This window comes from Variovorax sp. FG153 (genome assembly GCF_057809595.1).
Genome location: NZ_JBMDKG010000038.1, coordinates 1 through 55105, shown reverse-complemented (window position 1 = coordinate 55105; position 55105 = coordinate 1). Strand labels below are relative to the sequence as shown.

56 protein-coding genes and 1 pseudogene (1 of these 57 cut by a window edge) are annotated in these 55105 nt (G+C 65.0%); 30 read left to right on the top strand and 27 right to left on the bottom strand.

The features are described 5' to 3' along the window. A protein-coding gene (locus ACODT0_RS31070) for an aldehyde dehydrogenase (RefSeq protein ID WP_422098521.1) crosses the window boundary here: on the bottom strand, positions 1-55 show its start. The gene continues 1433 nt to the left of window position 1, outside the view; only the first 55 of its 1488 coding nucleotides appear in the window; it begins with the start codon at positions 53-55; its stop codon lies beyond the left edge, outside the window. 47 nt (positions 56-102) lie between these two features. Beyond that, positions 103-1083, bottom strand: a complete 981-nt coding sequence (locus tag ACODT0_RS31065; RefSeq protein WP_489043039.1) for a Bug family tripartite tricarboxylate transporter substrate binding protein — start codon at positions 1081-1083, stop codon at positions 103-105. A 190-nt stretch (positions 1084-1273) separates the two neighbouring features. Here ACODT0_RS31065 and ACODT0_RS31060 point away from each other — a divergent pair, with 190 nt between their 5' ends. Continuing rightward, positions 1274-2113 carry an HpcH/HpaI aldolase/citrate lyase family protein gene (locus ACODT0_RS31060; protein WP_489043038.1) on the top strand — a complete coding sequence of 280 codons (840 nt, stop codon included), beginning with the start codon at positions 1274-1276 and terminating at the stop codon, positions 2111-2113. Positions 2114-2143: 30 nt separating this feature from the next. Here ACODT0_RS31060 and ACODT0_RS31055 read toward each other — a convergent pair whose 3' ends face one another. Genes ACODT0_RS31055 through ACODT0_RS31045 form a run of 3 tightly spaced genes read right to left on the bottom strand, consistent with a single transcriptional unit; the run spans position 2144 to position 4619 of the window. Beyond that, complete coding sequence (locus ACODT0_RS31055) at positions 2144-3064, bottom strand: amidohydrolase family protein (RefSeq protein WP_489043037.1); 921 nt, start codon at positions 3062-3064, stop codon at positions 2144-2146. A 7-nt stretch (positions 3065-3071) separates the two neighbouring features. Next, positions 3072-4046 carry a tripartite tricarboxylate transporter substrate binding protein gene (locus tag ACODT0_RS31050; protein WP_489043036.1) on the bottom strand — a complete coding sequence of 325 codons (975 nt, stop codon included), beginning with the start codon at positions 4044-4046 and terminating at the stop codon, positions 3072-3074. Positions 4047-4091: 45 nt separating this feature from the next. After that, a complete protein-coding gene (locus ACODT0_RS31045; protein WP_203207950.1) occupies positions 4092-4619 on the bottom strand; it encodes a cupin domain-containing protein in 528 nt (175 codons plus the stop codon). 194 nt (positions 4620-4813) lie between these two features. Here ACODT0_RS31045 and ACODT0_RS31040 point away from each other — a divergent pair, with 194 nt between their 5' ends. Genes ACODT0_RS31040 through ACODT0_RS31020 form a run of 5 tightly spaced genes read left to right on the top strand, consistent with a single transcriptional unit; the run spans position 4814 to position 9766 of the window. Continuing rightward, positions 4814-5992 (top strand): acyl-CoA dehydrogenase family protein, encoded by a 1179-nt coding sequence (locus ACODT0_RS31040; RefSeq protein ID WP_489043035.1) that lies wholly within the window; start codon positions 4814-4816, stop codon positions 5990-5992. Positions 5993-6035: 43 nt separating this feature from the next. After that, complete coding sequence (locus tag ACODT0_RS31035) at positions 6036-7241, top strand: CaiB/BaiF CoA transferase family protein (RefSeq protein ID WP_489043034.1); 1206 nt, start codon at positions 6036-6038, stop codon at positions 7239-7241. Next, positions 7238-8359: a CaiB/BaiF CoA transferase family protein gene (locus tag ACODT0_RS31030; protein ID WP_489043033.1), complete on the top strand. Its 1122-nt coding sequence runs from the start codon at positions 7238-7240 to the stop codon at positions 8357-8359. The genes ACODT0_RS31035 and ACODT0_RS31030 overlap by 4 nt, the downstream gene beginning before the upstream one ends. After that, positions 8356-8862, top strand: a complete 507-nt coding sequence (locus ACODT0_RS31025; RefSeq protein ID WP_203207946.1) for a MaoC family dehydratase — start codon at positions 8356-8358, stop codon at positions 8860-8862. Before ACODT0_RS31030 ends, ACODT0_RS31025 begins: the two co-directional genes overlap by 4 nt. Before the next feature lie 52 nt (positions 8863-8914). Beyond that, positions 8915-9766: a GntR family transcriptional regulator gene (locus tag ACODT0_RS31020; protein ID WP_489043032.1), complete on the top strand. Its 852-nt coding sequence runs from the start codon at positions 8915-8917 to the stop codon at positions 9764-9766. 358 nt (positions 9767-10124) lie between these two features. Here ACODT0_RS31020 and ACODT0_RS31015 read toward each other — a convergent pair whose 3' ends face one another. The 3 genes from ACODT0_RS31015 to ACODT0_RS31005 are packed head-to-tail and all read right to left on the bottom strand — an operon-like array spanning position 10125 to position 12620. Next, on the bottom strand, positions 10125-10808 hold the full coding sequence (locus ACODT0_RS31015) for a GntR family transcriptional regulator (RefSeq protein WP_489043031.1): 684 nt from the start codon (positions 10806-10808) through the stop codon (positions 10125-10127). 49 nt (positions 10809-10857) lie between these two features. Next, positions 10858-11619, bottom strand: coding sequence for a glutathione S-transferase family protein (locus ACODT0_RS31010; RefSeq protein ID WP_489043030.1), 762 nt, complete (start codon positions 11617-11619; stop codon positions 10858-10860). A gap of 17 nt (positions 11620-11636) precedes the next feature. Beyond that, positions 11637-12620 (bottom strand): quinone oxidoreductase family protein, encoded by a 984-nt coding sequence (locus ACODT0_RS31005; RefSeq protein ID WP_489043029.1) that lies wholly within the window; start codon positions 12618-12620, stop codon positions 11637-11639. Positions 12621-12745: 125 nt separating this feature from the next. Between ACODT0_RS31005 and ACODT0_RS31000 the strand changes: the two genes are divergently transcribed. From ACODT0_RS31000 to ACODT0_RS30975, 6 genes are read left to right on the top strand one after another with little or no spacing between them, the layout of a single operon-like run. Next, a complete protein-coding gene (locus ACODT0_RS31000) occupies positions 12746-13789 on the top strand; it encodes an ABC transporter substrate-binding protein (protein ID WP_489043028.1) in 1044 nt (347 codons plus the stop codon). After that, positions 13773-15503, top strand: coding sequence for an ABC transporter permease (locus tag ACODT0_RS30995; RefSeq protein WP_413764953.1), 1731 nt, complete (start codon positions 13773-13775; stop codon positions 15501-15503). Before ACODT0_RS31000 ends, ACODT0_RS30995 begins: the two co-directional genes overlap by 17 nt. Positions 15504-15533: 30 nt before the next feature. Then, on the top strand, positions 15534-16592 hold the full coding sequence (locus ACODT0_RS30990) for an ABC transporter ATP-binding protein (protein ID WP_057590457.1): 1059 nt from the start codon (positions 15534-15536) through the stop codon (positions 16590-16592). A 23-nt stretch (positions 16593-16615) separates the two neighbouring features. After that, entirely contained in the window at positions 16616-17809 is a 1194-nt protein-coding gene (locus ACODT0_RS30985) for a CaiB/BaiF CoA transferase family protein (protein ID WP_489043027.1), read from the top strand. Further along, positions 17806-18624: an enoyl-CoA hydratase gene (locus ACODT0_RS30980; RefSeq protein ID WP_296736611.1), complete on the top strand. Its 819-nt coding sequence runs from the start codon at positions 17806-17808 to the stop codon at positions 18622-18624. Before ACODT0_RS30985 ends, ACODT0_RS30980 begins: the two co-directional genes overlap by 4 nt. Then, positions 18621-19397: an enoyl-CoA hydratase/isomerase family protein gene (locus tag ACODT0_RS30975; protein ID WP_489043026.1), complete on the top strand. Its 777-nt coding sequence runs from the start codon at positions 18621-18623 to the stop codon at positions 19395-19397. The genes ACODT0_RS30980 and ACODT0_RS30975 overlap by 4 nt, the downstream gene beginning before the upstream one ends. Positions 19398-19775: 378 nt before the next feature. Here ACODT0_RS30975 and ACODT0_RS30970 read toward each other — a convergent pair whose 3' ends face one another. Next, positions 19776-19952: a hypothetical protein gene (locus tag ACODT0_RS30970; RefSeq protein WP_413764950.1), complete on the bottom strand. Its 177-nt coding sequence runs from the start codon at positions 19950-19952 to the stop codon at positions 19776-19778. A 77-nt stretch (positions 19953-20029) separates the two neighbouring features. After that, positions 20030-20191, bottom strand: coding sequence for a hypothetical protein (locus ACODT0_RS30965; protein WP_413765720.1), 162 nt, complete (start codon positions 20189-20191; stop codon positions 20030-20032). Here ACODT0_RS30965 and ACODT0_RS30960 point away from each other — a divergent pair. Further along, positions 20135-20254, top strand: coding sequence for a hypothetical protein (locus ACODT0_RS30960; RefSeq protein WP_413765709.1), 120 nt, complete (start codon positions 20135-20137; stop codon positions 20252-20254). The genes ACODT0_RS30965 and ACODT0_RS30960 overlap by 57 nt on opposite strands. 62 nt (positions 20255-20316) lie before the next feature. Here ACODT0_RS30960 and ACODT0_RS30955 read toward each other — a convergent pair whose 3' ends face one another. The 3 genes from ACODT0_RS30955 to ACODT0_RS30945 all read right to left on the bottom strand — a co-directional run bounded on the left by ACODT0_RS30955 (position 20317) and on the right by ACODT0_RS30945 (position 23750). Beyond that, positions 20317-21375, bottom strand: coding sequence for an alpha/beta hydrolase (locus tag ACODT0_RS30955; protein WP_489043025.1), 1059 nt, complete (start codon positions 21373-21375; stop codon positions 20317-20319). Between the two features lie 441 nt (positions 21376-21816). Further along, positions 21817-23253, bottom strand: coding sequence for an MFS transporter (locus tag ACODT0_RS30950; protein ID WP_489043066.1), 1437 nt, complete (start codon positions 23251-23253; stop codon positions 21817-21819). Positions 23254-23276: 23 nt separating this feature from the next. Continuing rightward, positions 23277-23750, bottom strand: a complete 474-nt coding sequence (locus ACODT0_RS30945) for a nuclear transport factor 2 family protein (RefSeq protein WP_489043024.1) — start codon at positions 23748-23750, stop codon at positions 23277-23279. Between the two features lie 108 nt (positions 23751-23858). Here ACODT0_RS30945 and ACODT0_RS30940 point away from each other — a divergent pair, with 108 nt between their 5' ends. Both ACODT0_RS30940 and ACODT0_RS30935 read left to right on the top strand, forming a co-directional pair. After that, positions 23859-24701: a TetR/AcrR family transcriptional regulator gene (locus ACODT0_RS30940; RefSeq protein WP_489043023.1), complete on the top strand. Its 843-nt coding sequence runs from the start codon at positions 23859-23861 to the stop codon at positions 24699-24701. 34 nt (positions 24702-24735) lie between these two features. After that, positions 24736-25220, top strand: a pseudogene (locus ACODT0_RS30935) (NAD(P)(+) transhydrogenase (Re/Si-specific) subunit beta); the annotation flags it as partial. A gap of 62 nt (positions 25221-25282) precedes the next feature. On the opposite strand, the gene ACODT0_RS30930 reads toward ACODT0_RS30935, so the two are convergent. Both ACODT0_RS30930 and ACODT0_RS30925 read right to left on the bottom strand, forming a co-directional pair. Further along, positions 25283-27352: a carboxylesterase/lipase family protein gene (locus ACODT0_RS30930; RefSeq protein WP_261217580.1), complete on the bottom strand. Its 2070-nt coding sequence runs from the start codon at positions 27350-27352 to the stop codon at positions 25283-25285. Positions 27353-27448: 96 nt separating this feature from the next. Further along, positions 27449-29503 carry a carboxylesterase/lipase family protein gene (locus ACODT0_RS30925; protein WP_261217577.1) on the bottom strand — a complete coding sequence of 685 codons (2055 nt, stop codon included), beginning with the start codon at positions 29501-29503 and terminating at the stop codon, positions 27449-27451. A 145-nt stretch (positions 29504-29648) separates the two neighbouring features. Here ACODT0_RS30925 and ACODT0_RS30920 point away from each other — a divergent pair, with 145 nt between their 5' ends. The 3 genes from ACODT0_RS30920 (at position 29649) to ACODT0_RS30910 (ending at position 31559) form a co-directional block, all read left to right on the top strand. Beyond that, entirely contained in the window at positions 29649-30326 is a 678-nt protein-coding gene (locus tag ACODT0_RS30920) for a TetR family transcriptional regulator (protein WP_057591499.1), read from the top strand. Positions 30327-30397: 71 nt separating this feature from the next. Beyond that, positions 30398-30766, top strand: a complete 369-nt coding sequence (locus ACODT0_RS30915) for a hypothetical protein (RefSeq protein ID WP_261217575.1) — start codon at positions 30398-30400, stop codon at positions 30764-30766. A gap of 460 nt (positions 30767-31226) precedes the next feature. Then, on the top strand, positions 31227-31559 hold the full coding sequence (locus ACODT0_RS30910; protein ID WP_261217573.1) for a hypothetical protein: 333 nt from the start codon (positions 31227-31229) through the stop codon (positions 31557-31559). Between the two features lie 368 nt (positions 31560-31927). Here the strand turns inward: ACODT0_RS30910 and ACODT0_RS30905 are convergent, their stop codons facing one another. Next, on the bottom strand, positions 31928-32149 hold the full coding sequence (locus ACODT0_RS30905) for a hypothetical protein (protein WP_489043022.1): 222 nt from the start codon (positions 32147-32149) through the stop codon (positions 31928-31930). A gap of 28 nt (positions 32150-32177) precedes the next feature. Between ACODT0_RS30905 and ACODT0_RS30900 the strand changes: the two genes are divergently transcribed. From ACODT0_RS30900 to ACODT0_RS30875, 6 genes are all read left to right on the top strand, one after another. Next, complete coding sequence (locus tag ACODT0_RS30900) at positions 32178-32453, top strand: hypothetical protein (RefSeq protein WP_489043021.1); 276 nt, start codon at positions 32178-32180, stop codon at positions 32451-32453. A 408-nt stretch (positions 32454-32861) separates the two neighbouring features. Continuing rightward, a complete protein-coding gene (locus ACODT0_RS30895) occupies positions 32862-33128 on the top strand; it encodes a hypothetical protein (protein WP_261217566.1) in 267 nt (88 codons plus the stop codon). 388 nt (positions 33129-33516) lie between these two features. Beyond that, positions 33517-33780 (top strand): hypothetical protein, encoded by a 264-nt coding sequence (locus ACODT0_RS30890; protein ID WP_489043020.1) that lies wholly within the window; start codon positions 33517-33519, stop codon positions 33778-33780. A gap of 291 nt (positions 33781-34071) precedes the next feature. After that, positions 34072-34524: a MarR family winged helix-turn-helix transcriptional regulator gene (locus ACODT0_RS30885; protein WP_409976602.1), complete on the top strand. Its 453-nt coding sequence runs from the start codon at positions 34072-34074 to the stop codon at positions 34522-34524. 12 nt (positions 34525-34536) lie between these two features. Continuing rightward, on the top strand, positions 34537-35091 hold the full coding sequence (locus ACODT0_RS30880; RefSeq protein WP_296724069.1) for an isochorismatase family protein: 555 nt from the start codon (positions 34537-34539) through the stop codon (positions 35089-35091). Further along, a complete protein-coding gene (locus ACODT0_RS30875) occupies positions 35088-36332 on the top strand; it encodes an MFS transporter (RefSeq protein ID WP_489043019.1) in 1245 nt (414 codons plus the stop codon). Before ACODT0_RS30880 ends, ACODT0_RS30875 begins: the two co-directional genes overlap by 4 nt. Before the next feature lie 207 nt (positions 36333-36539). On the opposite strand, the gene ACODT0_RS30870 is transcribed toward ACODT0_RS30875, so the two are convergent. The 3 genes from ACODT0_RS30870 to ACODT0_RS30860 form a co-directional block, all read right to left on the bottom strand. Further along, positions 36540-37328 carry a transglutaminase domain-containing protein gene (locus tag ACODT0_RS30870; protein WP_261217560.1) on the bottom strand — a complete coding sequence of 263 codons (789 nt, stop codon included), beginning with the start codon at positions 37326-37328 and terminating at the stop codon, positions 36540-36542. Between the two features lie 517 nt (positions 37329-37845). After that, entirely contained in the window at positions 37846-38511 is a 666-nt protein-coding gene (locus ACODT0_RS30865) for a ChrR family anti-sigma-E factor (RefSeq protein ID WP_082322163.1), read from the bottom strand. Beyond that, positions 38508-39167 (bottom strand): sigma-70 family RNA polymerase sigma factor, encoded by a 660-nt coding sequence (locus tag ACODT0_RS30860; RefSeq protein WP_082322164.1) that lies wholly within the window; start codon positions 39165-39167, stop codon positions 38508-38510. The genes ACODT0_RS30865 and ACODT0_RS30860 overlap by 4 nt, the downstream gene beginning before the upstream one ends. Before the next feature lie 339 nt (positions 39168-39506). On the opposite strand from ACODT0_RS30860, the gene ACODT0_RS30855 reads away from it, so the two are divergent. Beyond that, positions 39507-41039 carry a sensor domain-containing diguanylate cyclase gene (locus ACODT0_RS30855; RefSeq protein ID WP_489043018.1) on the top strand — a complete coding sequence of 511 codons (1533 nt, stop codon included), beginning with the start codon at positions 39507-39509 and terminating at the stop codon, positions 41037-41039. A gap of 249 nt (positions 41040-41288) precedes the next feature. Here ACODT0_RS30855 and ACODT0_RS30850 read toward each other — a convergent pair whose 3' ends face one another. Further along, positions 41289-41876: a lipocalin family protein gene (locus ACODT0_RS30850; protein WP_413764941.1), complete on the bottom strand. Its 588-nt coding sequence runs from the start codon at positions 41874-41876 to the stop codon at positions 41289-41291. Positions 41877-42362: 486 nt separating this feature from the next. Here ACODT0_RS30850 and ACODT0_RS30845 point away from each other — a divergent pair, with 486 nt between their 5' ends. Beyond that, complete coding sequence (locus ACODT0_RS30845) at positions 42363-42665, top strand: putative quinol monooxygenase (RefSeq protein WP_057598578.1); 303 nt, start codon at positions 42363-42365, stop codon at positions 42663-42665. A gap of 675 nt (positions 42666-43340) precedes the next feature. Here the strand turns inward: ACODT0_RS30845 and ACODT0_RS30840 are convergent. From ACODT0_RS30840 to ACODT0_RS30825, 4 genes are all read right to left on the bottom strand, one after another. Beyond that, positions 43341-43613: a hypothetical protein gene (locus ACODT0_RS30840; protein ID WP_296724095.1), complete on the bottom strand. Its 273-nt coding sequence runs from the start codon at positions 43611-43613 to the stop codon at positions 43341-43343. 601 nt (positions 43614-44214) lie between these two features. After that, a complete protein-coding gene (locus ACODT0_RS30835; RefSeq protein ID WP_489043017.1) occupies positions 44215-44892 on the bottom strand; it encodes an SGNH/GDSL hydrolase family protein in 678 nt (225 codons plus the stop codon). A 57-nt stretch (positions 44893-44949) separates the two neighbouring features. After that, positions 44950-45912 carry a bifunctional enoyl-CoA hydratase/phosphate acetyltransferase gene (locus ACODT0_RS30830; RefSeq protein WP_489043016.1) on the bottom strand — a complete coding sequence of 321 codons (963 nt, stop codon included), beginning with the start codon at positions 45910-45912 and terminating at the stop codon, positions 44950-44952. Between the two features lie 34 nt (positions 45913-45946). Beyond that, positions 45947-47626, bottom strand: coding sequence for a Na/Pi cotransporter family protein (locus tag ACODT0_RS30825; RefSeq protein ID WP_284454567.1), 1680 nt, complete (start codon positions 47624-47626; stop codon positions 45947-45949). Between the two features lie 174 nt (positions 47627-47800). On the opposite strand from ACODT0_RS30825, the gene gcvA reads away from it, so the two are divergent. The 4 genes from gcvA to ACODT0_RS30805 all read left to right on the top strand — a co-directional run bounded on the left by gcvA (position 47801) and on the right by ACODT0_RS30805 (position 52330). Then, positions 47801-48700: a transcriptional regulator GcvA gene (gene gcvA / locus ACODT0_RS30820; protein ID WP_284454566.1), complete on the top strand. Its 900-nt coding sequence runs from the start codon at positions 47801-47803 to the stop codon at positions 48698-48700. Positions 48701-48831: 131 nt separating this feature from the next. After that, positions 48832-49434 carry an HD domain-containing protein gene (locus ACODT0_RS30815; RefSeq protein WP_284454565.1) on the top strand — a complete coding sequence of 201 codons (603 nt, stop codon included), beginning with the start codon at positions 48832-48834 and terminating at the stop codon, positions 49432-49434. Between the two features lie 50 nt (positions 49435-49484). Continuing rightward, positions 49485-51086: an L-lactate permease gene (locus ACODT0_RS30810; protein ID WP_057591481.1), complete on the top strand. Its 1602-nt coding sequence runs from the start codon at positions 49485-49487 to the stop codon at positions 51084-51086. A 71-nt stretch (positions 51087-51157) separates the two neighbouring features. Next, complete coding sequence (locus tag ACODT0_RS30805) at positions 51158-52330, top strand: alpha-D-ribose 1-methylphosphonate 5-triphosphate diphosphatase (protein ID WP_284454564.1); 1173 nt, start codon at positions 51158-51160, stop codon at positions 52328-52330. Positions 52331-52337: 7 nt separating this feature from the next. Here the strand turns inward: ACODT0_RS30805 and ACODT0_RS30800 are convergent, their stop codons facing one another. The 3 genes from ACODT0_RS30800 to ACODT0_RS30790 form a co-directional block, all read right to left on the bottom strand. After that, on the bottom strand, positions 52338-53099 hold the full coding sequence (locus ACODT0_RS30800; protein ID WP_284454563.1) for a glucose 1-dehydrogenase: 762 nt from the start codon (positions 53097-53099) through the stop codon (positions 52338-52340). Between the two features lie 64 nt (positions 53100-53163). Continuing rightward, positions 53164-54369 (bottom strand): MFS transporter, encoded by a 1206-nt coding sequence (locus ACODT0_RS30795; RefSeq protein WP_284454568.1) that lies wholly within the window; start codon positions 54367-54369, stop codon positions 53164-53166. Positions 54370-54733: 364 nt separating this feature from the next. Further along, positions 54734-55105 (bottom strand): fumarate hydratase C-terminal domain-containing protein (locus tag ACODT0_RS30790; protein ID WP_489043015.1); only part of this gene is annotated, 372 nt, incomplete at its 5' end.

The window sequence follows — 55105 nt, the reverse complement described above, 5'->3', positions numbered from 1 at the left end:
CGGGTTCGGCGCGGCCGGCGATGTGGTTCTGGAACTGCGGTGTCTCGGTCTGCATGAAGCTTCTTTCGGCGTGATGGTTGAAAGGGTTCGGGGGCGGCCCGCTCATTCGGGCTGGAGGCCGGCGGCCTGGATGGCCGCGCCCCAGGCGCGCTGCTGTGCCTGGACCAGCGCGGCGAGTTCGGCCGGGCTGCCGGGGCGCACCTCGAGGCCCATGGCCGCCATGCGCTGCCGCACCTCGGGCTTGCCGAGCACGCGCAGCAAGGCGGTGTTGAGCGTGGCGACGACCGCCGCCGGCGTGCCCGCGGGGGCGAGCAGCCCGCCCCAGTTGTCGAAGTCGAAGCCCGGATAGCGTTCGCCGACCGCGGGCAGCTCGGGCAGGATCGGCGAGCGCGCGTTCGCCATCACGCCGAGGGCGCGCAGCCGTCCCGATTCGACGAAGGGCCGGGCGGAGCCCCAGTCGGTGAAGAGGAAGTCGACCCGTCCCGCCGCCAGGTCGGTGAGGGCCTCGGGCGAACTCTTGTAGGCCACCTCGGTCGCGGCGAATTCCGCGACGCGGCGGAAATGCGCGCCGCCCACGCGGCCGGAGGCGTTGCCGTAGCCATAGAACGCGCTGCCCTTAGCTCGCAGCCGCGCCACCAACCCCGGCACGTCGCGATCCGGGGCGCTTGCATTCACCAGCAGCACGAAGGTGTAGTTGTTGAGTCCGCCGACGGCGGTGAAGTCCCGCACCGGGTCGTAGGGCAGGTTGCGCGTGAGAAAGGGCGCGGTCGAATGCGTGGAGGAGCTGCCCATGCCCAGCGTGTAGCCATCGGGCGTGGCCCGTGCGAGCGCGATCGTGGCGATCTGGCCCAGCGCGCCCACCTTGTTCTCGATCACCACCGGCGTGTCGAGCTCGGGCTGCAGGTACTGGCCCAGCAGCCGCGCCAGGTTGTCGCCGCCGCTGCCAGGGCCGAAGGCCACGATCACGCGGATCGGTTTCGAGGGAAAGGCCGGCTCGGCCGCGGCGAGGCCATGCCACGGACCGCAGGCGATGCACAGCGCGAACAGCAGCGCGCTTCGGCGAGAGGGTTCCAGGAAAGGCATGGGTTGCTCCGGGGCGGCGGGTGTGAGGGCGGTCTGCGCGGGTGCCGCGCGATCCGGTGGTCATGCAAAGTTGTACGAACAAATAAATCATCGTGTACGGACAACTGGAAGTCAACCACTGCTAGTGGAAATCCCTGAAGAGCGATAGCGCCAATTCACAGATTTTCATGGTTGTACGTACAATATGAGAATGAACCAAGAACACCTGAATGCTTCCTTCGCGGCCGCGTGCGCCTGGCTGTTCGTGCCGGCGGATCGCCCCGAGCGCCTCGCGAAGGCGCTTGCCAGCGGGGCCGACGCGGTGATCGTCGACCTCGAGGACGCCGTGGCCGAAGTCGCGAAGCGCGGCGCGCGCGAGCAGTTGCGCGAGGCGCTGGGCGCGCCGGGCGCGCGCGTCTGCGTGCGCATCAACGCGGCCGACACGCCGCATTTCGAGCAGGACCTGGCGCTGCTGTCGCTGCCCCGCGTGGCCGCGGCGATGCTGCCGAAGGCGTGCAGCGCGCAAGACCTCTCGCGCGTGCGCGCGGCGATGCCGCACGACGCAGCGCTGTTGCCGATCGTCGAGTCGGCGCGCGGCCTTGCCGCCGCGCGTGAACTGGCGCGGGCGCCGGGCGTGCTGCGATTGGTGTTCGGCTCCGTGGATTTCCAGCAGGACCTCGGCATCGAGGGCGATGACGAAGCCTTGCTGTTCGCGCGTTCGGAGCTCGTGCTGGCCTCGCGCCTGGCCGGCATCGGCGCCCCCGTCGATGGCGTGACCCTGTCGACGAGCGACCTGGCCCGCATCCATGCGGACGGTGTGCGCGCGCGGCGGCTGGGCTTCGGCGCCAAGCTGTGCATCCACCCGGCACAGATCGCGCCGGTGCGCGAAGCCTTTGCCCCGGATGCGGCCGCCCTGGAATGGGCGCACGGCGTGATGCAGGCGGTGGAGGCGGCCGGCGGTGGCGCGGGAGCGATCCGCTATCGCAACGAGATGGTGGATCGCCCCGTCATCGAGCGTGCGCGAAGTCTGCTGTCCAGGGCCCGCACATGAGCGGGGCGCGGCGCAGCTTCGCGCGCCTTGCTATGCCGCGGGTGGCGTGAAGCCGTAGAGCCGCTGCGCATTGGTCGCGAGGATGGCGTCGCGCCGTTGCGCGTCGGGCACGGCGCGGCCGAGCACATCGAGCAGGTCGCCCGGGTTGGGCATGCGCCCGCGGAAACTCACATGCGGCCAGTCCGATCCCCAGACGCAGCGTTGCGGTCCGGCTTCGGCCAGGGCCGCGGTGAACTCGAGGGTGTCGTCGTAGGGCGGCCCGGCTTCGGAATTGCGGAACGCGCCCGACAGCTTGACCCAGGCGCCGTCGCGCACCAGCGCGCGCAGCGTGTGTCCCTCGACGCCACGGCCCTGGCCGGCGTGCACGTAGCCCATGTGGTCGAACACGGCCGGCACGCGCAGGCGCGAGATGCCGGGCGCCAGTTCGGGCAGGCGGCGCGACTCGACCAGGAACTGCAGGTGCCAGCCGAACTCGAGGCACACCGCCTCGTATTCGGCCAGCGCCGCCACGCCCACGCCGCCGCCGGTGGTGGTGTTCAACCGCAGGCCCACCACGCCGGCCGCCGCGAGCGTCTCCCACTCGGCGTGCGCGAGGTCGTGCGGCGCGACCGCGATGCCGCGCAGGCGCCCGGGCTGCTCGCGCAAGGCCTGCAGCAGCAGCGTGTTGTCGCTGCCGTGCACGCTGACCTGGACCAGCACGCCGTACTGCATGCCGGTGGCGTCGAGCATGCGCAGATAGTCGGATGCGGGGGCGGGCCGCGGCGTGTAGCTGCGACCGGCGATGTACTCGCGGCCGATCACGTGGGCATGGGTGTCGACCGCGCCGGCCGGCAGCCGAAAGCCGCGCGGCGGGTGGGGTGCCGGATCCGGTGGCGGGTCGATGTCGTCGGGGGCGCGCGCCGCATGGCCGGGTTGTCCGGCATGCGGCGCCGGGGCGTGGGCTGCATTCATGCGTGCATCACTCCTGCTTGACCCGGCCGGAAGCCACCATCTGCGCCATGAACTCGTTCTCGGTGCGCATCAGGCGCTCGTAGTCGGCACCGCTGCCGCCTTGCACCAGCGCGCCCAGCTTGGCCATGCCGGTGGTGAAGCGGGCGTCCTGCAGCGCGGTGCCGGCGGCCTTCTGCAGTGCGGCCACCAGTGCATCGGGCGTCGCGCTGGGCGCGGCGATGCCGAGATAGGTCGTGACGTCGAAGGGCTCCTTGCCGAGCGTGGACACGGAGGGCACTTCGGGCAGGGTCTCCAGCTTCGATCCGAACACCGCCAGGGGGATCAGGTCGCCCGACTCGATGTAGGGCCTGGAGGTCGAGATCTGGTCGGCGCCGACCTCGATCTGGCCGGCCAGCATGTCCTGCAGCATCGGGCCCGAGCCCTTGTAGGGAATGCCATTGAAGCGCACCTGGGCCACGGCCTCGAGGTTCAGCATCGCCAGGTGGTTGGGCGTGCCCAGGCCGCTGTAGCCCATGGCGACGCCTGCCGGCGCAGCCTTGGCGGCCGTGACCACATCGGCCAGCGACTTGTAGCGGCTGCCCTTCTTGACCACCAGCACCAGCGGCGTCTTGCTGACCAGGCACACCGGGCGCACGCTCGCGGTGCTGTAGTTGACCTTCACCAGGTGCGGCGTGACCGAGAACACGCTGGGCGCGGAGAACAGCAGCGTGTAGCCGTCGGGGCGCGCGTTGACGACCACGTTGGCGCCGATCGCGCCGCCCCCGCCCGCGCGGTTGTCCACCACCACGGGTTGCCCCAGCGTCTTGCCGAGCGCATCGCCGAACAGGCGCGCCGTCAGGTCGGCGTTGCCGCCGGCGGCGTAGGGAACAATGAGGGTGACGGCGTGGTTGGGATAGCCCTGCGCCGAGGATTGCGCGAAGGACTGCGCGGCCTGCGCCGCGACGGCCGCGGCCGCGCCGCGCAGCAAGGTTCTGCGTTGCATGAGGATGTCTCCGGTGGTTGCTGGGGTGTGCGGTGCCGCGACGCTTCAGTCGGGCGCGAAGAAGGCGCCCGCCTTGAAGACGGTGGGCTGCGAGGCGGCGCCGTTCTTGCGCGCGTCGCCGGCGGCGTAGCCGCCCGAAGGATCGCGGCGGCTTTGCAGCGCCTCGCGCGGAATGGCGAACTTGGGGTCGAGCTCGGACGAGTCCTTCACCAGCGCCGCGCCGACCCGGAACATCACCAGGTTGCCGCCGGCCTCGTTCGCCTGGAACGAGTAGCGCGTGCCGCGCGGCACGGTCACGCCTTCGAAGGCCCTGACCTGCGTGGTGCTGCCGTCGCCGAAGTTGAAGGTCGCTTCGCCTTGCAGGATCAGGAAGACATGGTCCTCGATGTCGTGGCTGTGGAGCGCGTTCTCCCCGCCGGACGAATAGACCTTCGAGTGGGCCCACAGCATCGGCGACAGGCCGAGAAGCTCCATGGTGGCGCCGCCTTCGAGCAGCGGCAGGTTGCGCATCGAGAAGCGCAGGCGGGCTGCGTCGTCGCTGGCGGAGGCGTGGATGGCGGCCAGGTCGTTCATCGGAATCCTTTCGGGGTCATTGCTTCATGTTGTACGTACAACAGTGAATACTAACGATCATGCCCTGGGCGCGCTTTCGGGTTTTCCCGTACGGATTTCAATGAGAGAAACAATGAAATCGAATGCACGCGATTCGTTGACAGGAGGGTGAAGGTCCAAATATAGTTGTACGTACATATTAAGAAAGAGACCGAATGGACCTGCACCGCAACCTGCGCACCATCGACCCGGCCGAAGAGGCCGAGCTTCTTGCCGCCATCGATCGCTGGGTGGAGCGCTCGCTCACGCCCGAAGTCGTGCGCGAACACGATCACGCCGACACCTATCCGCATCACATCGTCGAGGAGATGAAGGCGCTCGGCCTGTTCGGCGCTACCGTCTCGACCGACTACGGCGGGCTGGGCCTGCCCGCGAGCACCTACGCGAAGATCGTGATGCGCATCTCGTCGGTGTGGATGGCGGTCACCGGCATCTTCAACTCGCACCTGATGCTGGCGCTGGCGATCGAGAAGTTCGGCACGCCGCAGCAGAAGGCCCTGTGGCTGCCGAAGCTGGCCTCCGGAGAAGTGCGCGGAGGGCTGGCGCTGACCGAGCCCGACGCCGGCACCGATCTGCAGGGCATCCGCATGACCGCGCGCCGCGAGGGCGACCACTACCTCATCAACGGCACCAAGACCTGGATCACGAACTCGGTCGAGGGCTCCTGCTTCGCGCTGCTCGTGAAGACCGATCCGCAGTCGCAGCCGCGCCATGCGGGCATGAGCCTGTTCATCGCGCCGAAGGGCGAGGGCTTCTTCAGCAGCCGCAAGCTGCCCAAGCTGGGCTACAAGTCGATCGACAGCGGCGAACTGGTGGCCGATGGGTTCCGCCTGTCGGCCGAGCATCTGATCGGGGGTGTCGAAGGCCAGGGCTTCTACCAGGCCACCGGCGGGCTCGAGCTGGGGCGCATCAACGTCGCCTCACGCGGCGTGGGCATCGCCGAGGGTGCCTTGCGCCTGGCGACCGAGTACGCGCAGGTCCGCAAGACCTTCGGCAAGCCGATCGCCGAGCACCAGGCGATCGCGCTCAAGCTCGGCGAGATGGCCACCCGCGCGCGCGCGGCGCGGCTGCTCACGCTCGATGCCGCGGCGAGCTTCGACCGGGGCGAGCGCTGCGACATGGAAGCGGGCATGGCGAAGTACTTCTCGTCCGAGGCCGCGCTGGAGAACAGCATCGAGTCGATGCGCATCCACGGCGCCTACGGCTACTCGAAGGAGTACGACATCGAGCGCCTGTACCGCGATGCGCCGCTGACCTGCATCGGCGAAGGCACGAACGAGATGCAGCGCATCATCATCGCGAAGCAGTGGGTCAAGAGGAACCCGGTTGCATGAGCCGCCGAGATTTTTCCCGGGCGACCAGCGCGGAGTCTCCACGATGAACGCGCGAACTCAGCCCGCGCGGCGCCCTTCCGACCAGCCCCTGGCCGGCGTGCGGATCCTGGCGGTCGAACAATTCGGCGCGGGTCCCTACGGCACGATGTTCCTCGCGCACCTGGGTGCCGAGGTGATCAAGATCGAGAATCCCGCAAACCGCGGGGATCCCTCGCGACAGACCGGCCCCTACATGCTCGGGCCGGACGACAGCCAGTACTTCCAGGGCTGGAACAGCAACAAGCGCAGCGTGGCGCTGGACATCAAGTCGCCCGAAGGACGCGCCGCCTTCGAAGCGCTGGTGCGCGATGCCGACGTCGTGCTCAACAACCTGCGCGGCGACCTGCCGGCGCGCCTGGGCCTGGACCACGAGACGCTGGGCCTGATCAAGCCGGCCATCGTCTGTGCCCATATCTCCGCTTACGGCCGCGACAACAGCCGCGCCGCATGGCCGGGCTACGACTACCTGATGCAGGCCGAGACCGGCCTGATGCACCTGACCGGCGAGCCCGACACGCCGCCGGCGCGCGTGGGCGCGCCCTCGATCGTCGACCACATGACGGGGATCACCGCGATGGTCGGCCTGCTGGCCGCGCTGCTGCGGGCGCGCGAGACGGGGCAGGGCTGCGATGTCGACACGAGCCTGTTCGACGTCACGCTGCACCAGCTCGGCTACGCGGCGACCTGGTTGCTCAACGAGGACCACGTGGCGCAGCGGCAGCCTCGCAGCGGCCACTATTCGCTCGCACCGGTGCAGACCTTCCCGACGGCTGACGGCTGGATCTTCGTCATGTGCATGACGCAGAAGTTCTGGGAAGCCCTGGTGGCCGCGCTCGGCCAGCCCGCGCTGGGCGAGATGCCGGAGTTCGCCGACGCCGAATCGCGCAATCGCCACCGCGGCCTGCTGACCGGAATGCTCGATACGCACTTTCGCACCCACGACACGGCCCATTGGCTGCAAAAGCTCCAGGGCGTGCTGCCGGTGGCGCCGGTGCGCAGCCTGGACGAGGCGCTGCATTCGGACTTCTTCGCCGAAAGCGGGATGCTGGCCGAGCTCGACCATCCGGCCCGGGCGCGCCTGCGGATGCTGGCCAATCCGCTGAAGTTCGATGGCCGTCGCCCCGTGCTGCGGCCCTGCGCCGCGCTGGGCGCGGACACGGAGGCGGTGCTCTCGTCCGTCGCGAAACCCGTGCAGGAGGACCTGGCATGAAGCTGGCAGGCATTCGCGTCGTCGACCTGAGCAACTTCCTGCCCGGCCCCTACCTGAGCCTGGAGATGGCGGATCACGGCGCCGAGGTGATCAAGGTCGAGCAGCCCGGCGAAGGCGACCCGGGGCGGCACATCGGCCTGGCCGACGGTCCCCACACCGTGTTCTTCCGCAACCTCAATCGCGGCAAGAAGAGCGTGGTGCTCGACCTGAAGACCGAAGCGGGGCGCGCGCGGCTGCTGCAGCTGGCCGACAGCGCGGACGTGTTCATCGAGTCCTTCCGTCCGGGCGTCGCGCAACGGCTGGGGATGGACGCCGAGACCCTGCGCGAGCGCAACCCCCGGCTCGTGTACTGCTCGATCAGCGCGTTCGGCCAGGACGGGCCCTGCGCGGCCCGGCCGGCGCACGACCTGGCCGTGGAGGCGCTCAGCGGCGCATTGAGCCTGAACCTCGGTGCCGACGGCTCGCCCGCGATTCCCGCCCTGCCGGTGGCCGACCTGCTCGCCGGGCTCCAGGGCCTGTCGGGGGTGTTGATGGCACTGCTGCGGCGCGAGCGCACGGGGCGCGGCGATCGCATCGACATCGCGATGCTCGACTGCATGGCGGCCGCGCTGCGCAACGTCACCGGCCCCACCTTCGCCGAAGGACGGCAGCCCGATCCGAAGCTGGAGCGAACCACCGGGGGCAGCGCCTTCTACCGGCTCTACGAGACACGGGACGGCCGGCACATCGCGCTGGCCGGGCAGGAGCCGAAGTTCATCCACGCGCTGCTGGGCGCGCTCGGCCGTGCGGACCTCGCACCACTGGTGCTGCGCGGGCCGGGTGCGCACCAGCAGCCGGTGATGGACTTCCTGGCCGATGCCTTCCGGCAGGCCACGCGTGCCGAGTGGGAGCAGCGCCTGGGTGCGCTCGATGTCTGCTTCGGCGCGGTGAACACCTTGCCCGAAGCCTTCGCCGATGCGCAACTGCTCGCGCGCGGCATGGTGCTGCGCGACGCCGAGGGCCGGCCCCATGTCGCCAGCCCGATCCGATTCCTGGACGAACCCGCGGTCATCGATCTCGATGCGCCCGCGCTCGACCAGCACCGCCACGAACTGTTTTCCGAGGAACCCCATCCATGACCCGCACCGCCATCGAGATCCAGCCCGGCCGCTTCCGCGAAAGCTTCGGCCGCCACTTCGAGGACTTCGAGGTGGGCCACGTGTACGAGCACCGGCCCGGCCGCACCGTGACCGAGAACGACAACATCTGGTTCACGCTGCTCACCATGAACACCCACCCGCTGCACTTCGACAACGAGTACGCGGCGAAGTCGGAGTTCGGACGCGCGCTGGTCAACAGCTGCCTCACGCTGTCGATCGTGGTGGGCATGAGCGTGAGCGACGTGAGCCAGAAGGCGATTGGCAACCTGGGCTGGAACGACATCAAGCTGACCGCGCCCGTATTCTGCGGCGACACGCTCTACGCCGAGTCCACCGTGCTGGCCACGCGCGAGTCCGCGAGCCGTCCGACGCAGGGCATCGTGACGGTGCGGACCGTGGGCCGCAAGGCCGACGGCACCGAGGTGATCAGCTTCGAGCGCAGCGTGCTGGTGCCCAAGCGCGGCCACGCGCTGGACGACTGAGGGCCCCGGCGGCGCGGGCTCGGGCCCGCGGGGGGTGATGCAGAATCGCGGCATGCCCACTCCGAAGAAGTCCGCCCCTGCCCGAGGGGCTGCCGCCACCCGCAAGAAGTCGCCCCAGGCGCAGGGTGCCGGCCAGCGCGGCCCGCAGCCCACCCGCCTGGCCGGCACGTCCGGCGAGCCGCTGTGGCGCCAGTTGGTGCAGGCGCTGCGCGAGGACATCATCAAGGGCGTCTTCCGCGTCGGCGTGCAACTGCCCACCGAGGAAGAACTGTGCGAGCGCTTCGCCGTGAGCCGCCATACGGTGCGCGTGGCCTTGCAGCAATTGCGCGCCGACGGCCTGGTGTCTTCGCGCCAGGGCTCGGGCACCACGGTCATGGCGCCGCCACCGAGCACGCCGTTCAACGTGCACCAGGTCGCCTCCATCGACGAGCTGATCGCGTACGCGGCCGAGAGCCGCTACGTGGTGGACCGTGCCGAGGTCATCGAGAGCCATCAGGTCTCGCCCGACGAGCTGCCGTTGCCGGAGAAGCGCAGCTGGCTGCGTCTACAGGGTTTCCGGCTGGCCCAGGCTACCGAGGCCGCGGACACGCCGCCGGTTTGCTGGACCGAGGTTTTCGTCGCCGCGGAGTTCGCCGGTGTCGAACGGCTCCTGCCGCGCCGCAGCGGTCCCATCTGGCAGCTCATCGAGGACATGTACGGCGAGCGGCTGGTGGACGTGGAGCAGAGCCTGCGCGTGCGCACGGTGCCGGCTCAAGTCGCCGCGGGGCTCGATGTGGACCCCGCATCGAGCGTGGTGGAGGTGCGCCGCACCTACCGCACGTCCTCGGACCAGGTGGCTGAAGTCTCGGTGAACCTCTATCCGGCGGAGAAGTTCAGGTTCAACATGAAGTTGCGCAGGGCTTGAGGATGCACGCCCACTGGCGGAACTGCGTGCCGCGCGCCGACCGGAGCGAAGCGCGCTGTGCGCGGAACCAGCCGCCTGCCCTTTTGGCGAACTTGTAAGCTGGATTTACAGTCTTCTGCTGGGTCGGCGCGGCCCTCTAAGCTTGGCCGCAGCGGCAGCTCCGTCGTCGCTCAACTCTTCAGGTTTGCATCCATCTGGGTTTCTAGCCGCGCTAGTTCCGTCTCGAGCCTCACGCGTTTGCGGCGTCGGGCCTCTTCTTGGGGACGCTGCAGGAACGCACTACGGGAGTCGTATGTTGGCGGTGCGGCAAACTGAAACGCGATACCCCTTCGCCTGCGATCTGGTCGTCGCGGCGGCTCTAAGCGGAGGGAATGGCGTGCTTTTTTGATGCGCCCTTGGCGACCGCATCGACATACACATTTCCACCGCTGGAAATGTGTATCGACATCGCGCGATCGGCACCGTCCTCGTCGCCGTCCAGGATCGCCTCCACGATCGTGCGATGCTCAGCCAGCGAGTTGCGTACTCGGTTGGGCCGGTCGAACAGCGAGCGCTGTGGGTGCCCCATGCGCAGGCGCATGAGCCGCAACTGGCGTGCGAGCACCTCGTTGAGGCTGCCGTCGTAGACGGTCTCGTGGAACCAGCGGTTGGCGCGCTCGTAGGCAACCGGGTCGTCCTGGGCCGCGGCCTCCTCGCAGGCCCGGATCGAGGCCTCGAGGTCCTTGCGCAGCGCCGCGGGCATGCGGCGCGCCGACAGGCGTGCGGCCAGGCCTTCCAGCTCGGTGAGCATCTCGAGCATCGCGACGTACTCCGTGAGCGAGAGCGTCGCGACCACGGCGCCGTGCCGCGGCACGATGTCGACCAGGCCAGCGGTCGCCAGCTGCTGCAGCGCTTCGCGCGCGGGGGTGCGCGAGACGTTGAAGCGCTCCATCAGTTCCTGCTCGTCGAGCCGGCAGCCGGCGTAGAGCTTGCCGGAAACGATCTCGTCCTCGAGGGCTTCGCGAATCTTGTCGCTGAGGTTGACGCGGGAAGTGGTGGCCATGTTGTGTCGCCCGGATGATAGTACGCGGGCCTGGTGGGTCGGTCTCGCTTCAGTGGCCGGCCGTGCTGGCGTGTTCGCGTTGCTGGAGCACCTCGCCGAAGGCCTGCAGCCGCGCGGCCGCGAAGGCCGGCCGTTGCCGCACAGCCTCCCACCATCCGTGCACGCGCGGGCTGGCTGACGCATCGAGCGCCTCGGGTGCGATCTCGGCGATGCGGGCGATGAAGGGCACGGCCGCGATGTCGGCCAGCGAATAGTGCTCGCCGATCAGCCAGGCCGAAGGTGCGAGCATGGCCTCCATTTTGTCGACGAGCAGCAGCAGCTTGCGCCGGGCCTCGGCCTTCTCCTCGTCGGAATAGGGCTGGCGCGCGATCCGGACCCAGGCCTCGCGCCGCTCGGCCGTGGGGATGCGGGCGATCTTCTGCTGCAGTTCCTCGTCGCTCCACTGCCGGGCCATCGGCTGCAGCATCAGGCTCCAGTTGAGGATCAGCAAATTGGGCAACGCCTTCTCGTCGGTCCAGCGCACGAAGTTGCGCAACTGGGCGAGCGCGTAGGGGTCGACGGGACGCAGGGGCGGCGTGGGCTGGATGTCGTCGAGGAACTCGCAGATGGTCGAGCTCTCGTGAAGAAAGCGACCGGGCGCGATCTCCAGCGCGGGCACCACGCCGTTCGGGTTCATCGCGAGAAATGCGGGCGCGTGCTGCTCCTGCTTGCCGAGATCGACGGCAACGCTGTCATAGTCGATCTGCTTCTCGGCCAGGCACAGGCGCACGCGGCGCGAGGCGCTGGACAGCCAGGCATGAAAAAGTCGCATGGTGGTCGTCCTCTCGTTCAGGGAATGAGCACGGTCGCGCCGGTGGTGGCGCGGCCCTCGAGTTCGCGGTGGGCGCGTCGCACGTCGGCCAGCGCATAGCGGTGACCGATCTCCAGCCGCACCTGGCCCTCGGTCAGGGCGCCGAAAAAGGCCCGCGCCGCATCGCGCAGTTCCTGGGGATCGGCGATGAAGCTGCGCAGGGTCGGGCGGCACACGCTCAGCGACTTCGCGTGGAGCAGCTGCAGGTCGAAGGCCTCGACGTCGCCCGAGGCGGTGCCGTAGCTGATCACGATGCCGCGCGGACGCGTGCACTGCAGCGAGGGCAGGAAGACGTCCTTGCCGACCGCGTCGTAGACCACGTCGACGCCCGCGCCACCGGTGAGCGCCAGGGTGCGTGCCGCGAAGTCTTCGCGGCGGTAGTCGATCGCATGGTGGCAGCCGTGCGAAAGCGCGACGCGCGCCTTCTCGGGCGAGCCCACGGTGCCGATCACGGTCGCGCCGAGCGCGCGCGCCCATTGCGACAGGATCACGCCCATGCCGCCGGCGGCCGCATGCACGAGCACGGTCTGGCCGGGTCGCACCACGTGCAGCCGTCGCAGCAGGTATTCGGCGGTGAGACCGCGCAGCAAGGTGGCGCCGGCCAGTTCCTGCGACACGGTGTCTGGCAGCGGCACCACGCGGTGCGCCGGGAGGTTGCGCGTCACCTGGTAGGCGCCGGCATGGACGTACGCCACCGCCTGCCCGCGCGCGAAACCGGTCGCGCCCGCGCCGATCGCCTCGACCACGCCTGCGCCCTGAGCGCCCAGCGTGATCGGGAACGGGGTCGCCGCATGCGGGCCGTGCGAGCCGCGGCGTTGGTAGATGTCGGCGAAGTTCAGCCCGATGGCGCTCTGGCGGATCTGCAGCTCGCCCGCGGCAGGCGGCGGCACCTCGACCACGGTGTCCGACAGGACCTCGGCATCGCCGTGGCGATGGATGTGAATGGCGACGCTTTGTGTCATGGACCGCGATTAGACGGCCGCGATTGCGATCAATGGATTCATACAAACACCTAGTGTATTTATTGTTTGATGTTGTGCATACTTTGTTGACCGACGCCGATCGGTCCCGATTCAAGGAGACATCCATGCAGTTGCGCAGACGAGAGTTCGGCCTCCTGGCCGCCGGTGCCTTGGCCACCCCCTATGTCGTGCGAGCCCAGCCCATCAACCTGGCCACGCTGCACGAGGCGGCGCGCAAGGAGGGCGAGCTCACCTGGTACACGGTCCCGCAGACCTCCGAGGTGGCCGAGAAGATGGGTCGAACTTTCAGCACCCGCTATCCGGGCGTGAAGGTCAACGTCGTGCGCACCACCGCCCAGGTGGCGTTCCAGCGCCTGAACCAGGACCTGAAAGCCGGCACGCCCAACTGCGACGTGTTCACTTCCACCGATCTGGCGCACTACGTCGACCTCAAGGGCCGCAACCTGCTGCTGAAGTACCTGCCGGCCGCGGTCGCGCGGCAGGACAAGCGGGTGCAGAACATGGACCCGGATGCGTACTTTCACGCTTCCAGCTGTTTCATGATGGGCCTGATCTACAACACGCAGAAGGTGCAGGCCGCAGCCGCGCCCAAGAGCTGGAACGACCTGCTCGATGCGAAGTGGAGCGGTGCCGCGCTTGTGGCGCACCCGGCCTACAGCGGCGCGGCAGGCGCCTGGTGCATCGAGATGCGCAAGCTCTTCGGAGAGGGCTGGTTCGCCAAGCTCGCGGCCGCCAAGGCGCACGTGAGCCGCTCCACCATCGATGCGGTGACCACCGTGATCTCCGGCGAGGCGTCGATCTCGGCCGGCCCGATGAGCCTGGCTGCGCGCTCGGCCTCGCGCGGCAACCCCGTGGCCACGCTGGCGCCGAAAGAGGGCCCGGTGCTGATCCTTTCGCCATCGGCGATCATGGCCAACACCCGGCGGCCGAACGCCTCGCGGCTGTTCATGGAATGGCTGCTCGGTAGCGAGGACACTGAGCGCATCTCGGTCGAGGAATTCAGCGTGCCGCTGCGCGCCAATGCCAAGCCCGCGCCCGGCGTGCTCGGCCTGAGCGACGCGAGCCCGCTGCTGGCGCCCACGCCGCCGCAGATGGTGGCGCAGATTCCCAAGGTGATCGAGCTCTGGCGGGATGCCTTCGGTGTCTAAGGCCGCCGTTCTCGCGCTGCCGGTGGCGCGCCGCACGCCGCATCGCCTGGGCGACCCGGCGATCTGGTTCTTCGCCGTGCTGATCGCGGTGCTGTTGCTGCTGGTGGCCAACCCGATCCTGCGGCTGGTGTGGGACAGCTTCCATACCGCCGAGGGCCAATGGTCGCTGCAGAGCTATGCCCAGGCACTCGGCCGCAGCCGCAACCTGCAGGCGCTGCTCAATTCGCTCTATCTCGGCGCGGCGGTCACCGCGCTGGCGTTGCTGCTGGGCGTGCCGCTGGCGCTCGCGGTCTCGCGCACCAACATGCCGGGCCGAGGCTTCACGCACCTGAGCGTGCTCGCGGCCTTCGTGATGCCCAACTTCCTCGGCGCCATCGCCTGGATCCTGCTCGCGGGCCCGAACGCGGGTTGGCTCAACCGACTGGTGGTCGAGCTCCTGGGCACCGCCAAGGGGCCGTTCAACATCTTCAGCTTCTGGGGCCTGGCCTTCGTCATCGCGCTGTACACCTACCCGCTGATCTACGTGTTCACGAAGTCGGCGCTCGACCTGGTATCGACCGAGCTCGAGGATGCGGCATCGATCCATGGCGCCGGCAAGTTCCAGACCATGGCACGGGTGACGCTGCCGCTGGTGCTGCCCTCGATCGTGGGCGCGGCGATCCTGATCTTTCTCGAGGCGATCGCGCTCTACGGAACGCCGGCGCTGATCGCGATTCCGGCGCGCATCAACCTCGCGACGACGCAGATCGTGTCGTTCTTCCAGTATCCGCTGCAGGTCGAGCGCGCCGCGGCCTTTTCGATGCCGATCCTGCTGTTGACCATCGTGCTGCTGATGCTGCAGCGCAAGCTGCTCGCGCGCCGCGGTTACGTGTCGGTGTCGGGCAAGGGCGGCGAGCGCCGGCCCTTCGACATCGGCTCGTGGAAGTGGCTGCTGCTGGGCTATTCGGTGCTGGTCGCGCTGCTCACGGTGATCCTGCCGCTGGCCATCCTGATCCTGGCGTCGCTGTCCAAGGCCTGGGGCCGCGGGCTGTCGCTGGACAACCTGACGCTGGCGAACTTCCACAGCATCTTCTTCGAGCAGCTGACCGTGCGCGCGGCCATCCTCAACACCGTGCTGTACTCCGGCGCCACCGCGCTGGTGTGCGTGGGCATGGGCATCTGCATCGCCTACGCCACGCAGCGGCGCATCACCCCTTTTCCCACCTTCGTGCAGTTCATGGCGCTGGCACCGGTGGCCGTCCCGGGGTTGATCCTGGCCATCGGCCTGTATGCGGCCTATGCCGGGCCGCCTTTCAGCCTCTACGGCATGGGCGTGCTGATCGTGATCGCCTTCACAACGCGCTTCCTGCCGATCTCGGTGGCGGCGAGTTCGGCCGGCGTGCGCGCACTCAACCCGGAGCTCGAGGAGGCGGTGCGCATCCTCGGCGGCGGACGCCTCACGGTGCTCACGCAGGTGGTGGCGCCGCTGCTCAAGAAGACGCTGGTGGGGGCCTTCATCCTGGTGTTCGTCATCTGCACGAAGGAGCTGTCGACCGCGGTCTTCCTCACCGGTCCCGAATCGCGTGTGGTGTCGGTGCTGACGCTCGACCTCAGCGAACAGGGCAACTACGAGACGCTCGCCGCGATGGGCGTGGTGCTGGTGGTGATCGTGACCATCGTCGTGGGAATCGGCATGAGGCTCGCGGGCCGCGACTTCATGCTGCGCCGCTCCTGAACCCGCATGCACACAAAAGAGAACCGACGCATGTCCAAACTCGAACTCAGGAACCTCAGCAAGCGCTACGGCGCGACGCCGGTGGTCGATGCGGTCTCGCTGCAGCTGCAGCGCGGCGAACTGGTCACGCTGCTGGGCCCCTCGGGCTGCGGCAAGACCACCACGCTGCGCATGATCGCGGGCTTCATCGAGCCGTCGGACGGCACGATCGTGGTCGACGGCGCCGAGATCTCGTCGCCCGCGCGCTCGGTGTCGCCCGAGCACCGCGGCATGTCGATGATCTTTCAGAGCTACGCGATCTGGCCGAACATGACGGTGGCGCAGAACGTGGGCTTCGGCCTGCGGGTGCGCAAGACACCCGATGCGGAGATCGCGCGGCGCGTGGCGGAGATGCTCGACGTGGTCAAGCTCGGCGCCCTCGCGCAGCGTTATCCGGCCGAGCTCTCGGGCGGACAGCAGCAGCGCGTGGCGCTGGCGCGCGCGATGATCGTGCGGCCCGAAGTGCTGCTGCTCGACGAGCCGCTGTCCAATCTCGACGCGAATCTGCGCGAGGAGATGGCCACCGAGATCCGCCGGCTGCACGACCAGTTCCACTTCACCACGGTCTACGTGACGCACGACCAGGCCGAGGCGATGGCGATCTCCGACCGCATCGCGGTGTTGCACCAGGGCCGGCTCGAGCAGATCGACACCCCGTGGAACCTCTACAACCGCCCGCGAACGCCCTTCGTCGCGGGCTTCATCGGCAAGACCAACCTGGTCGAAGGCGAGCTCGACGGCGACCGCCTGCGGCTCGACGGGCTGGCGGCGGGCTTCGCGCTGCCCGGGGGCGCGGCCGGCGGCGCCCGCCTGCTGGCCTCGATCCGGCCCCAGTCGCTGTACCTCGATGCCGCGCCCGCGGGCGCGGTGGCGCTGGGCGACGTCTCGGTCGTCGGACGCACCTACCTCGGCGAATACTGGAACTACCTGGTGCGACCCAGCGGAGGCGGGGCGTCGCTCAAGGTGCACGCGGCGCCGTCCACGGTGCTCGAGATCGGCCAGCGCTCGACGATCTATGTCGACCCCGGCGCCGTGGCCGCCATCCAGTGATGCATCCACCGCACGAGTCCACCATGCCCCATTCCATCGAATCCGACCTGCCGCTCACGGGCTGCCGCGTGCTCGACCTCTCCATCGCGCGCGCGGGCCCGGTCGCGGTGCGCCTGCTGGCCGACTGGGGCGCCGACGTGGTGCGCATCGACCCGCCCGACCGCAAGCCCACGCTCGGGCCGCGCCGCGGCTCCGACGAACAGAACCTGCACCGCAACAAGCGCAGCCTGAGCGTCAACCTCAAGACCCCTGAAGGCATGCGCGTGCTGCGCCAGCTCGTCGAGCGCAGCGACGTCGTGGTCGAGAATTTCCGCGCCTCGGTCAAGGAGCGCTTGGGCCTGAGCTACGAGGCGTTGCGCGCGATCAATCCGCGGATCATCCTGGCCAGCATCTCGGGCTTCGGCCAGACCGGCCCGTACGCGGGCCGCCCGGGCCTCGACCAGATCGTGCAGGGCATGAGCGGGCTGAGTTCGGTCACGGGCGAACCCGGGCGTGGTCCCTACCGCACCGGCATCGCGATCTCCGACACCACCTCGGGCATGTTCCTGGGCCAGGGCATCCTGCTGGCCTTGCTGCACCGCCAACGCACGGGCCGCGGCCAGTGGGTGCATACCTCGCTGCTGGAGGCCATGCTCAACAAGCTCGACTTCCAGGGCGCGCGCTACACGGTCGAGGGCGAGGTGCCGCGGCAGGAGGGCAATTCGCATCCCACGCTGGTGCCGATGGGCACGTTCGATGCCCGCGACGGAAAGGTCAACATCTGCGGGCCTGGCGCCGCGATGTGGGCCCGGCTGTGCGAGGTGCTCGGCGCCCCGCATCTGGCGCAGGACGAGCGCTACAAGGACCAGCCCTCGCGTCTCGCGCACCGGCGCGAGCTCGAGGAGGCCATTAGCGCCATCACGCGCGGCCTGGGCGTGCGCGAACTGGTGGAGCGGCTGAACGATGCAGGCGTGCCCTGCGGCCCCGTCTACGACATCGGCCAGGCCTTCGAGGATGCGCAGGCCCGGCACCTGCGCATGACGCGTCCGGCGCCCCATGCGGCGCTGGGTACGCTGGAACTGCTGCGCTCGCCGATCAACCTGTCGGACTGCCCGCACGCCGAGGCCTTCCATCGCGCGGCGCCCGATGCGGGCGAGCACACCGATGAAGTGCTGCGCGAGCTCGGCTACGGCGACGAGTCCGTCGCGTCGCTGCGCAAGGAAGGGGTGGTGGCATGAAGGCGCAAGACCGAGTCCTGCAGTCGCTGGGCACGGGCCGCATCCTTGGCGAAGTGCGCGAGGGCATCGGCTGGATCACTTTCAACCATCCCGAGCGCCGCAACGCGATGTCGCTGGACATGTGGCAGGGACTGGGCGCGGTGGCGGAGGCCTTCGAGCGCGATCCGGGCGTGCGGGTGGTCGTGATGAAGGGCGCGGGTGGCAAGGCCTTCGTCTCGGGCGCCGACATCTCCGAGTTCGAGCAGCACCGCGCCGACGCGGCGCAGAAGAAGAGCTACGACGAGGTGGCCGCTCGCGGCCATGCCGGCCTGGCCGCGTTGAGCAAGCCGCTGGTCGCGATGATCCAGGGCTACTGCGTGGGCGGCGGCCTGGCCATCGCGCTGGCTGCCGACATCCGGATCGCGGCGTCGTCCTCGCGCTTCGCCATTCCGGCCGCCAGGCTCGGCCTGGGCTACGACTACCGTGGCGTGGCCGCGCTGGCGCGGCTGGTCGGGCCGTCGGCCGCGAAGGACATCCTCTTCAGCGCGCGCTTCCTCGAAGCCCCCGAGGCCTTGCGGCTCGGTCTGGTCAACACGGTGGTCGAGGATGTCGCGCTCGATGAAGCCGTGAGCGCCTATGCGCAGAGGATCGCCGCGAATGCGCCGCTCACGGTGCACGCCGCCAAGAAAGCCATCCAGGCGTTCGAACGCTACTCGGACAGCGCCGCGGCCGACGAGATCGCGCCGCTCGTGCTGCAATGCTTCGACAGCGAAGACTACAGGGAGGGCCGCCGCGCCTTCCTCGCCAAACGTCCTCCCATTTTCCAAGGCCGATGAACGCGATCACCGAACCCACCGAGTCCTCCGACCTGCCCGAGCTTCGCATCGAGGGCGCGGTCGCGACCATTCGCCTGCGGCGCCCCGCACAAGCCAACCGCCTGAGCGCCGACGACCTCGAGCGGCTGGCCGCGCTGATTGCCGAGGTCGACGCGCGGCCCGAAGTGCTGGTGCTGCTGTTGCGCGGCAGCGGCAAGTATTTTTGCAGCGGCTACGACATCGGCAGCATCGGCGCAGAGCGCAAGGTCGACTTCGAGGGGGTGGTCGATGCGCTGGAGATGGCGCGTGCAGTCACGGTGGCGGTGCTGCATGGCGGCGTGTACGGCGGCGCGACCGATCTCGCCCTCGCCTGCGATTTCCGTGTCGGGACCACGGGCATCGACATGTTCATGCCCGCCGCACGCCTCGGCTTGCACTACTACCGCTCGGGCCTGGAGCGCTACGTGAGCCGCCTCCGCCTGGACAACGCCAAGCTGCTGTTCCTGACGGCGCGCAAGATCGATGCCGTGGAGATGAAGCGCATCGGCTACCTGACGCAGCTCGTCGAGCCCGATCAGCTGGAGGAGGAGATCAGTGCCCTGGTGCGCGACTGCGCGTCGATGGCGCCGATCGCGCTGACCGGCATGAAGCATCACCTCAACCGCATCGCGCGCGGCACGCTCGACCCGCAGGCGCTCGACGCGAGCATTCGCAGGGCCTACCTCTCGGAAGATCTGCGCGAGGGGCAATCGGCCTGGGCGCAGAAGAGAGCGGCGAAGTTCCAGGGGAAATAGAGAGCAGCGGCGCTGGAAACCATGGCCTCGAGTGCGGCCGCCAGCGCTCCGTTTGATCGCCAGAGCAACTCTGCCAAGTCGCGACGAGGACGCAGACAAGTGTGTTCGGCGTCGCTCAATGCCTCGTAGTCGTCAGCACTCGCTGCGGACCGACCATCCCGATCTCAGGGAGCCTCGTTGCCGCGCTTGATGCAGGCGGGCCCAGAAATTTCGACCTCATGGCCTGGGTCGATACAGCGCGACACCGACCCAGTTTCAGCTTGGCGTCGATGGGTTGACTCATGTGAAGGTCGCCGTGGCAAAGCAGCCTACACAGACGACGCTAATAAGGTGGTCGAGGAGATGGGCAAGGCGGTCGAATAGAGAATCCGGCGCCATTCACTTGCGTTGCAGCATCACCCAAGCTTGCCTCTTGTCGGCGTCTACGCGGCGAGCCATGTTTCGGTGGAAATCTACGAAGGGCGTGTAACCAGCAGTCATCTCTTGTCGAACGAAGCCCTGAGCAAGCGCCAGGCCGGCGTTTTCTGGCTGCTTGCCAAGCTGTTGAAAGGGCATGAGATGAAAAGTTCTAAACACACCCACTACCTGCTGTCTGATCGCGGTGCGTTCCGTGGTTCAGCCAGCGAGTCGACTCATAACGGGTCGCGATCGACACCCCGCTGGGGCGGGATGCGGCTCCCTCCATCGTTCCATCCAGTGCCGAGTTGCACAGCATCTTGTGGAGCGCCCATCGCTTCCTGGCGTTCTGCTTGTTCGCCGTCTTCTTGCTGCACTTCGCCGCCGCGCTTCTTCATGCCTGGGTGCGAAGGGATGGCGTGTTCGAGACCATGACGTTTGGTCGACGAGGTGGTCGCTGATTCATTGGGCAGATCGTGAAGGCGCCCGAGTTTCAGGACCGAAGCGGCCCCGTGGTGACCGTTCAGCGTGTCTCATCAGTCCGAGGCGCTTGCTGCAATCGCGGCGCTAGGACGAAATCGGCGATGGCGTCGACGACCCCTGGTGCCAGTGGAAGGTCCGAACGGCCGTAGGTGGCGAGATTGGCGGCCCGATCGTCGGTCTCGACGGCTTTCAGCACATGGTTCGCCTCCGGAAGCAGCACCAGCTTCGACTGCGCCGCTGCCTGACGCAGCCGCTGTGCGTCCGCGACACCGACTTGGAGGTCGCGCCCGCCTTGCACGATCAGCAGGGGCTTCGTGTACCGGCCGGCCAACTTCGCGGGGTCAATGGCGAATGCGCTGATCAGGAACCCTTGCACTTTCGGGTGAAACACAGGCCGCAGCGGCGGTTGCATATCGGCCATCTCCACTCGGCGGCCGGCTTCTAGCGCATCGATGGCGGCCATGGCCTGGTCGAGCAGCAGCGCGTTGGCGGGATTGGCCCGCAACTGCTCACGCAGTACTTGACCCATTGGCCGGCCCGTGCTCGCCACCAGGACCACGCCGCAGAGGGCCGGATCCTGCCGCGCGGTCGCCGCCGCCAGTGCGACCAGTCCGCCCTCGCTGTGGCCCAGCACCCAGACGCATCCGGCGCCGGACTCTTCACGGATCGTGTCGAACCAGCGGCGCACGTCGTCCGCGTAGTCCTCGATGGTGACCGCGTCGGGGTCGGCAACCGCGCCGGCGCTGCCGTGCAGTCCGCGCTTGTCGATCCGCACCGTCGCGATCCCCTTCGCTGCGAGGCCTTCGGCCAGGAGTCGGTACGTCGAGGCCTTCACTCCCAGCGGGTTGTTGCCGTCGCGGTCCGTGGGGCCAGAGCCGGGCACGATCAGTACCACCGGAGCGCCCAGCGTATCCGGAGCAGCCGGCGACAGCAGGGTGCCCCGCAGCGGACCCCGCGGGCCGAGCGCCTCCAGCGGCTTCTCGCGCGGTTCGGCGTCAGCTGCGCTGACGACAGTGACAGTGACGGCGACGGCGACGGCGACGGCGACGGCGACGGCGACGGCGGCCCTCGCCAACAGATGGAGGAGGCAGGCATTCATTTGTTCATGGACCTTCGACTCGATCCCGCAGGAGCGGGTCGGCTAAGTCTATAAGGCCACTATCGCCATCTCGAATTGAAGACCGCGAAGAGCGACCCGAACCTGGACTTCGTCGCGGTGTCTGCACATCTTACGGTCGTACTGCGGGGGCGATTCGCGTTCTCGGCGGTGGCTCCGCTGGAATGAACCGCAGGCCATGGGGCGACTGATCGGTCTTGTTTTCCTCGCAGGCCCGGTCCATGATCAGCTGCAACGACTGGCTCGTGAGCCCCACGCGTTGAAGCAGCCGCCTCCGTTCGGGTCCGTGGTGGGTCTGTCCAGGCGACCGACTGAACGCCGCCGCCGTTCGGGCATCCGCGGCAACCCGATGGAACTCCGCCGTGCTCTCCAGGCCAAGCAGCTTCAACCATCCCGTCCGGAATTGGGTGGTGCCAACAGCCCTTAGTTGGGTGCCGGCCGGGGAGCGACGCTGCTTCCCGACCTCGAAGCCACAACGGACAGGATGGCCGCAACGGTCAGACTGGCCCCGATGCAAAGCATGGCGGCGATCAGTCCCTTGGCCATGGAGCTCGTGCCCGGCGAAGTACCCGCGACGCTGAAGAAGACGCCGCCGATGACCGCGACTCCGAGGGCGGCGCTGATCTGCAAGGCTGAGTTGGTGATGCCGGCAATCATTCCGGAGCCGCTCACCGGTGCACGGTCGATGACCGAGCGCACGAGGGTAGGCAGTGCCCATCCCTGCCCGAAACCCAGAAGTCCCACCGCAACGATGAGCGGAAACTCGGCCGGCATTTGTGCGGGGGCGCCAGCAACCAGCGCCGCAAGGTACAGGCACCCGGCCACCTCGAGCAGCATGCCGATGGCGGGCACCCAATTGCCGAAGAGACGGATGGCCAGCGGTGTCGTCAACGGACCGATGAAGAAGCCGACGCCGAAGGGCAGGAACACCAGTCCCGTTGCCAAAGGATCTAGTCCCAGGGCCGACTGTAGGTAGACGGAGAACACCAGGAAGAAGGCAGAGACGACGTAAAAGAAAAGAACGCCGGCGAGACCGCTCATCAATCCCGGCATGCGGACCAGGTCGATGCTGACGAGCGGGACGCCGCCTCGTCGAGAAAACGCCTTTTCATAGCGCCAGAAACCGAGCGCGGCGAAAGGTGTCGCGATGAGCATGGCGCATGCCCACCATGGCCAGCCCCTTTCGCGCCCTTCCACCAGGGGCACGATCAGCAGGCTCAGCGTGAGCGCGCAGAGCAGAACACCGCCCCAGTCGATGGGCGCGGGGCTATCGCCACGAACGTTCGGCAGCAAGGGCAATCCACCGATCAGCACCGCGGCCACCACGGGCAAATTGATCAGGAAGATGATTCGCCACTGGAGGTGAAAGACGTCTGCGGAGATCAATGCGCCGCCCAGGGCTTGCGCGATCACTGCCGCCAGCCCGACGGTGGCGCCATAGAGGCCCAGCGCACGCGAGCGCTCCCGCACCGGGAACAGCGCATGAACGGAGGCCAGCCCTTGTGGGGCCATGGCGGCTGCGCTGAGACCTTGGAGTATGCGTCCCACGATGAGCATGGAAGGCGAGCTTGCGAGGCCGCACAGCAAGGACGTGAGTCCGAAGCCGCTGATGCCCAGCAGGAACATGCGCCGTCGGCCGAAGAGGTCGCCAAGCCGCCCACCGGTGATGAGGAAGACCGCGTAAGCCGCCGCATATCCGGAGATCACCAGTTGCAATTCAGCAGCACTCGTGCCGAGTTCGCCCTGAATGGACGGCAACGCGACATTGACGATGAAGAAGTCGAGTGGAGGCAGGAACGCCCCCACCAGCAACACCGCGAATGCGAGCCACCGACGCGAGTCTGAAGTTGTTTCTTGCATGATTTCGGTTGCGGCGGCGCGCATCAGATGGGGCGACCGAAGCGTTCCGTGCCCATGATGGGGGTCCAGTTCTGCAGCGGCGTGGCGAAATGCATCTCGAAGATGCGCTGCTGGAACGCCCATCGCCCGTCTCTTCGCTGGTAGAGGTCCCTGTACTGGCCGCTCACTTGCAGCGGTCCCTTCTCGACGTCGTAGAAGAGGCAGTCCGCCGCAACCAGCCCATGGCCGTTGTCGCCGTCGAGCGTGATGATCGCGTTCGCAATCCAGTGGTGCATGTGCGGCATGCGTTTCATGTTGACGCGTGCTTGCGCCAGGATCTCATCGAGTCCTTCCGAGTTTCCATTGGCGCCGAGCAAGAGCCGAGAGTCGGGATGCCATAGGGTGGCGAGGAGTTCCACATTCATCGTGTCGAACGCTTCCGCATAGTTGGCGATCAAGGCATCGATGGCGAAGCGGCTTTCGATGGCGTCGAGGCGAGCTTCAAGTTCTTGGGACATGCGGGTTCTCCGTGAGTGAGCGGTGCGAGCGATCTGTGAGCGCACCGGGAAAATGTACCGAGTGGTACAAAAATTAGTAAAAAAAAGCGCGACTGAAGCGACCGGGGCGTGGAGCCCGCTTCCTGCGCGGGCGCCTGGTGTTCAAGCGCATACTTCAAACGTGTCGATTTAAATATCGATTGGTACAAATATATGGCGGCGTTCGAAGGCTGTCAACGGCTCGGTTCCCCCCGGTCGATTTGCCAGCCGGGAGAGGAGGTCTTTGCTTGCCGATTTATTGTGTATCGACTAGTATGTAATTTTGAACTGGCGGAGATCTTCATGGCTCAGCGAGGCCGACCGCGCGCATTCGACCGAGATGCGGCCCTTACCTCGGCCATGCACCTGTTCTGGGAGCATGGCTTCGAATCGACCTCGCTGTCTCAACTGAAGGCGGCGATGGGCAGTGGCATATCCGCGCCCAGCTTCTACGCGGCCTTCGAGTCCAAGGAATCCTTATACAAGGAGGCGCTGGATCGATACATGGAGATCTACGGCCACTTGACCAGAAGCCTGCATGATCCTTCGCTAGAGCCGCGAGAAGCGGTGTTCCTTGCATTGAAGCGCTCGGCAAAGATGCAGTGGGAGGGAGGGCACCCAAAGGGTTGCATGGTTGCGTTGGGCGTGATGGGAGCCTGCTCGTCGGGCAGCGAAACCATCACCGCAATGCTCCGAGAGGTGCGCAGTCGCACCCGCGCTGGATTCCGTACCTGCGTCGAGCGGGCCATCAAAAGCGGGGAACTGCGCAAGTCCACGAACCCGGCCTCAATGGCCGCCGCGTTCGACAGCTTCTTCTTGGGTCTGTCCGTCCTGGCCCGCGACCGTGTGCGGCTCGCGGTCGTCGAGGAATCCGTGGTCCAAGCCATGGGCATCTGGGATGCCGCGCTGGATCGATCCGATCATCCAGGCTGAGCTTTCGGTCGACTGGCAATGAACGCGCAGAGCATTGCGCTGCCGTGTGCCACGCTCTGGCGAACGGTCGGCTAGCCAAGGCCTGCGCCACCCGACCACCTCGATCCGCGGCAACGTCGTCGGCATGACCGGCATGACCGGCATGACCGGCATGACCGGCATGACCGGCATGGCGATCGCCGTGCTGACCACCGGCGCGCTGATCTACAAGCTCGCCAGCGGCAATCTCGAGGGCCTGGCCTACGTGCTGGTCGCGCTGGTCGCGCGGGTCGTCGGCGGGGGCCTCGGAGCCTACATGGCCAACAGGGTCGAGATGCCCAGGATGCCCGAGCTGGTGGCCTTCATGCACAGCATGATCGGCCTGGCGGCCGTGTTCATCGCGGTGGCCGCCTTGGCCGAGCCGCCTGCCTCCAACATCGCGCTCAAGGGGACCCGATCCCCGCGGGGAACCGCCTGGAGCTGTTCCTGGGCGCGGCCATCGGCGCCATCACCTTCAGCGGCTCGGTGATCGCCTTCGGCAGCGCCCCCGCCGGCGGCTGCGCGCGAGGCGAGACCTTGGGCAAGCCGGCGTGGCGTGGCGTTCAGGGAAAGGCGCTGGCCAAGCCGGTGCGCGGCGTGGCACCGCCGCCCGGCCCGATTTCCAAGTAGGCGTCGCTGGCAGGCGTGTAGGCTTTCCACTCCGGCGCGTCCATGCTGGGATTGCCATCCTTCGCGAAACGGGTCCATAGCGTCATGGTGGTTTCAGTGATGGCTTCGTCGTTCGGTCCCCAGCCCATCGACGCCTGGACATCGGCCGCGTCCCCAGCGGTGCCGGTGATGCCATTGCCATTGAGGTCACCGATGGGCGCCTTCGCGCCGGCCGGCGTGAGCACGAGACCCATCACGTAGTTCGTCACCATGCCCTGCGGGTAGCCGAACAGGTAGGGCAACTCGCCGCTGTGGCCGCTGAGCAGGCCCATCGCCGACCAGCCGTCCGGCACGCGGCTGAACCGGTAGACGTATTGGGGCGAGCGATAGGTTGGCGCGCGCTGCGCCATGAATACCGGCAGCGACGCGCGAAGCGAGGGATAGTCGCCCGAGGTCGCACCCACCATCAGCGGCACGTCGCTGGGCATGCCCTCCGCCATGTTCTGGCCGTAGGTCTTCACCATGTGGCGATGATCCACATTGGGTCGGTAGGTCTCGCGCGGAATGCCCGCGTCGAGGTCGGCTTGGGTGTAGGCGGTCCACGGCAGGGCGCGCGCCTGTGCCAGCGTGGTCGCGCCGACGCGCTCGAACACGGCCTTGCCGATTGCTTCGCCGCCGGCCAGCGAGCTCGCGGGTGTTCCGCCCGTCGCGATGGCATTGGCGCCGCTCTGCACAATGGCCTTGTGGAACAAGCCGGCAGCCTCGGGCGCGTTCATGAGGCCATAGACCTTACCGCCGCCACCCGATTGGCCGAAGATGGTCACGTTGTCGGGATCGCCGCCGAAAGCAGCGATGTTCGACTTCACCCATTGGAGCGCCTTCACCAGGTCCATCTGGCCGTAGTTTCCCGAGCCGCCGTGGCCGCTTTCCGCGCTGAGCAGCGGATGCGCGAGATAGCCGAACGGCCCCAGTCGGTGGTTGACGGTGACCAGCACGACACCCTTGGTGGTCAGGCCATCGGGATTGTTGTACTGCTTGGAGTTGGCTGTGAGAATTGCGAACGAGCCACCGTGGAACCACACCATCACCGGCAGCTTCGACGCGCTTTTGGGCGCCGTCACGTGCAGGTACAGCGAATCCTCGCTCATGCCGCCTTCGCCCAGGGCCTCCATCGTCGGGTTCTGCGCCGACTGGTCGGGCCAGGCGATGGCCTGGCGCACACCGCTCCAGGGTGCGGGCGATTGCGGTGCGCGCCAACGCAACGGACCGACTGGCGGTTGCGCGTACGGAATACCGAGGTACTGCCACGTGCCGGCATTTGCCTCGAAGCCCCGCAGCGAACCGCCCGTGGTGGCCACGAGGTGGCGCGTGCGCGTGCTGCGCGTGTAGTGTTCCTGTGCGGCTGCGGTGGTCCTGGCCGTGCGCGGTCGCGGGTCGAGGTCGGAGAAGGCGCCTGCCGTCTCGATCGCTGCGAGCAGGGGCGCAATGCTGGCACGGAACGCGGCCGCGGGCTGTGCGAAATCGATCGCGGCGGCTTGACGCGAGACCGCTTGGCGGATCGCTTCGGTGATCTGTATGCCGTTGTTGAGATCACCGTCGGCATCGAGGGATTGCAGCAGCACCAGGCGGTTGCTCACACGCACGTCACTGGTCGTGCTGTCGGCCCCGACCCAGGCGAGCGGCGAGACGGCGGCCGATGCCGGCGTCGAGCCCAGCGGCAATGTACCGATCGAGAAGCTCAAGGTCTCGCCGGCCGCATAGCGGTACCGGCCTTCGGCATCGGTGGTGCGCGCGCCGCTCAGTGAGCCGCGGTAATCGAGTCCCGACACAGGGTCACCCGTGAACGTGCCCGTGAGCTTGGGCTGAGTATCGGGCGCGGTGTCGCCCGCAGGCGGCGCGACGAACGCGAGGCTGGCGCCATTGCCGCCGCCTCCGCAGCCGAGCAGGGCGACGGTGCTCGCCCAGGCTGCGAGGCAAAGGACGCGCGAGCGGCGCCGCTCGGCGCGGGCCGTGTGTGAGTGCATGAAGGTCTCCTTGTGGTGTGGTGTGCGGGAACGAAAGGCGTGGCCGCGCCGCCGCGCCTCCTCGCGATCTGGCGACGCGGCGCTCCGGCAGCGCGCTCAGGGAAAGACGCTCGACAGGCCGGTGCGGACCACGGGCGCGGCGCCGAGTTCGACGAAGCGGTCGTTCGCGGGCGTGTAGGCAGGCCAGTCAACCAATCCCGCGACGCTTGGGTTGCCGGTTTTGGCGAACTGGGTCCAGATCGCCATGCTGTTCTCGATGGCCTTCGCATCAGCGCTGTCGAAACCGGCCGAGGCAAGGATGTCCTGCGTGTCGCCCGCGGAGCCGCTGACGCCGTTGCCGTTGAGGTCTCCAATTGCGAGCTTGCTGCCGGTGGCCGGGTCGATCACCAGGTCGAGCAGGTAGTGGGTGACGACGCTCTCAGGCGCATTGAAGACGTAGGCCAGCTCGCCCGCGTGATACGTTTTCACGCCCCTGGCGCGCCAGCCGCCCGGCACCTGGCTGAAGAGGGCCGCATAGTGCCGGCTGGCGCTGTGCGTCGTCATCCAGGGAAACACGTTCTTCACCGTCTCGATCGGGTCGGGGGTGTCGTTGGTGTTGACCACGATCATGAAGGGCACGTCGTTGTGTCGGCGCGACTCGAAACTCACGCGCTCGCTGTACGGCAGATAGCCGTTGTCGATGTTGGTGTAGGGCACGAGCACGGAAGCCGCTGCGACCACCTCGGTCCAGGGGCGGCTGCGCATCTCCTCGAGCGAGGCCGCGCCCAGCCGCGTCTGGAGCGCGAGTCCGACCGCCTCGGCCGAGGCCAGCGTGCGGGTGTCGGGAATCAGCGTGCCGCTCTGGCTGATCGCCTTGTGGAAAAGGCCGGCCGCGCTCGGCGATGCCATGAGTGAAAGCACCTTGCGCCCGCCACCGGACTCGCCGAAGACGGTCACGTTGTCGGGGTCGCCGCCGAAGGCCGCGATGTTCGCCTTGACCCACTGCAGTGCCATCACCAGGTCCATCTGCCCGTAGTTGCCCGAGCCGCCGTGACCGCTCTCGGCGCTGAGCGCGGGGTGCGCGATGTAGCCGAGGGCGCCGAGGCGATGGTTCACCGAGACTTGCACCACGCCCTTGCTGGCGAGGGCATTCGGGTTGTTGAAAGGCTTGGTGTTGCTCGTGAGCGAAGTGAACCCGCCGCCGTGGAACCACACCATCACCGGCAGCTTGGAGGCCGACTTGGGTGCCGTCACGTTGAGATACAGCGAGTCTTCGCTCATGCCGCCCTCGCCGAAGCGCTCGAGCGCTTGGACCTGTGCGGCCTGATCTGCCCAGGCCACCGCCTCACGCACCCCGCTCCAGGGCTGGGGCGCTTGCGGCGCGCGCCAGCGCAGCGCGCCGACCGGCGGCTGCGCGTAGGGAATGCCAAGGTATTGCCAGGTCGTGGCGCTGGACTCGAAGCCGCGCAGCGGACCGCCGGTGGTGGTCACGAGGTTGCGCGCGGCGGTGGCGCGGGTGTAGTGCTCCTGCGCGGCGACGGCGCCGCGCGCGCTGCGCGGACGCGGATCGAGATCCGTGAAGGCGCCGGCCGCATCGAGCGCTGCGAGCAATGGTGCGAGGCTTGCGCGGAAGGCCGTGGCCGTTTGGGAGAAATCGATGGCCGCGGCATGCCGGGACACGATGTCGCGAATTGCGCCGGTGACCTGAATGCCGTTGTTGAGGTCGCCGTCGGCATCGAGCGTCTGCAGCAGTACGAGGCGATTGGTGGCGCGGGGGTCGGCCGGCGAGCTGGCGCCGCCGATGCTCAGCGGCGACAGCGCGTCCGCGGCGGGCGCGGTGCCCAGCGGCAATTCACCAATCGAAAAGCTCAGCGTTTCGCCTGGCGCATAGTCGTAGCGCCCCTGCGCATCTGTCTTACGCGCCCCTGTGACGGAGCCACGGTAGTCGAGGCCAACAACCGGTCCGCCTGCGAACACGCCGATGAGCCGGGGCTGGTTGTCCGGTGCAGGCTCATGGCTGCCGTCGGGCGCCGGCACCGTGGGCCACGATATGAAACTGGCGCTGCTCCCTCCTCCGCCGCCACAGCCCAGCAAGAAGGCGGTAGCGGCGCAAGCGGCCATCCACCGCGTGCCGCAACGGCGCCCCTCGGGCGATGCCATGCCTTTGATCATCCATATCTCCTTCGGTTATTTGACGTACGGGGGGCCCCGCGCGGGGCCGAGCCGGCCCAGATGGAACGGGTGAATAATTCCATTGAATTAATTCAATCGAATTAGAACTAACCCTAGCCCGGCCAGCGGTCACAATCTGCGTCCCATGCCCAGTCCTGCAACGAGCCCGAAGGAAAAACGCCCACCCGCGCTGGCGGCGTCGGCCGCCGCCACGCGCGAGCGCCTGCTGCTGGAAGCCATGCGGTTGTTCGCGCGCGAGGGCATGAATGCCGTGTCGCTGCGCAGGATCGTCGCGGCCGCGGGCGCGGGCAACCTGTCGGCGCTGCACTACCACTTCGGAAATCGCGAGAGTGTGGTGACCGAGGTGGCGCGGATGCTCCAGCGTATCCTCGAGCCGCGCTGCCGCGCGCGGCTCGAGGCGCTGGACCGGGGACCGCACACCGTGCGCGACGTGCTGGACGCAGCCTTCGGTCCGATGATCGACATGCTGTCCGAGGCCGGGCTGGGCCGCGACGCCGTGTGCTTCATCGGCCGGCTCGGCTGGGATTTCGGCGAGGAAGGCCAGAAAATTTCGGCCGACATGCACCGCGACATACTGACGCTCGCACTGGACAGGCTTGCCGCGCTGATCCCGGCGGTACCCCTCGAAGTTCTGAAGTTCCGCCTCCTCCTGACGATGAACTCGTTGTACTACGGCATCTCGTACCGCAGCTACGCCATGCGCTCACCCTTCGGGCCGCTGTCGATCGGGCGACGTGGCAACGAAGTACAGGAGCGGGCGCTGTTCATGGACTATCTCGAAGCCGGTATCCGGCATCCGTGACGCTCGAGCTTGAGCAGGATCGGCAGGCGTGCCGTTGAATGCAGTGCGCCCGACCAGACGCCACGGCTTCCATGATCAGCTTCATCGACCATGGCTCGTGGCGCCGACCGACACCGCGCACCCGTTGGCGAACGGCTTGTCTTGCGGATAGTCAAAAGTCCTACATCGATCTTGCAGGCCCCAGGGTAGAAACGATGACCCAGGAGTTCGGAATGACCACCATTGCATTCGATAAACGCTATGAGGCGTGGGCTGCAGCTGAGGCGGCGGTCTATGAGGCGATGATTCGGCTCGGTCCGCTCGGCCATGCGGAGGTCACGCCTTTGCGTGTGCGGGCCGATGAGCTGCTGCGCGAACTCTGGGAAGAACCAGATCTCTTTGAGGCCATCAGCGAGTCCCGCGATCAGTTTGAGTTTGCGCATGCCTCGCGGGCTGTCTAGGTGCCCGTGTTGAGATCAGCGGCAAGCTTGCCTCCGACAGCGTGATCTTTGGCCGGACCACCGGTTGAGAAACAAGATCTCATCGAGGCGTTCCTCTCGCCTCCGGCTGGGAGCGCCAGGTTGCAGCAAGCTTGCAGTAGGCGCTCGGTCGCCGCCAGCTTCTGTTCACGTTCTCGGCGTCACCCGCGTTCCTCTTGCTCTTCGCGTTCCCGCGTCCTCGCGCCGCCGCGCCTTCGACGTGCAAAGAATCAAAGCTGTCTGACATGGCGTAAAGCGCGGGAACCCTACATTTCTGACGCCACGGCTGCGTCGTGGCACCTTGCTGTAAACCTCAGCCCGGCCCAGTGCCGGGCTCTTTTTTTAGGATCGCTGTGACAAGTCGAACGTCTCTTGAAATCTTGCCGAGTGGGACCTAGATTGATCACCGTCGAAGTTTTGGTCAACTAAAAAGGAGGTTTTCATGACCATGAACTTGTTGCGGCAGATCGCGACGTCCCGCCTGCCGGTCTCGTTCTATCGACCCGAAGACATCGACCAAGTCCGCATCCTCAGAGCGGCGGGCCTGGTTGTGGCGCTGGTTCCGGCGCCAACCAATCCGCTCACGCTGGCGGGCGACGGCTTGGCTGCTCAGGTGCTCGCAGTCACGCAAAAGGGGCGTGAAGAGCTCGCCAAATTCGACTACCCGCAGTCGCCTTCGCGGCCGCCGCTGTGGCGCCAACGAATGTCACGCATCGTCACGCGGCGTCGCAGATCACCGTCTTCCGACTCACCCACCTCTGCACGAATGCAGTAGCACAAGAAAAGATGGGTCCGCTCGAGCGCGCGCTGCTTTGATCATTCACGGCAGCGCTTGCCGTCTCGACGGCCGAGCTTGTAGCTTCGCCGTGTTTGTCGGGTTCTTGGATTTCGATGCAGACGTCGTGTGGCTATTCTGCCCGTGTCGCAACGATGGCCTCGGAGCCTTCATGGACCGTAGGTCACTGCGAGCCTGCCGGCCATGCTGACCCTAGAGTTCGCCCTGCTCGGAAACATCAATCGCAGCGATGTGCCTGCAGATTCACTCTTAACTATCGGCCGCGATGTCTACCAACGGTCATTCACGCTGTTCGGGTGAGGACCTCGTGAGCACGCGCGAATGCTTCCAGCAAAAGGAAAGCGCCATCACAGCAACGAGACCTCGACGCCGTCGGCCGCCACCATCAACCCGGGAGTGTCCTCAGCGATCTCGATCGGCACTCCCATGTGGGTGAAAAAGTCGCTCTTGTTCGAGCCGCAGAGCTTCAGCACGCGCACGTATTCCGCGTGCTGTGCGCGCGTCATCAGAAATTTTTGCGGGTAAGCATTGGCGTGGGCCTTCCAATGGGCCGACAGCTTTTCGGTCATTGAGAGATAGAGAGACGGCATACGTAAAATGACATTGCTGAGCGCACAGGGATTTAGTAGATTTTCGTGCCCGTTGGAGAAGGCTGGCATGCCAATGGATTTTTTGCGTCGCATCAAGGACGCCAGGTTTCCGCTCGAGCTTCATGACGAAGCAGATATTCGAAATTCGATTGTTCTCGAAGCGGCCGAATTGATCAAAGCCCAGTTGCCAGGCGTCGGCGCCCCGCCTGCGGACGCTAGCGTCATCATTTTCCGCATCACGCCTCAAGGAAGAGCCGCCCTGTCCATGGGCAAGCCGATATAGCTTGGTCGGAGAATGCTTGGGCCCCCATCTGCTCTCGACTCGAGATCATCATGGTCGGTCGCTCCATGCGTCGTTACTCTGAGTGTCCAGCCAGCTCGAAAGGGCGCTCTTCCGCCGGTCGGATGCGAAAGGGACAGGCCTTTCTCGACGCGCAGGGGCGTAGTTCGATGCACGAGTCTGAGTGCTTGGCGAGCGCGGTTAGCGCTGCTCAGCCTTGTGCCGGCAGCAGCGTGGACGCTCGCACGTGCAGACGCTTTTCGAGGTGACACCAAAGGAAAGTTCGCTGTCGTCTTTTTTCTGCAGGCTCTCATTGGCGTTCGCAGCACCCGTTCGCGTTGCTCGGTAGGTCCTCCGTGGGGAGACGCAGCGAGACAAGCCAGCAGACAAAGCATTTGCGAGAATGGATACATGCTTCTTCCTCCTCCGAACGGTACGGACCGTGTGCAGGGCCTCGCGGCGCGCCTCGGGTGCACCGTGGCCGATCACTGTGAACTCTATGGGCAATTCAAGCCCGCTCTTCTGGGCAGCTTCTCAGGGCTCGCGCTGACGCTCAAGGAATTTGGGGGGCGTTGGGACAAGGTGGAACGTGTGTACGTTTTCGCCAGTTGGCCCATGCTTGAGGCCGCTTTGGAATACTGCATCAGGCACAAGGAAGAAGCCCGCCCTTCGATTTGAATGCTGCGGCCTGAAACGGCGCGGTCGATTGTCGAGCGCGCCGCGGCGGTCTTCTTTTTTGCGTCCCAGCTCGATGCCAGCCGTCGCCGCGACGCCGAGGAAGCACTCGCACAAGCGCACAAGATGGAGGCTCTCGGGCAACTCACAGGCGGTATCTCGCACGACTTCAGTAACCTGCTTCAGGTGATGTCAGGTCATCTGGACATACGGAGGTGAAGTTGGAAAGGGGCATGCTCGAAGAGGGCACCGTTCGTCGAGGGGTTGAGAGCCTGCGTTCGACAATCTTTAAAGCATCAACGCTGACCAGCAGCAGCTTGCTTTCTCGAGGCGCCAAAGACTGCGCGGCCGAGTGGTAGGGATCAACGCGGTGGCACAAGGAATGTCCGAGTTGGCCGCGCGCACTCTCGGTGATTTGATCTATGTCGAATTCGACCTGGCGCCCAACGCGGGGAATTTGGAGATCGACGTGACGCAACTTGAGGCGGCCAGCTTGAATGTTTTGGTCAACCCACGCGATGCAATGCCCGGCGGAGGGGCGATCAAGCTGCGTACGCACCCGTTGAGGTTGCGCTTGGCAGTCCGACGGCGCTCGAGGGACTGGCGCCAGGCCCGTATGCTGCTGTCTGCATCTCCGATTCCGGCCTGGGAATAGATTTGGCAATCCTGCCTCGGGTGATGGCCCCCTTTTTTACGACAAAAGACGAGGGGAAGGGGACAGGCTCTGATTTGAGGAACTGCGGCGCACCCGCGCCGCGCCGATGCACCAGTCAGAGAACGCTTTTCGGGTGCTGACCGCGTCACTGAAGCCCTCGATGTCGGGCTTGAGCTTGGCAGGCTCGTCGAGTTGAACAGCGGTCCTTCACCTTAATGCTCCTCATCAAAGGCTAAGAAATCTATGAAGGAAAACTTTGTAGTTTGACTTTGTATCGGCTAGCATGGCTTGATGAATGAGCCGGTAAGCGCCCCTCACGATCTACGCGCGCACACTCTCGCTGCGGAACTGCGCATGCTGGTGGCCAAGCTCAACCGGCGACTGCGCGAGCAGTCGCATGCCGGCGATCTCACGGGCTCCCAGAAGACCGTGCTCCTGCATCTCGAGCGCGAAGGTCCGGCCACGGTGACGACGCTGGCGCGCACGGTGGGGGTGCGTCCTCAATCCATGGGCGCGACCGTGGCCGCGCTGCAAGGGGCCGGACTCGTCAGCGGTGCGCCCGACCCGGCCGATGGACGCCAGACCATCTGGTCGGTCACGCCGGTCTTTCGCCAATGGATCAAGGACGCCCGCGCCGCGCGCGAGGACTGGCTGTTCCAGGTGATCCAGACCAGGCTCGCCCCGCGCGAGCAGGAAGCGCTCGCGGCGTCCATCGAACTCTTCAAACGCCTCGCCGAAGATTGAAGGCGACCCACCATGCCCGTCACCACCCTCGATCCCCAAACCGCCCTCATCGTCATCGACCTGCAAAAGGGCATCCTCGCGCTGCCCGTCGCGCATGCCACCGGCGAGATCGTGCAGCGCGCCAGCGCCCTGGCGTCTGCCTTCCGCCAACGTGCCCTGCCCGTGGTGCTCGTCAACGTGGCAGGCGGTGCCAAGGGCCGCACCCAGCAGCAGCGCCCCGGCGGCGAACTGCCCGCCGACTGGGCCGAGTTGGCCGCTGAACTCGATCGCCAGCCCGGGGACCACCTGGTCACCAAGAACACCTGGGGTGCCTTCACGAATACCGGGCTCGAATCGCACCTGAAGGCGCTGGGCGTCACGCAGGTCGTGATCGTCGGCATTGCCACCAGCATCGGCGTGGAGTCGACCGCACGCCAGGCCTACGAACTGGGTTTCAACGTCACGCTCGGCATCGACGCCATGACCGACATGAACGCCGATGCTCACGCCAACAGCATCGCCCGCATCTTTCCGCGCCTGGGTGAAACCGGCACCACGCAGGAAATCATCGACCTGCTTGCTCGGTGAGCAGCAGCATTTTCCGATCGCTCCGGGGCTACAACTACCGCGTGTGGGCCGGTGGCGCGGCAGTGTCCAACGTGGGCACCTGGATGCAGCGCACCGCGCAGGACTGGATCGTGCTCACGGAGCTCACGCGCCACAACGCCGCCGCGGTCGGCATCGTGATGGCGCTGCAGTTCGGCCCGCAATTGCTGTTACTGCCGCTCACCGGCTGGGCGGCCGACCATCTCGACCGGCGCAAGCTGCTGATGGTGACGCAGGCCACCATGGGTGCGTTGGCGCTCGGATTGGGTCTGCTGACACTCACCGGCCTCGTGCAGCTGTGGCATGTGTACGTGTTCGCGCTGCTGCTGGGGTGCGTGGCCGCCTTCGATGCGCCGGCGCGCCAGACTTTCGTGTCGGAACTGGTCACCGAGATCGATCTGCAGAATGCGGTGGCGCTGAACTCCACGTCGTTCAATGTCGCGCGCATGATCGGCCCGGCGGTCGCAGGCGTGCTCATTGCCGCGGTCGGCACGGGCTGGGTCTTCGTGATCAACGCGGCGTCGTACGTGGCCGTCATCGGCGCGATGAGGATGCTGCGCGTGCACGAGCTCCATCTGCGCCAGCGCGCGGTGCGCACCCGTGGCAGTTTTCTCGAGGGCTTTCGCTACGTTTGGCGGCGCCCCGACCTGAAGGCCGTGCTGTTCATGCTTTTTTTGATCGGCACCTTCGGCTTGAACTTCCCGATCTTCATCTCCACGATGTCGGTCACCGTCTTTCATGCGGGCGCTCACCAGTACGGCCTGCTGTCTTCGATCATGGCGATCGGCTCCGTCGTGGGCGCACTGCTCGCCGCGCGGCGCGACAAGCCGCGCATGGGCGTGCTCGTGGTGGGTGCTTCCGTTTTCGGCGCGGGCTGCGCGCTGGCCGCGCTGATGCCCGGCTACTGGCTCTTCGGCATGACGCTGATCGTGGTGGGTGTGGCCGCGCAAACCTTCACCACCACGGTCAACAGTTGGGTGCAGCTGTCGACCGAGCCCGCCATGCGCGGGCGCGTGCTGGCGATCCTGCTGGCGATCCTGCTCGGTTGCACGCCGATGGGTGCGCCCCTGGTCGGCTGGGTGGCCGACGCGTTTGGGGCGCGTTGGGCGATGGGAGTGGCGGCGCTGTCGGGGCTGGCCGCGGCTATCGTCGGGTGGCGCTACCTGTCGCTGTACCACCGGTCCTCGCAGGTGGGTGCTTCCCAGGAAAACCCCGAGCCATAGGACAAGTGGAAGCAATGCTGCGCCGCCGACAGGGCGGAGCTTGTGGCGCGGGTGCTTCGCGTGGTCGCCCGATGCCTACCCACGCAGGTTCGCTGAGGTGCGGCGAGCCGGTGTCCTGTCAACCTCCGGCCTGCATAACAACTGGTCTGCGAAGTGTCCGCTGCTTCAGCATGTGTTGCACACCTTGGTAAGAATGGCGCGCTGTTGCTAGCTCGACAACGCCGCGGTAGAAGTATTTGCTTTCAGTTCGTCGACTGAGATTGCCATCTCGGTGACTTCAAGCGGCCCATAGTTCGAGAGGAACGCAACATCAGCCGCATCGCGCCCATAGGCCAAGACGATTCGACCGCCTTGCGGTTCTGCCTGCGTCGCGTCGAAGGTATACCACCGCCCGCCGACGAAAGCCTCGAACCAGGCGTGCATGTCCATGGGCTCGAGTTGGTACAAGTAACCGACCACCATGCGGGCGGGGATGCGCAGGGCACGGCACATGCCGATAGCCACGTGTGAGAAGTCACGACACACGCCTGCGCCATCAGAAAGGGTGTCGAGCGCATCCGTGGATCCATCGCTCACGCCATACCTGTACTCAAGGTGTTCGTGGATCCAGCGTCGAATGACTTCGACTTGGGCATAGCCCGATTTGGTGTCCCCGACGATCTGGAGCGCACGGTCCTCCATCTTGTCAGAAGGGCAGTAGCGGCTTTGAAGCAAGTATTGCAGCGTGTCCGAGGGCAGGTCGCGGACCGCTACTGCTTCTGCATCGGGCGCGACGGCGATCGCAGCCTCGGCTTCCATGATCATCTCAACCTCGATGCGCATCTCGCCTTTTGGCACGGTGAGGCGCTGACACAGGTTGCCAAACACGTCGACGTATTCCGTGGTTGTCACCCACGGCTGAAGTTCGTAGCGCTCACTGACCATCCACTGCGCATCGCCACTGCGGGGGCGAAGCATCGCGACGACAGGGCAGTCACTACTTGCTTGCACTCTCATCTTGCATGTGGCGTGAAGTCGCATAGTTCTTTCTCAGTGGAGAGTGGATTTGAAAGTTGGGCGCGCGGGAATCAGCCCTGGTTGTAGCCTTTGCAGGGTGCTGCTTCTGTCAGCGAAGATCGAGTTTTCACCAGCGTTTTGATTCGCAAAAGCTTGGGCATCTAGTTCATCCGCCATGCGCGCGGTTATTAACCTACGCATTGCCAGAGCAAAACTCGTGCCCTGCCAGGTGAAGCCGTCGCGCGATGGATCGCTAGAGGCCGATGTGATGTCGGCCGCTGAAGCCTGGAGATCCCTCTCGCACGAGACGATGAGGAGGCGAGTATGCGAGATAGACACGCACCGCACCGGTCACTGATGGGGGCGTCGGAAAATCTCCCCCGTGATCTACTGCGCTGGCTTGCTTCAAGCTGTCGAGGCTGTCGCCAGAACAAGAGGTCGTTTGTACTTTGGGAAATCAATGCAAAGGAGAAAGCAAAAATTTGAAATCCATTTGCCCTCCCACTATTGCCGAAACTTACATCCCGATCAGGCTGGCCATTGCGCGTGCAATCGGACTATCAAATCGCATCTTGCCTTCGACTGCGGCGAAGCAGATGCAGTCGGTCCCGGGTGCGACGGTTGGACAATGATGGATGCTGTGATCTGCGGCATCAAAGTCACCGGTGCCAAATACCTCACGTCCGTCTGCAAAAGCGCCGTGAAGCACCTGGGTTAGCTCGGTGCCATTGTGGGTATGAAAAGGTAAGCTGCGGCCCGAGCCGATGCGCAACAGGAATAGCTTTGCATCCGGATGTGAAGGAAGGCGAAGTCTGCTCCATCGCATGCCAGGAGCGAGAAATCTCCAGGGGGTTGAGGTGCAGGCCTCTAGGGCGCGAGGCCACGCCATGCCGGCAGGCAGCGAGGGCCGCTCACCTCGTTCGAAGGTGCGCGAAGATGGCGTCTTGTGAACCGACGCTGGCTGATCAATCGCCGCGAGTGTTCGTGCCAGTGCTTGCGCCGAAAGAGATGCAGGCGGCAGGTCCTCAACTATGACCCCGCCGACTGCTTCGAAGAGTCCAAGGCGCTCCTGGCATTGAGCGCAGGTCTCGATGTGAGTGCGCACTACGAGCGTTGCGCCGATGGAGAGCGTTCCCGCGGCGAGTGAAAGCAAGAGGTCGTCAGCGGGATGATGGCGGATCATTGTTGCATTCCTTCAAGCAACTCGCGCAGGCGCGCAAGCGCCCTTCGAATGCGCGACTTCACAGTGCCTAACGGAAGCCCAAGCTCTTGCGCGATCTCTGGATGGGGGTGATCTTTGAAAAATGACAGGCTCAGCAGATGCTTCTGCTCTGGAGAAAGCTGCGACATAGCCAGTCGAATGCGTACTGCATTCTCTCCAGTCCACACACCTTCTTCCAGGGCCGGACCAGGGTCAACCAACTGCGTCGCCAGATCCTCTTCGTCTGGCACCAAGGGGACGCTGTCGCGCCGTAATGAATCCACCCGAAGATTCCTTGCGATCGCGAAGATCCATGTGGACAATGCCGCTCGCTTCGGGTCGAAGAGCTTGGCCTTTCGCCAAAGGCTCACCATCGTTTCCTGCGCCAACTCCTCGGCGGACGTCTCCGAAGAGCCACAGAGCATCATGTAAGCCTTGACCCTAGGGGCAAAATGCTTAAAGAGAGCGGCAAACGCCTGTCGGCTATTGGTCGCCGCTACCGCCTCCACCCACTCATTGAGTTGTTCGCTGGTTGGCACGGTACCTCGTCGTTGCACCTTGGTTACGACAGACAGCCAAGGCAGCTTGGACACGCCCGTGTCGGGTTCGGGCACTACGACTTCTTGAACGGCGCTCATGCCTCATATACGCCCCTTAAGCCTACTTGGATCACAAGTGAGCCATGACGGCAGGCGGAAATTGTAACAACCGAGCTGCGCAAGCCATTTTCCGGAGAGGCTGACCGCGCTCGAACTTCCGGTGGCCGTCGTTTGCGCTTGTGCGCGCACCATCAACGGCGCGGCAGCCGCGCCTTTGTGGCGGTGCGCTGGACGCGTGCCGCGCCCTGACATGAAAACCGGCCGGGTGTCGCCAGGCCGAAGCTGCTTGAAACGCCGTTGCGCCGAGGTTGAGTGTCGCTGGGAATCTGGGAAGATTTGGCGTCGCGGCCCTGGCGGCCCTCTGCTTGGAATCCCTCAATGTCGTCTCTTCAAGCCCCTCCTGATGCACTGCTGCAGGCGTTGTTGGTTCATGGCGGATGCGCCGTGTGCTGTTACGACGCTCAGAATCGCATCACCGGTTGGAACGCTCTCTATACGGAGTTCTTTCCGGAAGTCGCTTCCTGGATCCGGGTGGGAACGACGTTCGAGGAAACGTTGAAGGCGTTTCTGCGGCTACAGCATCCGGCGTCGACGCCGGAGCAGATGGTTGAGGCGACGGAAAATGGTATGTCGAGGCACCTGAACGAACAGGGACCGATCCAGTATCAGCGGGCCGACGGCCGATGGCTCGAGCTTCGCATGTTCTTGCTGCCGGAAGGTGGGCGCTTCAAGTTATGGAGAGACATCAGTACCCAAATCGCACCCGGCACGGACAGCGAACTTTTGCATCGACTTATTGCGGCGGTGAACGTGGGCATCACGGTCCATGATGCCGATGGAAGTCTGCGCTACGTGAATACGAGATTTTTCTCGGAACACTTTCTCAGTCTAATTCGGGGTGTTCCAGCAATTGAACGAAGAGTTACCCAAGCGAGCTACTGGAAGAAGTTTCACGAGATATTCGAGCGCGACGCTGAGTTCGAAAAGTTGTGCCTGAGCGAAGTTGAAGGGCCGCTGCATCACCCGGTGACACTTCAGGCGCGGTCAGGTCGCTTCTATCGTATCCAAGAACAATGGTGGGAAGATGAACTGGTCAGCATCTGGACTGATGTGACCGACGTGATTTCTCGGAAGAGAGCGCTGCAGCAGGCGCACTCAGAGCTTTCGGCGCTAAATCGCCAGTTGGTCGAGCTGTCGGAAACGGATTCGCTGACAGGTTTGGCCAATAGAAGACGATTTGGAGTACAGCTTGAACGTGCTCAGCAAGCAGTCGTTGAAGGTGCGCAAGCGGCTGTCGCAATATTCGACCTTGACTTCTTCAAGGCCGTCAACGATCGCTATGGGCATGATGCAGGAGATGTCGTATTGGTCGAAGCCGCAAAAATGCTCCAGGTTCATCAAGGTGACGACATCTGTGTTGCCAGACTTGGTGGAGAGGAGTTCGGAATGGTGTTTCGCGGCATGGAGGTTGCCAAGGTGCTAGCGGTTTGCGAGGAATTGCGTCGCGCGTTCTCTCAAGGCCATTTTAGGATCGGAGCGCAGCGTTTGCGTATCACCGTCTCGGTTGGGGTTGCTCCATTGACCGAATATCGGAATCAGTCAGTTTCTTTGAAAAAAGCAGATGACTCGCTATGGAAAGCAAAGTCGGCCGGTCGCGACTGTGTCATGTTTGAGTTGAGCTGGCCCTATGTCCGTGACGGAGTCGACGATCTCCAAGTTGTCACGGATATCCGGGCCGACGATGAGCCTCTCAGTCCGGAAGCCTTGCGTGACAAGTATGCTCTGCCGGTCAATCAGCATCCTGTATTCACTCGGCCGCATTGGCAAGAAGCCGTACGGCGCAGAGAAACCGTAGACGACTATTGGGGATGGGTCAGCTACAAGATTGAAGCGCGAAGCCAAGACCAGTGAGCAGCGTCCATCGGTGCCACGTTGTCGGTAGGATTGGACGACGCGATTTGTCGATCCTCCTTCGGGCGCTTTGACTGGATGAAGGTGGTCGCATCGACTGGACGATTAGATGACTCTGAAATCCACGGGCTAAACATCGGCCGTTGGCTGAAGCTGCCCATTCGTCGAGCTGGCAAGTCCAGTCGGTGAGTGCAGTTTTGGCTTCGTGGCGCGAGCTGAGATTGTTGCTGGCAGGGAACTCCTGAGGCGCTACGGCCGCGCAACCGCTGAAGGCGTCTCCGGCCAGCGCTGCGGCACACGGCGGAGGCTGTCCACCGAATAGCCGAGTTCCTTCAGACGCGCCACCGCATTCTGGTAGGACGTCTCGGAGATTTGCGGCGTGCGCGCCATGATCCAAGCGTAGTCGCGGTCGCTGCGACCTATGATGGTCAGCTGGTAATCGCTGTCGATGTCGACGATCACGTATTCGGCCTTGATCGGCCAGACGAACTGCATGCCCCAAACCGCATTGTTGGTCCCGGGCACTACAGTGGCAATCGGGTTCATCGTCTTGAGCTCGCCGTCAAAGGCGCCTTCACGATAGCGGAACCGAGTGGCGATTCTGCCGTCGGGCTGCAGCGTATACGACTCGACCGCGTTGAATGCGTTGCGCTCGGGACGCGTAGGGATGTTGCCGATGACATACCAGTCGCCAACGAAGCGGTGCAGGTCGACCTGCGGCACCGGCCGGATCTTGACATTCGGTGAGACAGCACAGCTGGCGACGAATAGCGTCGCGCATAAGGCTGCAACAAGCAGTACGGTCGGCTTGACCAGCCGCGGAGAGAGGTGCTGCATAGGGGCGGGTCCGGAAGTTTGGTGCAAAGTACGGGTCGGTGCGCGCTGGATACGTCGGACGGCGCCCCGCGGCTTTGCAAGCCCGCTCAGCGCATTGGCCTGGTACGCTCCATCAACCTGGGGCGAATCCCGTGTCCTGCCCTGCCGAGGTCGTCGGGAGGGGTAGCCTTCCAGAAGATGAGGCCATTGCCAGAACCTGTCTAGGGGGTAAGGCGGCTCGCGCTGGAGGGCTTACGCATGGCTATCGATTAGCTCGACGATAAGGCGCTTGACCTGCGCACGTCCCCATCAGCCCCGCTAGTAACGACGCATCGGCTGTCCGCGTGAATCATCACTTTATGCGACCCCAGTGGGTGTCAGCTCCGGCTCTCGATGCCGTGAAGCTGACATGGAAGAAAGGTTGTTCGCGACATGGTCAATCAAATGGCGCAGACTGCTCTGCCCAACGCGCCCACACCAGTCGCGTTTAACGAAAGAAAGCCTCTTATGGTCACAGTCGCGTTATTCGTTCGCCTGGAAGCGAAGCCCGGGAAGGAGAAAGACGTCGAAGATTTTCTTCTGAGCGGTCTTCCCCTCGTCATGCAAGAGCCTGCCACTACCGCTTGGTTTGGCATTCGCCTGGGGCCAACAACCTTCGGAATCTTCGACGCCTTTCCGGACGAAGCAGGCCGCCAAGCCCATCTTTCTGGCAAGGTTGCGGCGGCTTTGATGGCACAGGCAGGTGAGCTGTTTTCCGAACCGCCGTCCATTCAGAGAGTTGACGTGCTCGCGGCAAAGTTACCCGGCTGAATATCTCTCCCGGAAATCGATGGTCGAGAGACCTTCGCCGCGCACTACACGCTGAAGCCGTCGTGCATAGGAATGTTGATGCGCAGGCGTATTGGCGAACAAGTGGCCGTGGTGGGCGTTTCCGCCTCCCAGTGCGCGGACTACGTGCGCACGCAGTCGCTGTGCGCCGGAGCGTAGCTACACCGACTTTATGCACAGTGTGACAGCGCATCGATGCGGCTCATCGCAGGACGCCCATGGTGGCGGCAAGGAGAAGTCACGATCAGGCTATTCTCTACGGCAAGTTGCGGAATTTTGGGTTACAAGCGATCGCTGCATGATCGATCCGCCACGGCGGGCTCTTATGGCGAAGGTAGAGGCGTAAGCCCATCCCGTTGGGGATCGCGAAGGAAGGTGCCGGCAGTCATGTTCGCTGCAGGCCAGTAAGCTCCATGCCGACGCCAAACGCAAAAATCGACAGGGTGCAGCGGTTGTCCGATGAAAAAGCGTCTGAGCCAACGCACACCTGAGGAATGGCTGCAACCGCTGGACGAGACTTTGCTCCGTCCAGGGCTCTTGGTGCGGCCGAGCGATTTCGCTCCCGCTGCGGTCGCATGCGATTCTTCCATGAGAGGCGTCAGCCGTCCCTCCGCTGAGCGGAAAGCCTGAGGACGGGTCACCAGATGCCCGCTTGCTCTACAGCTCCGAGACGAGACGTACTTCCTGCGCCGGGTCCTTATGAAGTATCAGCGCCCAAGTCAACTCGAACCGTTGTAGTGCTTTCTCATGGAGCGAGCTCGCTTCGAGTTGTGCTTGCGAAAACTGTCGCTGCTGCACGAACTCGTCAGCGAGAAGGGTTGGATGCGGATGCGCCTTGATCAGAGCGCGTAGAGCGGCGGTCAGCGCGATCTCCGTTCCAAGAACGCTGGCCGCTGACGCGTTTTCTGTTGCCTCATCCGGTGTGGCCATTGTGTGCCTGCCTTGCGGGTTCCGTGTTGAGGAACTCCGACTTTACTGCAAGAGGGGGCCCACGTTCCGAACACGCCAGGGCCCGGCCCATCTTCTTTCGTCTGAGCTGACGAAGATACTCGGGTCTGTGGTACCCCTCGCGCAGTGGTGCCGAAGGCGAGACCGCCACATGCGAGATGAGCTGCCGATCTTGCACGGCGCCCGTCGACATGAATTTCATGCTGCGCCTGCCCTTGTTGCTCGTGATTTGTGATGCGGCGAGGGCAGCCGTGAGGGCTGTGCGACATCCCGTGTCGCCCGTGACCCGCGACCTTCGTATGCGAACGCCGAAGCTGCAGGGAAATGTCAAGAGCTGCGCGATCGAACTCTCTCTAGGCTGTCCTCGTTTCGCCGGCTCTTGAATGCTCGTGTTTCGGCGCTCTGGACTTCCACACCCCCTCTTTTGACCGCATCACGCGGTGATGGGCGAGTCCTTTTGAAGGATCGGCTTGCAAGGTCGAGCTGAGCCTTGCCGTTGCGGTGGTTCGATTCGCATCCGACTGCGACTCATGCTTTCAGGAAAGTTGTAGCGCCGCACGGACTGGCTGGCAAGGGCAACTCCTCATCTCGCGCACGCGGAGCCAGATATGTCCTTTGCTTGAACGATCAGCTCACGCACGACCGACGCGGCCGCCTTTCCGACGACGTCATGTTGGTCGGCACCAAGATGGATTCCGTCGATTTCGCTGCGGCCCGTGATGGGGTTCAGGTCGAAGAAGTGAACAGATTTCGTCGCCGCCATCTCCGCCAACGCCGCGGCGAACCCTTTGCTTCGCTCGACCGCACCTTCAAACTTCTTCTCGTTGCCGCCCTTTGGCTGAATGATCTCCGGCGGCGCGACGACCAGGATGCGAGGCCGGGGCATGCCGGGCTCCACCGGGGCTTGGCGTACGGTCTCAACCAGCTTTCCGACGCCGGAGGCGGCTGCCCAGGCCTTGATGCCGAACGGGGCCTGGAAGTCGTTGGTTCCCAATTGAATGATCACCAACTCCAGTGGCGAGCACATCTCGATCACCTCGCCGAGACCTGACGCGCCATTTCGGCCCGGACGAAATGGATCGTCCCAGATTGTTTTTCGGCCGGGAAGGCAGTTCTCCACGATGCGAATCTCCCGCAAACCGGCGCTGTGAAGTGCGGATTCCAGAACACCCGGCCACCGTTGGTCGAAGGCGTAACGTTCGCGGGTGCCGGGGACCATGCCCCAACTTATGCTGTCCCCGTACACAAGGATTTGCTTCATGGTCTGACCGTCTTTGTCAAAGCGGGTGTTGCCTCACGAGCATGGGCGCCCAGCTCATCAGGGTGTGCATTCGTCTCGCAGCAGCACGCTTGCCAGCGCCGCCGAGTACACCTTGGATTCGAGACTGTCCGTGCGGCTGGTGAGGACTACAGGCCTTTTCGTTCCCAGCACGACACCGGCACACGACGCGCCAGCCATGTAAACGAGGGACTTGTAGAGGGCATTGCCAGCTTCGAGGTTCGGCATCAGCAGAATGTCTGCTCTGCCGGCGACGGATGAGTCGATGCCCTTGGCGGTCGCAGATGCCGTGGACACCGCGTTGTCGAAGGCAAGCGGACCATCCACAGCCGCATCGAAGATCTGACCGCGTTGCGCCATCTTCGCAATGGCTGCGGCATCGAGCGTGCTCGGGGCACCCTGTAAGACCGATTCGGTGAAGGAGATGACGGCAGCTCTTGGCCGGACGATGCCGAGCGCTCTTGCCAAATAAATGGCATGTTCAAGAATTTCCACCTTCTCGCCCAACGTCGGTGCCACGTTCACGACGCAGTCGGAGATGATCAGCGGCGATGGGCGGCCCGGCACTTGAAGCACAAAGGCATGAGAAATGCGCCGCTGCGTGCGCAGCCCGTCGTTGCGCGCGACCACCGCGCGCATCAGTTCGTCGGTATGGAGTGAGCCCTTCATCAACATGTCGAGGCTTCCTGCGGCTGCAAGCTTGCAAGCTTTCTGAGCAGCCGACGCAGCGCCGGCGCCGGTGTCGATCAATTCAAATCGCTGCAGATCGATGCCTTCGCGCGCCCCGAGCTGAAGCAGACGATCGCGCGGGCCGAACAAGCTCACGTCGGCGATGTTTTCTTCGGCCAGCCGAGAGCCTGTCTCAAGCGCGGCTGTGTCGCAGGGAAACACCATGGCGATCTTCCGCCGGCCGCTCTGACGCGCGGTCGCGAGCAGGTCGTCGAGAAAGGTGCTGCTGCTTTGCCCGACGACGCAGGTAGGCGATGAATTGGGGGTGGTCATAGAGTGCGACGTTGAAGATGGCCGGGAGTGCCGGTCAGGCGGCGGGTTCCTGTGCGGAGGTCGCCGGCACTGCGCTCGAATGACGCAGCCGTGTCTTTGTCAACGCGCCGGCTGTCTCGAGGATCGGATACGCGATGGAGCAGATGAGGGAGTTGATGCGCTTGAGATCGCTGATGAGATCGAGGTGCAGTGAGCTCGTTTCGATGCTTTGGCTCGTCTGCATCTGGAGACGTGCAAGATGGTTGGCCGCATACGCGTGTTCCAGCTCGCGGAACCGAGCCTTCTCCTCAAGCAGTGCTTTCGCATCGTGCACCTGGCCGTCCAGGAAAACGCTCATCGCCAGTCTCAGGTTGGCGATCAATCGCGAGTGCAGATCCGCGATTTCTCCCATCCCGGCATCCGAGAAGCGGCTGGCCTTGCGGATCTGCTTGTCCTCGAGGTCTTGGATCACATGCTCGACGAGGTCGCCAACCTGTTCCATGTGGATGGTGAACGAGACAATGTTCGACCAGCGGCGTCCTTCTTTCTCCGGCAACGCATCGCGAGGGATCTGTGTGAGGTAGAACTTGATCGACGAGCAGATTTCGTCGACGCGGTCGTCCATCTTGCGCAACTGCTCGGCCAGCGTGAGGTCGGCGTTGCGAAGCACCGGAAGAATGCCGGTGAGCATGGCTTCAACCAGATCCGCTTGGCGCAGGGCCTCGCGAGCCGCACAGCTGATCGCAAGGGAAGGGGTCGCCAAGGCGGCAGGATCGAGATGTTGCGGGCGAATCTCGCCGAGCGGCGCGGCAGGGGTGGGCAGCAGCGTTTCGACAACCTTCGCCATCGGTCCCGTCAGCCCGATCAGAAGCACGGCCCGCGTGAGGTTGAACCCCAGGTGAAAGGCAATCACCTGGGTATGCAAGCTCGAGAAGTTCTGTTGCAGCAGATGTTCAATCTGGGGGAGCATGACCACTGCCAGGGCGCATCCGAGCAGCTTGAACAGCAGGCTGCCGAGCGGGAGCCGCATGCGGATCGCACGTGGTCCCGAGCTGGTGAGCAGCGCCAGAATTCCGCTACCGATGTTCGCGCCTAACACGAGGCACATTGCCATTGGCATCGGCAGGACGCCCGAAGCCGTCAATGTCGCGGTCAGGAGCACAAAGGCGAGACTTGAATAGGTCGCCATCGTCAGCAGGGCGCCGACGGCGATCTCCAGAAGCACATCGTCGGGCAGCGCGAGCACCAAGCTGCGGAACGTTGCAGAGGCGAGCAGGGGCTGGGTCGCACTGACGATCAGTTGCAGCCCGAGCGTGATCAGCCCGAAGCCAATCAGCACATGGCCCACGCGGGCGCGCGGTCGCTTGTCTGAGCCGGTGACGAGCACGACCCCCGCAAGCACGAGCAGCGGTGAAAGCCAGGACAGGTCGAAGGAGAAGACCACCGCCATCAGGCTGGTGCCGACCTCCGCGCCGAGCATCACGGCCAATCCAGCGGGCAGGCCGACCAGGCCGCTGCCGACGAACGATGAGACGAGTACCGCCGTGGCCGTGCTCGACTGGACGATGCCTGTCACCGTCACGCCCGCGAACATCGCCAGAAAGCGATTTCTCAGGCTGCGCGAGAGAACATCGCGCAGGTTGGCACCAAAGAGTTGAATGACGCCGGTGCGCACGATTCCCGTGCCCCACACGAGCAGAGCGATCGCAGCGAGAAGGTTCAGCAAGTGGATCATCGAGGTGACACGACGGAGGGCGTCGGGCCTGTGAGAGGCGCAGTGAAGGAGGCCGCGATTGTGGGTTTCGGGGGCTTCACGATCAATCGACCATTGCTCACATGCCGGGTGAGTTTTTATGCAGACCAACGGATGTATGCTTTTTGATCGTCCTCCTCAGTTCTGATGCATGCCATGCGAGCCCTACCTCCGCTGAATTCGATCAAGGCCTTCGACGCCGCCGCGCGCCACCTCAGCTTCACGAAGGCTGGCGATGAGCTGTGCGTGACGCATGGCGCGATCAGCCGGCAGATTCAGGTGCTCGAACAATGGCTGGGCACCGCTTTGTTCCTGCGGCTACCGCGCGGGCTGCAGCTCACGGCCGATGGCATGCGCTTTCACACCGAGGTCAATGCCATGCTGAACAGCCTGGCCTCCGTGGCTGACCAGATCCGGCGGCCGCAGACGACCCGCATCATCCGCGTGCAGTCCTTGCCGACGTTCACGATGCGTTGGCTGATACCCAGGTTGCCGGATTTTCAGAGAAGGTATCCCGATGTCGAGATCCGGCTGTCGATCGCGGCCGATGCCATGCCGCCTCGCGTCAACGACTTCGAAGTGTTCCTGACCGGCGGCCCGGAAAGTCATCATGGCTTTCGTTCTGGGCGATTCCTTGACGAGCAACGGATCGCCGTCGCGGCGCCGGAGTTGTTGCTGCGTTCACCGATCCAGCAGCCCAGTGACCTGAAGCAGCATGTGCTGCTTCACACCAGCAGCCTGCCGGCGCTTTGGTCCAACTGGTTTTCGGCAGTGGGCAGCCAGACGATCGAATGCCGCAGCGAACTGACCTTCGAGCACCTTTACCTGTCCATCCAGGCCGCCGTCAACGCCGTGGGCGTTGCCATCGGTCCGACGGCCTTGGTGGCCGATGACGTCAACGAAGGGCGGCTGCAGTACGTCATGCCGCAGTACGCGCTGCCGGCCAGAAGCTACTTTTGGTACTGCCCGGAGCGAACCAAGGGTGACGCCGCGGTGGAGGCCTTCTGTGCCTGGCTCGTGGATGTCGGTAACACGGGTCCAGTGGTTGCGAGCTAGCTGGAACCAGGCCGGGTCCAGGGGCGCGTTCAAAAAAACTCACAGGCCTGTCTCAACTTAAATCGATTGATACCAGACGGCTCCGAAAAATAGCATCGCTCGTTTCATACACCTGAGAAAAAGGAGCGAGCATGGCTTTGGAGCTTGAAGATATTCGGGCGTTATTCGACGCGTACGGCTCAAGGGCATACGGCAAGGAAGCAGTCACGCAACTGGAGCACGCACTGCAGACCGCCCATCTGGGCGAAGCCGAAGGCGCCGAGCAGGAGCTGATCGTCGCGGCATTCCTGCACGACCTGGGGCATCTGATCGGGCTGAGCAAGCAGCATGAAGAAGGGGCGCCGAGTTCGGACGACGGATCGCCTTTTGGAACGGGTGACGACCTGCATCAGTACGTGGCGCTGCCGTTCTTGCGCCCCGTTCTCCCAAGCGCAGTGGTCGATCCCATCGGTCTGCACGTCGAGGCCAAGCGCTGTCTGTGCGCGATCGATCCGACATACCGCGCGAAGCTGAGCCCGCTGTCCATTCACACGCTGAAGCTGCAGGGCGGCATCTACACGAAGGAGGAGGCAGATTCCTTCCAACATCGCCCCTTCGCCCTCGACGCCATGCGGCTGCGCCGCTGGGATGACGCGGCCAAGGTGCCCGGCGTCAAGACGCCCCCGTTCGAGCACTACTTTTCGATGCTCTCGAAAATCTACGCGCAGCACCGCGAAACGCGCGCGGCGCACTGAACAAAAACCAAAAAGCAAGCTCGCGCGAGCGCGCGAGTGCAGGAGACAAGATGTTTCATCAATTGACGATGCCGATCGGCGGCGCACTGCTGCCCACCTTCATCGTGGCGGCACTTCCGATCACGACCGTGCTGCTGATGCTCGGCGTGCTACGGCGACCTGGCTGGCAGGCGGGTCTCGCTGGCCTGGGCGTAGGTCTGGCCGTTGCGGTCTACGGCTGGCAGTTTCCTGTCGGCATGGCCTTCAACGCCGTGGCCCTCGGTGCAGTGTTGGCGGTCTGGCCCGTGATGTGGGTGGTGGTCGCGGCGATCTTTTTGTTCAACATGACGATACGAGCGGGACGGCTCGATGCCTTTCGTGTTTGGGTGCTGGACAACGTACCCAACGACCGACGGGTTGTGCTCCTGGTGGTGGGTTTTCTCTTCGGCTCGCTCTTGGAGGCCGTGGCGGGGACTGGTACGCCCATTGCCATCACGTCCGCTTTGCTCGTCACGCTCGGCTTTCCGGTGCTCGATGCGCTGGTATTCATGCTGATCTTCGATACGGTTCCGGTCGCGTTCGGCGCCATGGGCCTGCCGATCACGGTTCTGGCTGCCGTCACCGGGCTGCCTGCCGCGGAGCTGGGTCAGATGGCAGGGCGCCAGCTCCCCTTTTTCGCTTTCCTGCTGCCCTTCTATGTGCTGACGATCTACAGCGGCGTGAAAGGCTTGCGCGCCGTTTGGCCGCTGGCGCTCGTGGCGGGGGGAAGCTTCGCGATCACCCAATTCCTTGCCGCCAACTTCTTGAGCTATGCGATCTGTGATGTGCTGGCGGCGATTGTGGCGATCGTGGTGACGATGACCTTTCTGCGGTACTGGAAGCCGGCACCCGATGCTCACTACCATGTCAACATCGACCGGGCGAGCATTGCCCGAACGAGCGTGACAGGTCGGCAAAGTTGGTATCCATGGCTGATCGTCGCAGTGATTGCCGTGGGATGGACCGTCGCGAATCTCGGAAAGATCGGGGAAGTCTCTATCCCCTGGCCCGGGCTCGACAAGGCGGTGTACATCACGGTGTACCAGAAGGCTTACCCGGCGATTTGGAGCTTCCAGCCGCTGACGACCGGTACGGCGGTGCTGGTTGCTGCGCTGGTCTCGGCTCTTGTCATGCGCTTGTCAGTCAAGGACTTCTTCGGCGCCGCGAAGGACACCTTGCGGCAAACAGCGGTGCCCGTGGCCACTGTCGCCATGATCATCGGCCTGGCCTACCTCATGAACTATTCCGGGATGACGTACAGCCTCGGCCTGGGCATCGTGGCGGTGGGTCCATGGTTCCCCTTCGTGTCTGCCTTTCTTGGGTGGATCGCGGTCTTCCTTACCGGCAGCGATACCTCTGGCAATGCCCTGTTCGGCAATATGCAGGTGGTGGCAGCGAACCAGCTGGGGCTCAGCCCCACGCTGATGGCAGCCACGAACTCGACCGGGGGCGTCTTCGGCAAGATGATCTCCCCGCAGAGCATCGCGTGCGGCGTTGCAACCACGGGGATGCATGGCAAAGAGGGGGCCATCGTCGCGCGCACGTTCAAGCACAGCATCTTCCTGACCCTTCTGCTGGGTGTGTTGGTATGGCTGCAACAAAACCATCTTCACTGGATGATCCCTGGTCACTGACTCCCCGCACGACGACGTGATGCGCTTGGTGCTGTCCCGCCTCGCTTGCGGAGCTCGGGTAGCATCGCCGCATGTTGCGCGCGACTCCTACCGATCCTCCGCTGGCTGGCATTCGAGGGGCGCGCGTGCTCACGCCTGAAGGCTTGGCGCCGGCCTCCTTCGCCGTGGACGAAACGCTGCTGCGCAGGGCCGCGTCGTCCGATGCGTTCCTGGATGCCGGCGACCTGCTCGTCCTGCCTGGCATCGTTGACATCCATGGCGATGCCTTCGAGCGGGCACTCAGGCCCCGGGGAGGAGTTCAAGTGCCGCATGTGACGGCGCTCACGGATGTCGACGCCCAGCTGTTGGCCAACGGCATCACCACGGCCTATCACGGCGTGACCATTTCGTGGGAAGGCGGGCTGCGCAGCTTGGCCGTTGCCGAGCAAATGATTCACGCCTTGCAGGAGCGCGGCGTTCGATGGGGCGCCGACCACCGATTTCACTTGCGACTGGAAGCCAGATTCGTGGAGGGGTGGGCTGCCGCAAGTCGATGGATCGAAGCTGGCCATGTTCACTTCCTGTCCATCAATGACCATTGGCCGCAGCTGGCGGCCAAGCTGGACGATCCCGTGCATCTCGCCCGGTACGCGGAGCGCGCGGAATGCGATGTGCAGACCTTTGTTCAGCGCGTAGAGGCGGCCAGTCAGGCAGTGCCCGAAGCGCCGGGGTTGGCACAGCTCGTGGCACAGGCCAGGCGAGCCGGACTGAGTGTCGCGTCGCATGACGATACGGATGCGACGCAGCGGCGGCAGCTAAGCCTCTGGGGCTGCAATGTGGCCGAGTTTCCTCTGAGCGAGGGTGCGGCGAAAGAGGCGAGGGCGTCGGGTGACCTCATCGTGTTCGGTGCGCCCAACGTGTTGCGCGGTGGCAGTCACGTGGGGGCGCCAGGAGCTGAGGACATGGTCCGCAAGGGCCTGTGCGATGTGCTGGCGTCCGACTACTACTATCCGTCGCCTTTGCTCGCTGCATTCGACCTTGCACGTCGAGAGGTGCTTTCGTTCTCCGAGGCGTGGAGCATGGTCTCGCGCCATGCCGCCACGGCGGTGGGGTTGACGGACCGGGGGCGCTTGGAGACTGGGCAGCGGGCAGACTTTCTGCTGGTGGATGACGCGGTTCCCGGGCCGCCGCGTGTTGTCGCCAGCGTGGTGGCGGGAGCGTTGCGCTTCGCGTTGCGTGCCTTCGAAAGCGGCACGCTGCGTTGAACAGCCGCTACTTGCCGCCCGTCACGTCGAGGAAGGTGCCGGTGACGAAGGAGGCTTCGGCGCTGGCCAGCCACAGGATCGCTCGCGCCACTTCTTCGGGCTGGCCGCCTCGACCCATCGGGATCGAGTCCTTGACACGATCCACTCTGCCGGGCTCGCCGCCACTGGCATGCATCTGCGTGTAGATATGACCCGGGCGAACGCAGTTGACGCGGATGCCCTCGCGAGCGACCTCCTTGGCGAACCCGGTCGTGAAGGTTTCGAGCGCGCCCTTCGATGCGGCGTAGTCGACATATTCGTTGGGGCTGCCAAGTCGCGCGGCTGCCGACGAGACATTGATCACCGATCCCCCTCGCGCGTCGTGGCGGCTTGACATGCGCTTGATCGCTTGCTGTGCGCAAAGGATCGGGCCGATGGCGTTGACCGCAAAGATGCGGTGCATCCGCTCGAAGTCGAGATCTTCCAGTCGACATTGCTTTTGCAAGATGGCGGCGTTGTTCACGAGCACATCGAGGCGTCCGAATGTCCGGTCGAGCTCCGCGAACAAACGAGCGACTTGCGCGGGATCTGCGCTATCAGCTCGCACCGCCAACCCCTGCCGGCCCGCGGCTCGTACGTCCGCGATGACGGTATCGGCAGCCGATTCGTCTGAGAGATAGCTGATCACCACGTCATAGCCTTGCGCGGCTGCGAGACGCGCTGTGGCCGCACCGACGCCGCGGCTGCCGCCTGTGATCAAGATGACGGGTGCCTGAGAAGCATTTTCCATGGGGTGAAGTTCCAGAGAGTGAGAAGAAGGCAGGATGGTCCTGCTCGTCGTCGAGTGGCTGCCGTCAGATCGTTTGCTGGGTGAGCGTCAAACGCGCGCGCAACGCCAGTGCCAATGGGACCACGGTGATGGCAGTCAGTGCCGTCGCGCATGTAGCCCACTGGATGCCGACCCGATCCCCCAGGAGACCGTACAACACCGGTGAAATCGCGCTCGAGCCGATGGTGCCTGTGTAGAAGAGCGCAAAGGCACGTTCATCATTTCCCCCGGGGGCCAGTTCGGGTACTGTGCCGTACAGTACGGACGAAGTTCCGTTCATGAGCGCGCCCAGCAACGGCAGCAAGGCCAGCGCGGGAATCAGGGGACACAGCATCACGGATAGGATGCACACCGCAGTCCCGCATTCGGTTGTGAGCACGGTGCCGATGACGCCCATGCGCTGGCCGAGCCAGCCGCAAATGAACTTCCCGGCGGCCCCGCCGATGAAGACCATCGCCAGAGCTGTGCCCAGCATCGACGTCGATATGCCCTTGCCTTTGAGCAGGAACGGCAAGAAGGTCAGCAGCCCCATGCGCACGCCGCTGTCCAGCACACCGATCGCCAGAAGGAGCCGGAAGCCGGTGGCTGACGGATTCTTTTCATCGGCGCCGTCAACGTCTTCGATCGCCGGGTCGCGAGGTGTTGACGGAAGCCAAAGTGCCAGACCTGCAGCGATCAATCCACCGAGCATGGACATGGCCCACAGTGCATGACGCCACGGCATCATGGTGGCCAGCAGCGAGATCGCCGCAGGCAGGGCGGCCTTGCCCAGATCTCCGGCAAAGTTGTAGATACCGAGGGGGCCGCGGGCGTTGCGGCCATAGGCGCGCGACACTGCACCAGAAGCCAATGGATGCTGGGTACTTGAACCGCTGCCCGACAAGGCCAGTGCGACGCACAAGCCAAGCAGGCCACCCGACAGGCCCGCCGCTGCATAACCCAGCGCGGCGAGCAGCGTCCCGAGCGCCAGCGTGGCACGGCCTCCGATCCAACTCGCCAGACGACCTGCGGAGAGCTGGAGCATAGCCATCGTTCCGGTGTAGACGCCCCGCACCAACGCCAGCGAGGCATAGCCGAGTTGGAACTCCGCCTGCCAGATCGGCAGCAGCGCGTAAATCATGTCGCCGTAGCCGTCGTGCAGTGCATGTGCAGCACAGGTCGCCCATAACACGCGGGTGCGACTGCTGGATGCCTTTTTCGCCTCAGTCGGCTGCGAAACTGCGGTAGGCATCGTCATGGTGCGATGCTAGAGCGCCGCCTTCGTCGACACCATCGACGATATGTCACATCAGCTGCTAGGAAAACTCACATCGGCCACCTGGGAGAATCTGGAGCGCTAGGCAGACCTCAACCTGTGGTGAAACAGACCCGATGATGGCTGCGCCGGGTTGAGGCCCAATCTGCTTGCACCTGGAAACGCTTTGCGCCGTACGGTGTTGAGCGGCTGGACATGTTGGGGCGCCCCGACGTTTCCCGCCAATGACTTTGTGACACTCCTTGACAGCGAGCACCCAGCACGCTCAGCCCGCCCACGCCGCTGTCGAACACGCCGACGGGCGAAGCGGAAGCGGGCGGCTGCGGACGCGCGGCGAGGCTCAAGCGGGTTCCAGCGTGATGGTCTTGAATTCGCCGCTGGCGATGCGCTTCTGCCACTCGGCCGGGCCGGTGATGTGCGCGCTGGTGCCGCCGGCATCGACCGCCACCGTCACCGGCATGTCGACCACGTCGAATTCGTAGATGGCTTCCATGCCCAGGTCCTCGAAGCCCACCACCTTGGCGGTCTTGATCGCCTTGCTCACGAGGTAGGCGGCGCCGCCCACGGCCATCAGGTAGGCGCTCTTGTGCTTCTTGATCGCCTCGATCGCGACCGGGCCGCGCTCGGCCTTGCCGATCATCGCGATCAGGCCGGTCTGGGCCAGCATCATCTCGGTGAAGCCGTCCATGCGCGTGGCGGTGGTCGGGCCGGC

Coding starts and splice junctions, on each gene's coding strand:
- ACODT0_RS30805 (WP_284454564.1), top strand. CDS start 51,158: ATGTTGCGCGCGACTCCTACCGATCCTCCGCTGGCTGGCATTCGAGGG.
- ACODT0_RS30900 (WP_489043021.1), top strand. CDS start 32,178: ATGACATTGCTGAGCGCACAGGGATTTAGTAGATTTTCGTGCCCGTTG.
- ACODT0_RS30990 (WP_057590457.1), top strand. CDS start 15,534: ATGTCCAAACTCGAACTCAGGAACCTCAGCAAGCGCTACGGCGCGACG.
- ACODT0_RS31025 (WP_203207946.1), top strand. CDS start 8,356: ATGACCCGCACCGCCATCGAGATCCAGCCCGGCCGCTTCCGCGAAAGC.
- ACODT0_RS31055 (WP_489043037.1), bottom strand. CDS start 3,064: ATGAATGCAGCCCACGCCCCGGCGCCGCATGCCGGACAACCCGGCCAT.
- ACODT0_RS30915 (WP_261217575.1), top strand. CDS start 30,398: ATGATCAGCTTCATCGACCATGGCTCGTGGCGCCGACCGACACCGCGC.
- ACODT0_RS30970 (WP_413764950.1), bottom strand. CDS start 19,952: ATGCCCTTTCAACAGCTTGGCAAGCAGCCAGAAAACGCCGGCCTGGCG.
- ACODT0_RS30840 (WP_296724095.1), bottom strand. CDS start 43,613: ATGGCCACACCGGATGAGGCAACAGAAAACGCGTCAGCGGCCAGCGTT.
- ACODT0_RS31065 (WP_489043039.1), bottom strand. CDS start 1,083: ATGCCTTTCCTGGAACCCTCTCGCCGAAGCGCGCTGCTGTTCGCGCTG.
- ACODT0_RS30950 (WP_489043066.1), bottom strand. CDS start 23,253: ATGCAAGAAACAACTTCAGACTCGCGTCGGTGGCTCGCATTCGCGGTG.
- ACODT0_RS30895 (WP_261217566.1), top strand. CDS start 32,862: ATGCTTCTTCCTCCTCCGAACGGTACGGACCGTGTGCAGGGCCTCGCG.
- ACODT0_RS30855 (WP_489043018.1), top strand. CDS start 39,507: ATGTCGTCTCTTCAAGCCCCTCCTGATGCACTGCTGCAGGCGTTGTTG.
- ACODT0_RS30825 (WP_284454567.1), bottom strand. CDS start 47,626: ATGATCCACTTGCTGAACCTTCTCGCTGCGATCGCTCTGCTCGTGTGG.
- ACODT0_RS30980 (WP_296736611.1), top strand. CDS start 17,806: ATGAAGGCGCAAGACCGAGTCCTGCAGTCGCTGGGCACGGGCCGCATC.
- ACODT0_RS30865 (WP_082322163.1), bottom strand. CDS start 38,511: ATGATCCGCCATCATCCCGCTGACGACCTCTTGCTTTCACTCGCCGCG.
- ACODT0_RS30920 (WP_057591499.1), top strand. CDS start 29,649: ATGCCCAGTCCTGCAACGAGCCCGAAGGAAAAACGCCCACCCGCGCTG.
- ACODT0_RS30965 (WP_413765720.1), bottom strand. CDS start 20,191: ATGAAGAAGCGCGGCGGCGAAGTGCAGCAAGAAGACGGCGAACAAGCA.
- ACODT0_RS31020 (WP_489043032.1), top strand. CDS start 8,915: ATGCCCACTCCGAAGAAGTCCGCCCCTGCCCGAGGGGCTGCCGCCACC.
- ACODT0_RS31040 (WP_489043035.1), top strand. CDS start 4,814: ATGGACCTGCACCGCAACCTGCGCACCATCGACCCGGCCGAAGAGGCC.
- ACODT0_RS30945 (WP_489043024.1), bottom strand. CDS start 23,750: ATGTCCCAAGAACTTGAAGCTCGCCTCGACGCCATCGAAAGCCGCTTC.
- ACODT0_RS30830 (WP_489043016.1), bottom strand. CDS start 45,912: ATGACCACCCCCAATTCATCGCCTACCTGCGTCGTCGGGCAAAGCAGC.
- ACODT0_RS30845 (WP_057598578.1), top strand. CDS start 42,363: ATGGTCACAGTCGCGTTATTCGTTCGCCTGGAAGCGAAGCCCGGGAAG.
- ACODT0_RS30985 (WP_489043027.1), top strand. CDS start 16,616: ATGCCCCATTCCATCGAATCCGACCTGCCGCTCACGGGCTGCCGCGTG.
- ACODT0_RS30835 (WP_489043017.1), bottom strand. CDS start 44,892: ATGAAGCAAATCCTTGTGTACGGGGACAGCATAAGTTGGGGCATGGTC.
- ACODT0_RS30880 (WP_296724069.1), top strand. CDS start 34,537: ATGCCCGTCACCACCCTCGATCCCCAAACCGCCCTCATCGTCATCGAC.
- ACODT0_RS31030 (WP_489043033.1), top strand. CDS start 7,238: ATGAAGCTGGCAGGCATTCGCGTCGTCGACCTGAGCAACTTCCTGCCC.
- ACODT0_RS30815 (WP_284454565.1), top strand. CDS start 48,832: ATGGCTTTGGAGCTTGAAGATATTCGGGCGTTATTCGACGCGTACGGC.
- ACODT0_RS30995 (WP_413764953.1), top strand. CDS start 13,773: ATGCCTTCGGTGTCTAAGGCCGCCGTTCTCGCGCTGCCGGTGGCGCGC.
- ACODT0_RS30800 (WP_284454563.1), bottom strand. CDS start 53,099: ATGGAAAATGCTTCTCAGGCACCCGTCATCTTGATCACAGGCGGCAGC.
- ACODT0_RS30955 (WP_489043025.1), bottom strand. CDS start 21,375: ATGAATGCCTGCCTCCTCCATCTGTTGGCGAGGGCCGCCGTCGCCGTC.
- ACODT0_RS30850 (WP_413764941.1), bottom strand. CDS start 41,876: ATGCAGCACCTCTCTCCGCGGCTGGTCAAGCCGACCGTACTGCTTGTT.
- ACODT0_RS31010 (WP_489043030.1), bottom strand. CDS start 11,619: ATGCGACTTTTTCATGCCTGGCTGTCCAGCGCCTCGCGCCGCGTGCGC.
- ACODT0_RS30810 (WP_057591481.1), top strand. CDS start 49,485: ATGTTTCATCAATTGACGATGCCGATCGGCGGCGCACTGCTGCCCACC.
- ACODT0_RS31005 (WP_489043029.1), bottom strand. CDS start 12,620: ATGACACAAAGCGTCGCCATTCACATCCATCGCCACGGCGATGCCGAG.
- ACODT0_RS31015 (WP_489043031.1), bottom strand. CDS start 10,808: ATGGCCACCACTTCCCGCGTCAACCTCAGCGACAAGATTCGCGAAGCC.
- ACODT0_RS31035 (WP_489043034.1), top strand. CDS start 6,036: ATGAACGCGCGAACTCAGCCCGCGCGGCGCCCTTCCGACCAGCCCCTG.
- ACODT0_RS30905 (WP_489043022.1), bottom strand. CDS start 32,149: ATGACCGAAAAGCTGTCGGCCCATTGGAAGGCCCACGCCAATGCTTAC.
- ACODT0_RS30910 (WP_261217573.1), top strand. CDS start 31,227: ATGACCATGAACTTGTTGCGGCAGATCGCGACGTCCCGCCTGCCGGTC.
- ACODT0_RS30885 (WP_409976602.1), top strand. CDS start 34,072: ATGAATGAGCCGGTAAGCGCCCCTCACGATCTACGCGCGCACACTCTC.
- ACODT0_RS31060 (WP_489043038.1), top strand. CDS start 1,274: ATGAACCAAGAACACCTGAATGCTTCCTTCGCGGCCGCGTGCGCCTGG.
- ACODT0_RS30975 (WP_489043026.1), top strand. CDS start 18,621: ATGAACGCGATCACCGAACCCACCGAGTCCTCCGACCTGCCCGAGCTT.
- gcvA (WP_284454566.1), top strand. CDS start 47,801: ATGCGAGCCCTACCTCCGCTGAATTCGATCAAGGCCTTCGACGCCGCC.
- ACODT0_RS31045 (WP_203207950.1), bottom strand. CDS start 4,619: ATGAACGACCTGGCCGCCATCCACGCCTCCGCCAGCGACGACGCAGCC.
- ACODT0_RS30870 (WP_261217560.1), bottom strand. CDS start 37,328: ATGAGAGTGCAAGCAAGTAGTGACTGCCCTGTCGTCGCGATGCTTCGC.
- ACODT0_RS30795 (WP_284454568.1), bottom strand. CDS start 54,369: ATGCCTACCGCAGTTTCGCAGCCGACTGAGGCGAAAAAGGCATCCAGC.
- ACODT0_RS30860 (WP_082322164.1), bottom strand. CDS start 39,167: ATGAGCGCCGTTCAAGAAGTCGTAGTGCCCGAACCCGACACGGGCGTG.
- ACODT0_RS31000 (WP_489043028.1), top strand. CDS start 12,746: ATGCAGTTGCGCAGACGAGAGTTCGGCCTCCTGGCCGCCGGTGCCTTG.
- ACODT0_RS31050 (WP_489043036.1), bottom strand. CDS start 4,046: ATGCAACGCAGAACCTTGCTGCGCGGCGCGGCCGCGGCCGTCGCGGCG.
- ACODT0_RS30925 (WP_261217577.1), bottom strand. CDS start 29,503: ATGATCAAAGGCATGGCATCGCCCGAGGGGCGCCGTTGCGGCACGCGG.
- ACODT0_RS30930 (WP_261217580.1), bottom strand. CDS start 27,352: ATGCACTCACACACGGCCCGCGCCGAGCGGCGCCGCTCGCGCGTCCTT.